This window comes from Sediminispirochaeta bajacaliforniensis DSM 16054 (assembly GCF_000378205.1).
GTDB classification, from domain to species: domain Bacteria; phylum Spirochaetota; class Spirochaetia; order DSM-16054; family Sediminispirochaetaceae; genus Sediminispirochaeta; species Sediminispirochaeta bajacaliforniensis.
On the sequence record NZ_KB899408.1, the window covers coordinates 114,482 to 172,152 of the forward strand.

Here is a 57,671-nt window from a genome sequence, read left to right on the forward strand (position 1 = left end):
GCCGGCAATGGCGAAAAACTCTTAAGAACACGCTTTCCCGCGAAAGAGTATGCCGCCCAGCTGAAGACGCAACCGATCATAAAAAGTTCTCCCATGCCGGAAGGAGTACGAAAGAGTGAAAAGGGATCTCCCTCGGAAATCACGATTGCGGCTCCGAGAAAGGCAAGAATGAGCGCCAGAGGAAAGAGTTTCTGATGCTTTTCCTTGTAGATAATCGCGGAAATCATTGCCACCACTGCCGGAGTCATTGCTATGATGACGGCACTCCTGCCGGCACTGACAGTAGCAAGAGCGGAAAATAGGAAGACATTGAAGAGGGCCACTCCTGTTATCCCCGCGGCGATCAAGGCAGGAAGTATGTTTTTCTCAGGCTTCGGCAGCTTTCCCCCTCGAATTCTGAGAAAAAGAGCAAGGAGTGTCGTCGTAACCACAAATCTGACAAAGGCTGCCGATATCGGCGGCATCTCAGCCGATACCACGCGTCCCGCAACCAAGGCTCCTCCCCAAAGGATCGGGGCGGCGAAAAGTGCCAATACAGCAGTTTTCCTTGGGTCCATAGCTCTCCAATCGCAAAATTCGTTTTATGATCGCATTTTCAATGTCTGTTTCTGACATCTACGAAATGAACTAAGAAAAAAGTCACGATAGCACTTAACCAGTCTCGCATTTTTAGTTTTAGACCTCAAGAGGGCTTATGCAATGGTTCCCACCAAGAGACATCCCCATGACATTGATTTTGGTAGTGTCAATAATCTTGCGCAAATTCTTTTTGCCTCAAACTAAAGAATTTACTTATGAGACCTGATGTTCTTCCTGATCGAAGTCAATCAACAGGTCTATATTCAGATACTTCCGAACGCCCCATATAGCCGGCGACCGTTCCTCCGGCACCGTCCAAACCGTGATTGTCCCTGTGTTTTGAGTCGAATCCCTCTCTGGAAAGCCGCTTTTCGGTCGCGCTCGGAGATAGTTTTTCCTATGATTAAGTGGCACGTGCTCTCCGGGCGGCGCTATCTGCAGGCTCAGTGACAGCGCCCGAAGACGCTGATCTGAACGCCTATTCGTCGGCGAGTGCGAGAGCGTTGGCCGTCGTCATCAACCCCTCAGCGGACTCCACGGTATGGCTCGTGCCGTCGGCAAGGGTCTGGAGGGCGGCGCTGATCTGCTGGATGCCCTGAGATTGCTCGTTTACGGCGTCTCGAATCTCGTTGGAGATCGCCATCAGGTTCTTCGCGTCGTTGAGGATGTCGGAGTTGGCCGAGGACTGCTCCTTCGTCGTTGTCTCGATGCCGGCGAGCATGTCATTTATCAGCTCGACTCCGTTGACGATCCGACCGAGCGCCTCCAGCGAGGTCTCGACGACCGAAGCGTTTTTCGTCGCGATCTCACGACCGCTGATCGACAGATTGAGCGCCTTGCTGATGTCGAGCTTGATCTCTTCGATAATCTGCTCGATTTCCTTCGACGACGTCTGCGAGTTTTCGGCGAGCTTGCGGATCTCGGTGGCGACCACGCTGAACCCGCGACCGGCATCCCCGGCGTGCGCTGCCTCAATCGCCGCGTTCATCGAGAGTAAGTTGGTCTGTGCGGCGATCGAATTGATGACCTGAAGAATCTCGTCCACGGCGGCTGCCTTGTCGCTCAGTCTCGATATCTCGTCCGAGATCGCTATCAGACTGTCCGAGATCTCCTTGATTCCGCGAACCGATTCGCCGATCTCGGCTCTGCCGGCTTCTGCTGTCTCCACGCTCTCGCGAGACGCACTGGATGCCTTTGCCGCGTTGGTTGCGACGGACTGGACGCTCGCGGCCATCTCCTCGAGTCCCGAGACGGTCTCTTCGATCGTTCGGAACTGCCGTTCGGTGTTGCTGGAGATACTCTTGATGTTCTGAGCAAACTCCTCCGCCGTCGCCGAGATCTCGGTAGTGGTGGATGCTTCCTGCTCGATCGTCGACGCGAGTGTTTGCGACGACAGTTTGAGCTGATCCACGGCGGTCCCTAGTCGCACCTTCGTCGTCACGTCGGAGACGAGCTCAAGATGGCCGATCCGCTTTTCCTTGTTGCGTCGGTCGTAGAGATACGTCGTGTCGACCTGGAAATTGCGATTGACGCCTTCGTTGGTGAAATAGGACCGGCTCAAACCACGCCGAAGCATCATGACTCCGCATTTTTCGGTATTGCAGATATCGGCGTTCCAGCGCGAGCAGTGCTCACCGAGCACCTCCTCGCGGGTCACGCCGATGATGTTCTTCACCGGTTCGTTGATAAACGTCCACTTCATGTCCATGTCGGTTATCGACATCGGCAGATAGACGAAGTCGAGTACTTGCTCGTACCAGTGGTTCAGGTCCTTTGCGCCACCGGTTGCCCACAGTGCGGTGGTCGCTACCGACCCGCCGACGGCGACGAAGGTAACGATAGACAGCACGATCGAGTCGATGTCGGCGACTTCATGCAGTACCATCCCCGCACCCATAAGGGCAACCGAGACCGCCGAGCCAATGGCTGTACCAAGGTTCGCACGCTTCAGATACATACGTTCTCCTCGACGGTACCCGTGCGGATTGCACGGGTACTAAACTCAATTATAAATTTTAGGCATAGTGGATACAAAGATCAAGAGGGAGTTCTGGGTTTTTCGTGCTCCGGCGCGACAGGGAATTACCCTTAAAACCGGGAGCTCTGTCCTGTCCGCTTCCCTCATCGTGAATGTGCTGCAGGCCGTGTTTTTCTCAAGTTTAGACGAATGTAAAAGAGTTGTACCCTTTTCATGGTCGGATTATAATACTCCCAGGTCATTTTGTTGGTTATCTACATGAATTTCGTGATGATAAAGTGAGTTATATACAATTTCTTTTTTGAGAATTTATTGGAGTATTTTTCATGAAGCAACTGAGGCTCTTTTCCATAATAATTATGGTTCTATTTATACTATCATGTTCTACAATTCCTTATTCAGGAATGGAGGTCATTTCAGAAACTGAAGGTTACAATTACTTTATTCGAAATAAAGAATCCAACTCTTTGATCATTTATATTAATGGAAGTGGATATAAATCGGTTTTAGGCTTACAAGATCATAATCATAAATGGACTGAAACCACCTTATCCAATCCTCTTTCTCAGCATTTCAGAGATAGTTATAATATCCTTATCCCTGAGAAATTGGATTTTTCTCCAGGAGAAATATATTTGGACAATCCTGAAGTATTGAGTAAGTCGACAGTCCAAGCTCTTGGGCTAAGTTATTCTGGAAAAATTGACAGCTTCTTACGTAAGAACAATTTTGATGAGATTATTTTGATTGGAGCCTCAGAAGGCGGAGCACTGTTACCATTCATTTATAAGAATCTGGAATATAAAAATGAAATTGACAAGATGGTGATTTGGAGTGGAGGAGGTCTTAGCCAGCTGGAAGAATTTCAAATTTTAAGAGATTCTTCTGTGGAAATGCCAGATCAATATCGTGAACTTTGCGGTCAAGTTATTGAGATGGCCGACACCATTAGTAAGGACCCCGAAGCTATCGATCGATATTACCTAGGACATCCATATATCCGCTGGAGTAGTTTTTTTGAGTATGAGCCCATTGAACTTATTAAAGACATAAAAATCCCTATCCTTTTCATTCATGGTGAACTGGATTGGTCGACACCAGTTGAATCAACACGAATAATTGAAGACTCAAACATTTCAGATTTATTTGATTTCTACTATTATCCCAAAATGGAACATGGTCCTTCATCATTTTCTGAATTAAAAAAAGTTCTTAAAGACATTGAAACATGGCTAATTGGTTGAACGTTCCCGACGGCTCTGCTTACTGCGTGCGTATCGGCACCTCCCTTAAGTGAAGCTAACAGTCGTTTTGAAGCAGAAGCCGGTACAACAATCTGGTACTCACTTCGAGGACTATATTCGACTGCGGGCAGATATGGCGCCAATTCTGTTCCCAAATCTGCTAACACTAAAGAAGTATAGCGATAACTACTTAATACAGCAACATTTACTTATGGGCCCAGCAGGACTTGAACCTGCGACCCTCTGATTATGAGTCAGATGCTCTAACCAACTGAGCTATAGGCCCGAAGTGAGGCTTATCATAGCCTTCTCTTTTGCAGGCTGTCAAGAGATGATACGAGATGACATTGACGATTGACCAATCGGGAACTACACTAAAAGAAATGGGAGATCCTGCGCATAGTTACGTATGAGAAACCTTAATGATAAAAACTGTGGATCTGCTTATTCACGGTCGGATTTTTTTGCTTCGCTTGCGGTACGATATCTTCAATTTCCCTTAGGGGAGATCGACTATCGACAAGTAGGTCATGATCTTGTCTCTCTTTCAGGTGCTCAATCTGTCTTCCTCAATCTATATGTGGCAGATAAACATTGTATTGAAACCAAGGCCTTCGCTTCTTCCCTTGCAGAGGGTGCGGTGCCTTCTTGCGGCCCCTCTTTTGTCGGCCGATCTTGGCCTGTTGATGATGCGGCTGGTAAGATTTTTACATCCTCCGAGCTCATCCCTGTTAATGCCGAAACCGGTGGAGGGTCGGATACCATGGCACATAGTCTTTTTTCCCGTTTCGGGGAAGTCGGACTATGGGCTCTCGGCCTGTTCCATGATGGACGGTTTTTGGGGAATTTCTTCATGGTATTTGATGAAGGGAGGCAGAAACCGGATAGAAACGGTATCGGCACCTTTGCCGAGATTGTGGTTCACCTGCTGTTGCGAAAAGAGAGGGAGCGGCAATTGCAGCAGAACCTTACGGAGAAGGATCTGATCCTCAGGGAATCCCATCATCGCATTAAGAATAATCTTTCGCTTATATCCAGCCTTGTCGCCTTGCAGGGAGAACTCCTTTCTCCTGAGCTGGCAGGCTTGCTGTATCCGATAATCAACAGGATCAATGCTATTGTATTGATCCACGAGCAGCTCCACGAGGCGGGTAGCGATGGAAAACGGGTTTGTTTTGAAGCATATGTGAAACGTCTGGTGGGAGAGCTTGCCGATTCTTTTCGTTCTGACTACTCCGGAATAATGCTCTCACTTCTTCGTGCCGACCATGCCCTTTTTGAGGATGGGACCGCTATTCCCCTTGGCATTATTTTGACCGAGCTGGTAATGAACTCCTTTAAACACGCCTTTGAGGGCTTGTCTGGAGGACGAATAGATGTTTCTTTTATGTGTGAAGACCGGACCGCCCAATTGATTGTGCAAGACGATGGCAGGGGCATGGTCAGTTCGGAAATACCAAAACCGGACAGAGTAGGGGCCTCGCTCGGGCTTGTTTTGGTGGAATCCCTGACTGCTCAACTTCAGGGGCACTGGGAACAATCGATGGGCGAGAACGGCAGAGGATTGAAGAATATCGTTGCTTTCCCTCTACCGTGACTCTACTTGGAGGTGCGCTTATATGGAGGTTCCGATTATTTATCCGGACAGGAAACGGCTTGAGGTCGCTTATAGAAAGAGATTGCCTTGTCTGGAACAAGAGCGTGAAGGCCTTGAATTACAATTGAAAAACCTGCTTCAGACAGAAGAAATAAAAGCCACGGTAAAGGGCCGGATAAAGGCCTTCGACAGTTATTATGCAAAACTTCTTCGTAAACTCGCTTCGACGCCGGTGGAAAGCTTATCCGAGCAAGAGATTGATACGCTTATTCAGGACCTTGTCGGTGTTCGTATCTTAACACCTTTTCTTGAGTCTGTTACGGATATAGAGCGGCTTGTACGTGGCCGTTTTTCAGTCTTTGAAGTTGAACGTAAAGGAGAGGAACAGAGCTTTTGTGAGTTTGGCTATCGTTCTATCCATTTAAATATACGTCTTGATTCCGGACAGGTTTGTGAAATTCAGATACGAACGATCCTCCAGGATGCCTGGGCCGAGGTTGAGCATGAGCTGGTCTATAAAGGGAGCTTCAGTCCCTTCGATGAGCCGTTGAAACGTAAACTTGCAGCCCTCAATGCGACCCTGTCGCTTTCCGATATCATTTTCCAGGAGGTTCGCGATTATCAAAGAAAGCTAAACAGGGAACTCAGGCATCGAAGGGAAACCTTCGAACGCCAGGTCAAAACAGAACTTTCCGGAACTTCTCCTCTAACGATGATGGAGAATCTTCCTTCCCATGAAAATATCGACGATTTAGACCAGTTGCTTTTACACGCTTTGCAGGTTCACAATAGTGGAGATTACGGCGGGGCCGTGGCTCTCTATGGAAAGATCCTTGCCGGCCCCTTGTCTAAGGAGATCCGGGTTATAACCCTTATGCATCGCGGCATGGCCCGCTTCGCCGATGCCGACTACGCCGGGGCCGAAGAGGATTTTCTTGCGGCCCTCTCTTTGGAGGGACATAGGGGAAAAGCCCACTACTACCTTGGGATTTTATACCGGGTAACGGGTAGGCCCGGCCAAGCCCTTAAGGCATTTTCAACGGCTTTGGAGATAAATCCATACCACTTTGAATCGTTGCTGGGCTCGGCACGGGCTTTGTATGATCTTGGGGATACGGAAGAGGCTCTGAGTTGCTGCGATAACGCTTTAAGGCTTGTGCCTGATGACGAAGCTGCCCTCTTGTTGCGGCGGACTGTAGTCAGGAAACTTGGACTTTAACCTTGCTTTCGCTTTTCTCGTTGTTTTGGGTATCGGCAGCTGCGTTACGATCGTAGGTATAAAGGAAATTGAGCAGCACCTTGTCGACGGGGTTTTTTTCCCCCTCTTTTTCGAATCGGTTGTACAAAGCCAAGATGTAGTTCCGGATCTCCTCCGCTGCCCCGATACCGTTATCCGGTTTCGATAAAAGGTTGGTGATTACCTTTCGGGCAAGTTCTGGAGAAACGCGGCTTTTGCCCGATGAGAGGACGAAAAGGCCTGCCGCCACACAGTTCACGCTGTGCTGTTTTAGAAAAAGGATGCTGTCGGTGATGGAGATTGCCTGTTCCCAAAGATAACGCTTTTCCTTCTCGTAGAGCGTCGGATCTTTGGCGTATCGATCGATAATGTCACAGATTTTGTGAAAATTGTAGCTCACAATCTCGACATGAAGGCTCGGAACGCAGAGAAGGTGAGGGTCGGAGAGATGTATCAGTCTGAAATAGAGACCGCCAACATGTTGCGGCCGGTCGGTGGTCGACATACAACGTCGATAGATCTTTGCGCTTTCGAGATAGAGTTCGCTGATCCCATCCACATAATCACTGATATCCTGGAGTACTACTTCACCGAATTCCCGATAGAGAAAAAGAAGGGAACGTATCCAGAGATGGGTAAATGAAAGGTAGAGCTTTACCTGTTTTGGAGAAAAGGGGATCTTTCTATCCAGCGGGTGGTCGACGTTGACCACAGGGGTTTTGACCAACCGGAACTTTCTTGCAAACTGAGGCAGAAAAAAGTGGCGTACTATGACGTGTACGACCCGAAAGGCGGCCTTGAAGCTTTTTTTTCGAGTCATGAAGATGAGGGCTCCCAAAACAGCAGGTTGCTTGCTGATACGGTTCGGAACATCCATGGCTTAGTATCCTATAATCTTTTTTCCAAAAAGCATATTTTGGTAGCAACGTACACACCCGGGCATCAACCCCTTTTCGCTTTCTTTCAAAACATGGCGAAATTTTCTTGCCCGTTCGTTATTGTAGATCTGATAAAAGGAATCTTCCTCCATGATATTTCCAAGGACGTAGTCGGGATAGTCGCTGCAGAAATAGACATCGCCGTTGTAATCTATATTTCCCTGGAACCAGGGAATGGCGCATTGGTCCCTGACCGGCTGCTCGAGTTGTGAATAGTAGGTGCCGATTTTTTCCGGCTTGATTGCAGGGACCGTGATGATGGGGTAGCCATTTTTCATCGAATGGACCTTCTTCAGTACCTCTGCAAAGCGCTCTCCATCGATCCCTTCGTTGTATCCGTTGGCAAAGCCCTCCAGGCAATGGATATCGGTATCAAGCTTCTCTTTCACAAAACGCTTATGCTGTCCGATGATGTTGCTATTTGTGTATGTTCCGAGATTGATGATATGCCATGCGATCCCGAAATCCCTTGCCGCTTCGGCCAGTTTGTCGAGGTATTGGTAGTTAAGCCGGCTGATGGTGGTGACGATGCCCATGTAGGGGCGATTGCTTCCTTGTAACTTTTTTTGCTTGTTGATTTCTGCAAAACCTTCAACGACCCTTTTGTAGGAACCGGACCCACGAATCGTGTCGTTGATATCTTCAAAGCCGTCGAGACTGACGAAAAGTGCGTGCCACCTGTCCCTGACGATCTGCTCGGCTCGTGCCTTCAGAAAGGTTCCGTTGGTATTGACGCTTAAAAGATTTCCTTTCTCAACGACATACCTGCCGAACTCCATGATATCCGGATAGATAAATGGCTCACCACCCCAGACATAAAAAAGCGGCTTATGAGGGGATACCTCATCGATAAGCCGCTTATAGCGCTCGATCGGGACCAGCTTTTTTGCCTCTTGGATCGCGTAATCACCTTTCAAAACACCGGCTTCTCCACGTTGATTACACATAACGCAACGCAGATTACAGAGAGGGGTGATCCGAAAGGTCAGGAGACTCATCTCGTTACTGGTTTCGGGATGAAATCTTCGGTCGACTATTGCAGCCTTTTTCTTCCTGCCGAAACCGCTGACAAGCAGTTTTGCCATATCCGGATCTTTCAGCAGTACCTCCGGCACAACCGAGAAGTTATGTTTCATGATGCTATTCCTTTTTGCCGGTAAGGCCCATAACTGAAATTCGCATAATTGTCGCAAGAAAGGTGTCGGAGAGCAATGCCCCGAAGAATGCCGAAATTTGGTTGCCGAAGCCAGGTATCACCCTTGCCTTTCCGGCAAGCAGCGCCCTGACCGCCGAGCGCGCAACTCGGTCGGCAGACATCCCCTTCCGAAATGAAAAGCTGCGGTACTTCTGGCTTTCGATTCCGGCAGCTACATCGAATCCTGTTCGTATGAATCCCGGCTCCAGCAAGGTGACGGAAACTCCGCTGCCGTATAACTCCGCCCGCAAGGCAAGAGTAAAGGTGTGAACAAAGCTTTTTGTCGCACCATAGCCGGCGAAAAAGGGCATCGGCTGTCCTCCCGCAAGGGAGCCGACATTCAGGACGTTTCCCTTTCCTCTATCCGTTAGCATCGGTACAAAAAGCCGACACATGTTTGCTAGGGACTCTATATTCAATTTGATCATTGCGGCGAGGTCGTCTTTGTTTTGTTTGATCACAGGACCAAAAAGCCCTCTTCCCGCATTGTTTACCAATATCTCCAGCGGCGTATCTTCCTCGGTACAGAGGGCGGAAACCTCTTCGGCAAGCCGTTCTATTGCCCCCTCTTCGACGAGATCGCAAGGTATGATCTTAACCTTCGGAGCGCCGCATGTAAGGCACTCTTGTGCCCCTGAAGCAAGAACCTCTTTCCTTCGTCCGCAGAGAATAAGAGGATAGGATCGGGCAGCCAGCAATTTTGCCATTTCCAGACCAAGCCCGGACCCCCCTCCTGTTATTAAGGCGTATCCTTTTTGGGTGCTTTCCATGAAGAGAATATACGATCTGAGGCCGGAATAAACAAGGGCGCCGGTTACTATCAATATGATATTCTTGTTGTTTTGTGGCTTTGACAATACAATGGGTGCAATGCATGAAAAAAAGATGGGGCGTGAAAGGCTATTTGCGATTTTTCTCATTGGTGTTTCTCTTTTATCGCATATGGGTGCCGGCCTTTTTTTCGGGGTCCAGGAGCAACATGTTGACTACCTGCGGATTCACTGGCACCTTTCCTTTTATCTCCTTCTTGCCGCTTCTGCCCTGCTTTCAATCCTTATCAATCTAAAAATCGATAGTGGGAAAAAACAGGTTATTCTTCTTATTGACGTCTTGCTTTTTTTTCTTATCGGATACCCTCTGGGGCCTCATCTCGATATCGAAATTATTCTTGGGATTAATCTCATTACCATCTTGGTTTTTTCCTTTTCAGATCTTTACGGAGAGAAGATCGCCCTGATCATCATTGTCGTTACCTTAATGCTTCAGGCTCCATACAGCCTCTGGTTTACACAGGTACCGGCCCCTTCGATGGAGAATATGATTTTCGCCGCCTTTATCCTCGTCGTCTTCACCCTGTTTTTGTCGATTTTGAAGCGTGTGATGAACCGTCTGCATTATGAGGAGATCCGCAGCAGAAAGTACAACAGGGCCCTCGACGAACTGACGAACAACTCTTTCGACTATCAGCATATCTCACGGCAGAACGCCATGGAACTGATTCAGATCGAAAAGCAATATATCACCAGGGAAGTTCATGATATCATCAGCTACGCAATGACAAATCAGCTCATGTTGGTGCAGGCGGCCATGAGCATCAAGGATAAGAATTCTCCTGTGGTCGACGAATTACTGGAGAAGGCCAAGAATGAGATCAACGGTGGAATGTCGAAGACCAGGGCTGCCTTGGGTGAACTTCGGGATCAGGAGTTTGATCAGGAAGATGTCAATCTCCTTGTCGAGCAACTGATTGCCAAGTTCAAGAATTTTTCGCATATCGATGTCCAGTTTAGGAAGGATGAGTTTTTTTCCCGCTTGCCCAGAAGTTATAATCAGACCATCTTTCATATCATTCAGCAGTGTATGACCAACACCTATCTTCACAGCAGTGCAGATGCAATAGAGATCCTTTGTGAACATGAGGGCAGATGTGTGGTTGTGGTGGTCAAGGACAATGGCACCAATAGCCGGGGCTTCCGTGAAGGGATCGGTATCAAGGGTATGCGGGAACGGATCGAGATGTTTGGCGGTGTGCTGAAAATTTCTGCCTTAAGCCTGGGCTTTACCGTACGTGCCGAGATTCCCATAACAGAGGATTGATAGTTGTGGATAAGGTAAGCGTTTTGTTGGTTGACGATCAGCTCCTTTTTCTGGAAAGTCTTAAAATCGTTCTGGAGAACCTTTCTGAAGAGATCGAGGTGTGCGGCCTTGCTTCTTCCGGCCTCGAAGCGATCAGCTTGGCGGCAACGTGTCGACCCGATGTTATTTTGATGGATGTGAGCATGCCTGAGATGGACGGAATCGAAGCATCGGCGAGAATTAAGGCCGAGCGGCCCGATGTCAACATCATCATGCTGACCACCTTCGAGGAGAAGGATAAGGTCCAGGAAGCCATCAAGCTGGGGATAAACGGCTATCTGCTCAAGAATCTTAAACCCGAATTGCTTATCCAGTATATCCTGCTCTCGGCTGAGGGCGGTGTTTTCCTTTCGACCGAGGTGGCGGACCGCTTATGCCGCCAGGGTGGGGATGAAAAGGCCGAGGATGAGCAAGCGGAACGCTGCCTGGATGAAGATGATAGTTCCTACAAGTTCCTCACGAGGCGGGAAAAAGAGGTGCTGAAATACCTTGCCATGGATATGACAAACATGGAGATCGCCGAAAAAATCCATGTAGGCTATCAGACAATACGTAATTATATCAGCGTGATTTATTCTAAGCTGAACGTGTCGAATCGGATGGAAGTAATCAAGAAGATACAGGAGCTGTAAAAAGGGACAGAATTGAGTACATTTTGCTTACATTTGTAACTTGTGGTCAGGCGTTACCCCATCCGATACTATGATAAAATTTTCGATATGAAAAAGGAGAGGGTACGATGAAAAAACGATGTTTGGCTTTTCTGCTTTTATTGTCCCTTGTCACTGTCGGCGTTTTTGCTTCCGGTGATCAGGAGAGCGCCGATTCTGGCAAGGAAAAGGTTGTTCTGCGAATGGGGTCGTGGAGGATGGATGACGTCGCCCAGATGGAGGCTGTTTTGGCCGAATTTACCAAAACCCATCCGGGAATTGAGATTCTCTTTCAGCCGACCAATCCGCCGGACTACAATGCAACCTTGCGGCTGCAGCTGGAATCCGGTACGGGGCCGGATATCATGTATGCCCGTTCGTATGCCACCGGGATTCAGCTTTTCGAAGATGGTTATCTAAGCGATCTCACCTCGCTTCCCGGCCTTGATACAACCTACAGCGAAGGCAATCGGGCTCCCTGGATGACAAAGGACGGCAAGAATTTCGCCATTCCCTTCACCGCAGTATCCCATGGAGTTTTTTACAACAAAGATATTTTTAAGGAATTGGGTCTTTCGATTCCCGAAAGCTGGAGCGATTTTCTCTCCGTCTGCAAAAAGATCAAGGCGGCTGGCTATATCCCCGTTGCGAATTCCCTTGGTGACGAGTGGGATATCAACGAGGTTGTTTTTATGAATCTCGCCCCCAACTTTATCGGCGGAAGAGAAGGGCGTCTTGCATACGACGAGGGCAAAACCCCTTTCAACGACAAGAAAGTAGTTGCCCTTTTTCAGGCCATGGCTTCACTGGCCCCTTACCTGCCGGAAGGTTTTGAGGCTCTGACCTACAACGACAGCAATGCCCTCTTCGCCACCGGACAGGCCGCCATGTATTTCGATGGCTCCTGGACCCTCGGCACCTTCAGCGATGTGGATTTTGATTGGGGCGTTTTTGCTCCTCCGGCTCCCGATGGACAGAAAGTGCATTATATCTGTTTCCATCCCGATGCGGGCATGGCCATAAACAGCAGCACAAAGTACCCTGAAGAGGCTAAAATCTTCCTCGAATGGCTTGGCTCTCCCGAGGGTGCACAGGTTTTGGCAGAAAACCTTCCTATGGGGATGTTTCCGATGAGCAATATCGCCGTCGAGATCGAAGATCTTCATGCAAAAGAGTTCCTTTCCCTCAACGAGGGGCGTCAGCTCGATGTCAGATGGGCCTGGCCGGAACTGCTTGGCGGAGATCCCTCCGGCTATAACCTGATGATGGAAGGTTCGATCGGTGTCGTTACGGGACGAATCACTCCCAAGCAGGCTGCCGATAATCTCCAGGAAGGCTTGGCTAAATGGTATCCTCCTGCCCAGAAATGGTAAGGAGCTGTTGCGTTACTTCAGCGGCCCGGAGTGGTTGAGTGGTTTGCCTCTCCGGGCCGTTTTCGAAAGGATCTGTTATGCAGCGATATATTGAAGGGCGGAGTCAACCCTTTTCCTGGTTTCTTTACATTCTCCCGGCTTTGCTTGTCTATCTTGTATTTCTTGCCTATCCCCTTTTCAGCTCCATGCTGGCCAGCTTCATGACGGGCAATCATGCTCAGATTCAAACCTTCGTGGGATTTGACAACTATGTTCGTCTCTTTACCGAAGAGGAACTTTCCACGCGTTATTTCTCGGCCTTCAGAAATACCGTTATCTTTTTCGCCATCCACATGCTGGTTCAGAATGTTCTGGGGATGTTGTTTGCCAACCTCCTGCAAAACAAACATTTGAAGGGGCGCAAATTCTATCAAACGATCATTTTTATTCCCGCTACCCTGGCCATTATCGTTACAGGCTATCTCTGGAAGCTGATTCTGAATCCACAGTGGGGTGCCTTTAACCTTGTTCTTAAGGCCCTCGGATCCGAGCACGCAAATTTCCCCTGGCTCGGCACCCCTGGAGTCTCCCTGGTCGTTATTTCGCTGGTTTCTTCCTGGCAGTGGGTTGGTATCCCGACGATGTTTTTTATTTCCGCCTTGGGGAATATCCCGGATGAATTGTACGAAGCTGCCGCGATAAGCGGAGCTTCACCGTGGCAGGTCTTTACCAACATCAAATTGCCTCTCATCATGCCCACAGTGGGGGTCGTCTCGACTCTCACCTTTGTGAACAACTTCAACGCCTTTGATGTTGTATTTGCCATGGAGAATGTAAATGGTGCTCCCGATTATTCGACGGATATTCTCGGGACCTTCTTTTATCGAACCGGTATTGCGGGACAGCATCCCATCGGTATCCCCGATCGGGGAATGGGAGCGGCAGTGGCTACCGTTACCTTTGTGGTACTGATCATTGGGGTGGCCCTGATTCGTCATATCACTGTTAAGCAAGATGAGGCCTGACATGAAAAACACAACAAAACATAGACAACTGGGGAGCACCGGACGGGGAATTACCTATCTCGTGCTAAGTCTTTGGTCGTTGATGGTTATCTTTCCGGTCTGGACCATGGTAATCAACTCTTTTAAAAAACGGCTCGATATCTATAAAGACCCTTTTGGTTTCCCTTCCTTATGGAGTTTCGACAGCTACCTGGCAGTGTTGAAGGGGCACCAGTTCGGGCGCTATTTTTTCAACAGCATATTGATAACCGTTCTCTCACTGATGCTGATTCTGCTTCTCGGCAGTCTCGCCTCCTATGCCATCGCCCGCTGGAATTCCAAGCTGTCACGATGGTTATATGCCTTCATGATCGCCGGTATGATGATCCCGATTCGGATCGGCAGCATTCCCCTTTTGCGAATGATCAATGAAATGGGGCTTATGAACAGCCTTTTCAGTCTCTTGCCGATCTATGTGGCGATGGGTATTCCCGTTGCCGTTCTCGTTCTGACCCAGTTTATTCGCGATATCCCCATCGAGATGACCGAGGCCGCCCTCATTGACGGGGCCAAACCGCGACAGATATATTACAAGATCGTATTGAAGCTGATTCAGCCTGCCATGGCTTCGGTTGCCATCTACAACCTCGTTCCTATCTGGAACGACCTCTGGTTTCCGCTCATTTTCATCAACAAGGAGAGCCAGAAAACGGTCATTTTGGGGGTGACGACCCTTTTCGGCCAGTATCAGACCGATTGGTCGAGAATCCTCGCGGTTTTAACTCTTGCTTCTCTTCCCATTCTTCTCCTCTATCTTGCGATGTCCAGGCAGTTTGTGGAAGGCCTGACTGCAGGAGCAGTCAAGGGATAGCTCTCAGGAGGTCCGAATTCTTCCCCTTTTGTTGAAGATTCGGGCCATCCTCTCTTATTTATAGTTGTCATATCATATAATATTTCTCATATACAGATAGGGGTAAAAGCTTTGATTTATCGGCCCTGGGTACTGTTTATTGTTTGCTTTTTTGATAATATATATGATTCAGATTCCAGTAAAGGAATATGGTAATGAATGACAAGAGTAGTGATATAGTCAAAATAGGCCTGGATATTGGCTCTACGACGGTGAAAATCGTCCTTCTGGATCAAGCCAATACCATTTTGTATAAGGAATATGCCCGTCACCGTTCGGATATTAAAGAGAGCCTCATTGTTCTCCTTGAACGGGCCTACGAGCAATTCGGAGATCGAAACATCACCTTGAAAGCTGCCGGATCGGCGGGAATCAGCATTGCCGAGTGGCTCGGCATTCCCTTTGTTCAGGAGGTTATTGCTTCCACCGGTGCTATCGAGGCATTTCTTCCTCAGACCGACGTCGCCATTGAGCTCGGCGGTGAGGATGCCAAGATTACCTACTTCGAGGGTACCGTCGACCAGCGCATGAATGGTAGCTGTGCCGGAGGTACGGGGGCCTTCATCGATCAGATGGCGGTGCTTTTGAAAACTGATGCCGACGGCCTGAACGAACTGGCGTCCCGCCACTCACACATTTATCCCATAGCGGCACGGTGCGGTGTCTTTGCAAAGACCGATATTCAGCCCCTTTTGAACGAGGGCGCGGCCAGGGAAGACATCGCCGCATCGGTGCTTCAGGCGGTGGTCAATCAGACAATCGGTGGCCTTGCACAGGGAAAGCCGATACGGGGCCATGTCGCCTTTCTCGGAGGACCGCTTTCCTTCATGCCCGAGCTGCGTAAGCGCTTTATCGAGACCCTTAAGCTTACTCCTGAGGAGGTCGTCTTCCCGGAGGAACTCGCCCGTTTCGTTGTGGCGATCGGGGCCGCTCTTGCCTCCGATGAAGAAGAACCGTTTCCCTTCCGTGAGTTGAAGGAGAAGCTTCCCGGACTGCGTTCGGCCACCAGTTTTGAGGTCCATCGTCTTCGTCCCCTGTTCTATGATGAGAAGGAGCTTGCGCAGTTTCGCGCGCGGCATGCGAAGCATAGTGTTGCCAGGGCGCCTTTGGCCGAGTATCACGGAAAAGCTTATCTGGGTGTCGATGCAGGCAGTACCACCACCAAGGCCGCCCTTATCGACGATGACGGACAACTCCTTTGGTCCTTTTACAGCGGAAACAACGGCTCTCCCCTGAAAAGCAGCATTGGCATGTTGAGTGACCTTTACGCCCTCTTGCCCGATGATGTGGAGATTTCATGTTCCACGGTAACCGGTTACGGCGAGTCCCTTCTCAAAGCGGCCCTCAAAATCGATATCGGCGAGATCGAAACCGTCGCCCATTACAAGGCGGCCGAGCATTTTCTCCCGGGTGTCGATTTTATTCTCGATATCGGCGGACAAGATATGAAATGTCTTCGTATCCGTGACGGTGTCATCGATGAGATCCTGCTGAACGAAGCCTGTTCTTCCGGATGCGGTTCCTTTATTGAAACCTTTGCCATCAGCCTTGGTATGCCGGTGGCGGACTTTGCGAAAGAGGCTCTTCTCGCCGAGCAGCCCGTGGACCTCGGCAGCCGCTGTACCGTGTTTATGAACAGCCGGGTCAAACAGGCCCAGAAGGAGGGCGTGACCGTCGGCGATATTTCCGCCGGACTCTGTTATTCGGTCATCAAGAATGCCCTGACCAAGGTGATCAAGATCAAGAATCCCGAGGACCTTGGTGAGAAGATTATTGTCCAAGGTGGAACCTTTTATAACGAGGCGGCCCTGCGGGCCTTCGAGCTGATTAGTGCAAGAGAGACCGTGCGCCCCGACATTGCCGGTATCATGGGGGCCTTCGGGGCGGCTCTGATCAGCCGTGAGCGTTCTGTCCAGGACTGTAAGAGTTCGATGCTTGGAAGAGACGAACTGGAGAGTTTCACCGTTGAAACCAGCATGGATCGATGCGGAAAGTGTGCAAACAACTGTCGCCTTACCATCTCTCGTTTCTCCGACGGCCGACGTTTCGTTTCAGGTAACCGGTGCGAGCGGGGGGCCGGTGAGGAGCAGGCCTTTGAGAGAAGCAAAGATCTCCCTAATCTCTACGCCTACAAGGAACAGCGTCTGTTTGCCTATACTCCCATCACCAAGGAAAAGGCGAAAGCTACCGTCGGTATCCCCCGGGGATTAAATACCTACGAAAACTACCCCTTTTGGTTTACCTTCTTCACAGAACTTGGCTATCGGGTTGAGCTTTCCCGCAGCAGCAACAAGCGGCTTTTCGAGGAGGGAATGGACACCATCCCTGCGGAATCGGTCTGCTATCCTGCCAAGCTTATGCATGGCCATATCGTCAATCTTGAAAAACGCAAGGTCGATTTTATCTGGTATCCGTCGGTTCCCTACGAAAAGAAAGAGGACCCGGAAGCGACTAATCATTATAACTGTCCCATCGTCGCGGGCTACCCGGAGGTGATAAAAAATAATGTCGGGGGGCTCAACGAAGAAGGGGTTCCCTTTCTGAATCCCTATTTCTCCATGGATCATAAGCATCGCCTCAAGCTCCGGCTCTGGAAGGAGTTACGTCACCGTGGGCACTCTCTTCGTGCCATTTCCGCTGCGGTTGAGGCTGCCTGGACCGAGAAGGAGCGTACGAAAGAGGATATTCGGAAAGAGGGCGAACGTGCGTTGCGTTATATCCGGGAACATGACATCCGGGGCATTGTTCTTGCCGGCCGTCCCTATCATGTCGATTCCGAAGTCAATCACGGAATTCCCGATCTCATCATCCAGATGGGGATGGCTGTCCTTTCCGAGGATTCCGTGGCGCATCTCGGACGAATCGAGCGCCCGCTGCGGGTTGTCGACCAGTGGGTATATCACAACCGGCTTTACGCTGCGGCAACCTTTGTCGGAAAGACCAAGGGGCTTGAACTCGTTCAGCTCAATAGTTTTGGCTGCGGTCTCGATGCGATCACCACCGACCAGATACATGAAATTCTCCACGGTTATGGCAAGATCTATACCGTTCTCAAGATCGATGAAGGGAATCAGCTGGGGGCTGCCAGGATAAGGCTTCGTAGTCTCAAGGCTGTCATGGACGAGCGGGACAGGGGCGCGATTCCCGTTCTCCACGAGAAGGAAAAACGGGAGAGGGTACTCTTTACCAAGGAGATGCGGGAGACCTACACTATTCTCGCTCCTCAGATGGCTCCCATGCATTTTGATATCATTCAGGCCGCATTCTCGCATTCCGGCTATAATCTCGTAGTCCTGCCTGAGGTGGACCACGAAGCCGTGGATGTAGGCCTTAAATATGTGAACAACGACGCCTGCTATCCCTCCATCATTGTGGTGGGGCAGTTGATAAATGCCATCCAGTCCGGAAAGTATGATCCCAACAGGGTTGCCCTGCTTTTGACGCAGACAGGAGGGGGATGTCGTGCCACAAACTACATCGGCTTCCTGCGAAAGGCTCTGGAGGATGCTGATCTCGCCCATATTCCGGTTATCAGTCTCAACGCCCTCGGTATGGAGAAGAATCCCGGCTTTACCCTTACGGCGAAACTGGCCAAGCGGGCCTTTCAGGGGCTTGTCTACGGAGATCTGCTCATGCGTATGCTCCTTCGGACCAGACCCTATGAGGCTGAACCCGGAAGTGCCGAGGCCTTATACCACAAGTGGAAAGATATCTGTAAGAATTCTCTTAAACGGGCCTCCACCTGGCGCTATCACTCAAACACCAGGAAGATGGTCAGAGAGTTCGACCGTTTGCCGTTGCTGGATATCAAAAAGCCGAAGGTTGGTCTTGTCGGCGAGATCCTCGTCAAGTTTCATCCAACGGCCAACAACCAGGTGATCAAGGTCGTGGAACATGAGGGTGCCGAGGCGGTTATGCCCGATCTTTACGACTTCTTCCTCTATACAGCCCATACGGCGCACTTTGCACGCACCCACCTTTCTGGCAGCAGAAAAAAAGAGTTTTTCTCCGCACTTTTTATCCGTTATCTCGAACGTTTTCGAAAGGTGATGAGACGGGAACTTAAACGCAGTGTTCATTTTCATGCTCCTCCTACGATCTATGAGCTTGCCCGCCGAACAAAACCGGTGGTAAGCCTCGGTACTCAGATGGGGGAAGGGTGGTTTTTAACCGGTGAGATGATCGAGCTGATTGAAAGCGGTGCCGACAATGTGATCTGTATGCAGCCCTTTGCCTGCCTCCCGAACCAGATAACAGGGAAGGGGATGATCAAGGCGCTGAAGAATCGCTATGAGCAGGCCAATATTGCCGCCATCGATTATGATCCCGGGGCCAGCGAGGTGAATCAGCTCAACCGCATCAAATTGATGCTTTCGGTTGCTTTTAAGAAACTGGAAGCGGAGAATGTGGCAAGCCAGGAGGATAAAGAGCGGGCCTAAAACGGCTTATTCTCGTATCAGTATCGAGGGGTAGCCGAGTTCCGAGAGGGTTTTTCGCATGGCTTCCAGTTCGCTGTTGGCCACATGTGGAACCACGATCCGATAGTGGCCGGTGGGGGCTGCTTCTATCGAGGCGCTTATTCCGCGGCCTGCTAAGAGCGTGTGCGTACGTTCTGCGTTTTCCCGCAGTCCGAAACTTGCGACCTGAATGGTGACAGTTGCGTTTTTTTCATGGCGTCGATAGAGGTCCTGGGGTACTCCCTCGGGAGGTTCTCCGATTACTTCCAGTGAAACCTTCGCGATCCCTCTCCCAACCATGTCTATAGCCTCGGCCGCAGCCCTGGACAGGTCGATGATACGTCCTTCCACAAAGGGCCCCCGGTCGTTGATTCTCACTTCGACGCTTTTGTCGTTGTCCAGATTTGTCACCCGTACAAGGGTCCCGAATGGCAGGGTCTTATGAGCGGCGGTCAACTTGTTGGTATCGAAGACCTCTCCGTTGGCGGTTTTTCGCCCCTGGAATTTCCCTCCGTACCAGGAGGCGAAACCGACCTGTTTCGCCTCCATATCGGCCACCAGTGGCTGACAAAAGAGATTTCCGGGAAAAAGAAGGAGAGAAAGCAGTAGGGACGAAAAAAAAGCACGCTGCATCATGTTTTTCTCTCGGCATGTTTACGCCTCGACATAAGTGCCGATGCGCCGATAAGGACCAGAAAGGTTATCAGGTAGGGAAAGGCCAGCATGAGCGTCGGCGGAAGCCAACTCAAGCCCTGGGCATTCCCTGCGACCGCATCGGCAAAGGCGAAAAGCCATGAGGCCAGGAAGATCCCGACGGGAGATTTTCTGCCGAGGAAAACAGCGACCAGGGCTATCCATCCCTTCCCTGCGGTTATGCCGGGAACAAAGGCCTCGAGGCGGAGGGAGAGAAATGCTCCGGCAATACCGCAAAAAAGCCCTGAAAGGGTGATGGCCTGAAACTGGACAGCTCCGGGAGAAACACCCCGTCCCTTGAGCACTTCCGGGTCGATACCTGCAGCTCTGGCTCGCAGGCCGAAGGGTGTCTGGTTGAGCAGATAGATAAGCAGGGGGACAAGCAGCAATCCGACAAGGGGCGCCGGGGTGATGGTTCCTCCCGTCGGAAAGGGGATATGCGGCAGAGATGGCATGTTTGCAATGCGTATGACCCCTCTGGTGGAAAAAAACTGACCCGAAAGAAAGGTGACCAGGCCCGTGGCCAGCAGGTTGACCGCAAGACCCGCGATGAAGATGTTTGCCTGGAGGCGGACGCCGAAGAAACCGAAGAGCGCTGCCGCCCCGGCGCTTGCCGTCGCTGCGGCAAGCAGCCCCAGTATGATGCTTCCGCTAAAGCCTGCCACCACTACCGCCGTAAAGGCCCCTATCAGCATAAGTCCTTCCAGGGCGATATTCAGTATCCCTGCCCGTTCGGTTATGACCCCGCCGAGGGCCGCAATGAGGACCGGTGCCATCAGGTCGAAGATGCTTGCAATCACTGCTTTTTCCTCCTTCCGATCACAATACGGGCGGTGATAAAGAGGAAGACCACCCCCTGAACGATGCTTGATAATTCCATACTTATACTGCTGGAAAGGGTTGCGGTATCCGTCGCTTCCTGAAGAAATGCAAAAACGATACCGGCCGGGATGATAAGCAAGGGATGGTTGGCTCCGATAAGCGCCACGGCAATGCCGTTCCAGCCCAATCCGGAGCTTGCTCCCTGGATGGCCATGTGAAGATCCCCTACAATCGTAAAGGCCCCGACGATACCGTAGAGAGCCCCACTGATAATCATAGGTACTACGAGATGGCGATCCACATCGATGCCTCCGTAGCGGGCGAATTCACGGTTCAGGCCGCAGAGGCGCAGCTCGTAGCCTCGGTAACTCTTGAACAGATAGAGATACAGAAACCATGCGATCAGCGGTGCGATGAAAATCACCGGGGTCAGATGGGAGGGGGGGAGGAGTCGGGGCAACCAAAAGCTTTTGGAAATCTCCGGAGTGGAAAGGAGGAAGCTCTTTTGGTCCCGGAGAGGACCTATGATCAGATAGTCGATGGTGTAAACCAGGCTCTGGCCCAGGAGAAAAGAGCTTATCAGCTCGTCGGTATTCCAGAACCGCTTGAACAAGCCGCAGAGCCCTGCCGCCGCTGCTCCTGCCACTGATGCGGCGGACACCATGATTGCGATTCCGAGAAAACCGCTTTCCGGTGGGAGTATGGTACCCAACATGGCCGCAGTAAAGGCTCCCGCATAGACCTGGCCTTCTCCTCCCAGGTTGAAAACTCCACTGCGGAAGGCAATCGACATTCCGCCTCCGGCGATCATCAGAAGGGCCGCAAGGGAGAGCATGTTGCCGAAGTAGTATCTGGAAGAGAATGGCCCGGTAAAGAAATTGAGTATCGCCTTTCCCGGATGGGGAGCTGCTATCAGCATGATGAGCAGGGCGGTAAGGGTTGCGGCAGAAAGAGCCGTTGCTGTTCTGTGACTCCGCTTCATAAAGGGTTTCCCTGCAGCATCAATCTTCCAGCTTTTTCTCTATCGAGCTCTCGTGCCTGCACCGTGGCCACCATCGCCCCTCCGTGAAGAACGACGATACGATCGGCTGCGGAAAGCGCCTCGTCGATATCGGAGGTGAGCAGCAGGACACCGCTGCCAGCCTGTTTCATTGAATCAATCTTTTCAAGTATGCGCTTTCTGCTTGCTACATCAAGCCCCCAGGAGGGCTCTGCGAAGAGTATGAGGGAAGGGGAACGGCTAAGCTCCCTTCCGATAATGACTTTCTGAATGTTCCCTCCGGAGAGCGCATCCATGCGGTCGCCTGCTCCTCCTCGTATCCCGTACTCCTCAAAGAGGTGTTTTGTGAAGCGTTGGATCTCATCCTCCTTCATGGTGGCCCAGCCGTGAAAGGTCCGGTAGTTCAGAAGAATGAGGTTTTCCGCAACCGTGGATGAGATACTGGCACCCCGGACCATTCTGTCTGTCGGTACATAGGCAACCCTTTTTTTACGCAGCAGCTCCGGGCTGAGCCGTTCGAGTCGCTCTCCAAACAGACATATCTCCCCCGTGTCCGGAGGAGAGAGACCGGCAAGAAGCCGCTCCACGGTTTCAAGCCCCGCTTCCCGCATACCCAGCACGGCTATTGCTTCTCCGGGCGAGAGGGAGAACGAGAGCCCTTTGAGCGGCGGGTAGCCCTCGCAGTTGCAGGTAAGCCTTTCGACGGAAAGCAAGGGGGATGAGGGCCCAGCGACCTTTTTGTCTGTCGTCTTGGGCTTTCTGCTTATACTGGTGATATCGGTCCTCTCCTTCTGAGGTTTTCCGTCGATCATGAGATGAGTGAGCTTTTCCAAACTACACTCCTTGGAACGAAGGGTCCTGATCAATCTTCCCTCACGAAGTACCGCAATCGTATCGGCGTTCCCCAGCGCCTCCCGTAATTTGTGCGTAACGATAAATATTGTGTGCCCCTCTTCTTTCAGACGTGCAAGAAGCCTGTACAGATATTCGGTTTCCCTATCGTCGAAAATAGTGGTCGGTTCGTCGAGCACAATCACCTTCACCGAGCGGGAAAGCAGATAGAGAAGGCTCACATTCTGGCGTTCCACCGCATCAAGCCCCCCGGCCTTTCTCGAAAGTTCTATCGGAATACCGTATCGGTCGGAGACCTTTTGTATCTCTGCAGCAGCCCTTCGCCGTTCTATCCTGCCGGGGAATCGAGTCGGCTCGTTTCCCAAAAGGAGGTTATCAAGAACGCTAAAATCGGGAATCAGCCGAACCTGTTGACGGACCATGCCGATGCCCGTTTCAAGAGCATCGGCCGTCGTTGAAAAGTGTTTCGCCTCTCCGCCGATGAGGATGGTCCCGCTGTCCGGCTTCAGATAACCGCACATGAGCTTCATAAGGGTCGATTTCCCTGAACCGTTTTCTCCAATCAGGGCAACCGTCTCACCAGCGGCAGCATTGAGAGAGACCGAACGACAGGCATGAATTCCGTTTTCACGATAGGTTTTATCGATTTCCTTCAGCGATACCGCTATCTGTTTCCGGCCGGGGTCCATGGCCTTATCGCTCTTCCTCTAAGAGAGGGAGGAGAGGATTGCCTTGCTTCAGATCTTCGAGAAACCGATGTTGTCGTTCCCTCAGCTCTTTGGGGACCGTTTCCCTGTAGTGTTCGTCGTTTTCGACAAAGGTGATCCACCCGTCTTTGGTCGATGCGACCTCGGCACTGCCGAATGGAAGCGTTCCGTCGATAGCCGCAAGGCTCTTTTCGTAGGCCGCCCGGTACTGTTCGACGGCGGTACTCCCGATAACCGTACCCGGCGCAACATCGTAGCCCGCCGTATCGAACCATAGTACGTAGCGGCCCCGTTCCTTGGCGGCGGCCACCACTCCCTGATTTGCCCCTCCCGCAATGGTAAGGATCACGTCTGTTCCGCTGTCGTAGAGCGATGAGGCCAGTTCGGAGCCCTTTGAGGCATCGAACCAGTTCCCCACGACGCGGAATTCGATCTTTGCCTCCGGTGCCACACGTTTTACCCCGCGCTCAAAGCCGGGACGTATTGCCTGGTTCATATCCGGATATTCCTGACCGACAATCATTCCCACCGAGAGATGTTCCTTGTCGGCACCACTCATATCCGAGCCGGTAACAAGAGCTGCGAAGGTTCCTGCAAGATACCCCTGTTCCATCTGGTGGTATCGCAGCGTGTAAATCGACGGATTACCTTCGAGAAATCCGTCGAGTATGAGGAATTTCTGCTGCGGGAATTCCCCCGATATTGCTTCACAAATCTTAGGCAGAGCCGGATTTGTCGTAACAATCAGATCCCAGTCGCCCGAGGCTGCAAGAGCCTTTACCTTTTCGCCCCATTCTCCCTGGTTGAAGCCCCCTTCGATAACCGAAGCCTCGACCTTATCCCGTTCCTTTGCGGCAGCAAGCACCCCGTCGGCCATTTCGCTGTAGGTCGGGCTTCCCTCGGTAACACCGGGGATGAAGACGGCAATGTCGTATGTATCATCCTTTTGTGAACATCCGGGGAACACAAGGGTCAAGAACAAAAAAACGGTTATGACGAGAAGATGCATGCCGATTCTTCTCTTTCCTATATTATGAAAAAACACCGATCCCTCCTTGTGGATCGAAACAGCATTTTTCCGGGGGGAGCTACAGGAAGGTCTATCGTGCGGTAGGCGATCCCATATTTCTTCTCCCATCCAGACTTTCACTGTCGGTAACGGAATCTCACCGTTTCACCCCAAGGCTTTCGGGATTGCGGACTATCACCGCCGGTCGGGACCCGAAGTCCCTCCCTCGAAGAAAATGGTATGAAAAATATAGTATGAATCCGTGAGCTTTTCGTCAAGAGAGCTTTGGTTGACCCCTATCCCTCTCTGGTGGTATGCTCGGCTACGGTCCAGAAGAGAACTATCGATTCCGAGGTATCCGTTTCTATGAGTATTATTAAACCCGCCAGTCTGGGGATCATCGCCTGCCCCGGCGCCGAGCAATTTACTTCCGATGTGATTCGGCATCTTAAACGCCAATATGTCAAGAAGTATCATAAACTTGCTTCCGATCTTTCGGCAAAGTACAGCATGACAACCGAAGAGGTCTGGAAGAGAATGAACCTCATTGAGGACTTGCATCGGCTTGAGGATGATCCGAGAAAGAGACCGGTAGACCGTTTTCGTCCGCCCGAATTTCGGCTGCCTGTACGTTTTACCAGATTTGCCAACGGGGAATTCAAGTCGGAACTCCTCTCTTCGGTGAAGGGAATGAGTGTTTTCATCATCCAGGATGTGGAAAATCACTACCCTCTATCTTTCTATAATTCCGAGGAATTGGTGCGTCTTTCGGTAAACGACCATGTGATGATGCTGTTCACCACCATCGATGCCGCCCTGGAAGCGGGTGCGGAAAGCGTTACCCTTGTTCTTCCGACCTATCCCTACAGTCGCCAGCATAAGAAGCGGGGAAGGGAAGCTCTCACCGCCCGTTGGTTCGGCCAGATGTGTGAGCACAGCGGTGCCAGCAGGATCATAACCGTGGATATCCATTCGAAGGAGATCGAAAACACCTTCAATAAGCTGATCTTGGAGAATCTTCACGGAAGCTATCAGATTATTCGTGCGTTAAAGGATCTTGTTGATCTCAGCGACCCCGACCTCGTTGTGGTCAGCCCCGATACCGGGGCCGTGGACCGCAATAAATTTTATGCCGGGAATCTGAAAAAGCCTTTGGCCCTTTTATATAAGGAACGGGATTATTCGCGGGTAAGTCGTGATGCATCGAGTAGTAACATTACCAATATTCGGCTCCTCGGGGACGTAACGGGAAAGATCGTCTTTATGGCCGATGATATGCTTGGGACGGGCGGCACCTTGATGAAAGCAATGCGGGAGCTGAAACGACTGGGCGCCAGGCAGATCATAGCCGCCGCAAGCCTTCCTTTTTTTACCGGCGATGCCGTCGACCACTTTGACCAGGCGTATAAAGAGGGAATCTTCTACCGAATCATCGGAACAAACGCAGTCTATCACGACGCAATGTTACTTGATCGTGAATGGTATATTTCCGCCGACATCACTGATCTTCATGCACGTATCATCAGCAGGCTTCACCACGGGCGCTCTCTTTCTCCTCTGCTTGAGAATAGCCGCATCATACAAAAGCTGCTGCGTAAGGAGTGAAGAAAAGGAATGGGAAAGATGAGTATCCGCCGGAACGGCAAGGTCCTTGCCGTCGACATCGGCACCTCTTCCATGAAGGGGGCGGTGATAGACTCCGGCGGGCATGCCTTTTCTCTGGTGCGGGTTCCTTTTCCGGAAATAGCTCCTCCGAAAGCTGCCGAAAGTGCATTAACGTGGGAAGGGCTCTGGGATCCCGAACTATGGGATGCCGGCTTTCATGAGCTTCTTCATCGGCTCGGACCGGATTGCTGCGGCAGTATCGATGCTGTGGCGATAAGCGGTAACGGTCCCTCTGTTGTTCCTCTCGGCCGTGACGGCAAGCCCGTTGCCGGCTCACTGCTTTGGCACGACAGGCGGGAGCGACGGCTCGACGGTGACCCCTCCTTCTTCTTGCCGAAGATGGCCTGGTACCGCCAATATCCCGATCTCTGGAGAACCATAGAAGGATTTATCGGCTGTCCGGAGTATCTCGGCTATCTTCTTACCGGCGAACGCTTTTTCTATACCCCGTCGGAGGAATTCATCCCCCATCTTTGGAGTCGGAAAAGCGCCGATCTCTACGACATCCCGCTGAAGATGCTTCCTCCCCCTGTTAGAACAGGAGCGCCTGCCGGTGTCGTTTCGGCGTCTGCTGCTTCCCGTTTCGGCCTTAGGGCGGGAATCCCCCTTGCCGCGGGAGGGTCGGATTTTCTTATGGCCCTTCTCGGTAGTGGGGTTGTCCGTCCCGGCATGACCTGCGATCGTGCGGGCACCAGTGAAGGGATTAATGTTTGCGCCTCGAAACGCCTAAGCCACCCACGGGTGAGACCTTTGCCGCATGCGGTTCCGGGGCTTTACAATATCGCCGGAATTCTCAGCTCCACAGGGTTGGTCTTTGAGTGGTTTCGGCGTATCTCCGGCCAGGATCGTCGTGATTATGAAGAGATGCTGAAAGAGATTCATACGGCTCCCTTTTCTTCCCGCCCCCTCTTCTTTCCCAGTATTCATCGAGGTGCTGTCTGGGAGTTTTCCGGTGGAGTCTTTGCTGGACTGTTACCGGACCATGGCCCGGTGGAGATGGGACAGGCCGTGGTTTCGGCCATCGGCTTCGGGATCAGGGATTGCATCGAAAGTTTAAGCGAGGCTGGTTGCCGGGTGACGGAGATGAGGGTCTGCGGCGGACAGGGACGCAATCGGATATGGAACAGCATGAAAGCAGATATTGTTGGCGTACCCCTTTTGATTCCGGAGCTTTTGGATTGTGAACTGACAGGTGCTGCCGCAGCGGCCTTTGCCATGCTCGAAGGCTGTGATGATATCGTTCCGATCAGCGAACGGCTGGTCCGTATTGCCGACCGTTTCGATCCCGATGACGAAGAACATGGGCGTTGGGGCCGTCGCTACGATTCCTACCGCAGGTCGCGGGACAGGCTTCTCGATGCTTTTTCCCTTTCAGAGGGGGCTGCCAAGGGCGCTACTCTTCCCGAAAGAGAGCCATAATCCTTCGCAGATTCCTCAGCTGCTTGTCTATCTCTGCATAGTTGGGACACAGCCGTTCCACTTCCTTCCAGTAGAGCTTGGAGTGGTTGAGGTGGATTTGGTGGCACAATTCATGGATCACCAGGTAGCGTTGGAGCTCCGGTTCAAGCATGATTACCCGCCAGTTGAGGGAGATATTTCCTCCTGAGGAGCTGCTTCCCCATCTGCTGCGCTGATTGCGGATAAAGACCTTATGTACCGGAATGTCCACCTCCGCAGATATCTCTCTAACCAATACCTTAAGCCGGCTTCTGGCTTCGGCCTCCAGCCACTTTTTCAGCGAGGCAATAATCAGGGGTTTGGAACGATCGGGGCCGACGACGGCAACCGCTTTCCTGTTTTGATCGAGGGTGACTCCGTAGCTTTTCCGCTTTGAAGAGGTCGTGATTTCCACCGGATACTCTTTCCCGTTCAAAAATATCCTCGTGGAAGGGTCTGTGCGCTTGAGATCCTCTTCTATGCGCCAGAGATGACCTGCTATCCACCGGCGTTTTGTTTCGATGGCCCGTTCTATTTCCGCCTTTGTGGTCGTTACGGGACAAGAAACGCTGACATTCCCCGAACCTGAAATCTTGATTCGGATATGTTTTTGACGTTTGCGCCGAAGGATGGAAACATCAAAGCTTCCCGTTCCGACGCGCAAAGGGATTGATTCCTTACCGCTCATACTTCATCCGATTTGCCCTCTTTCAAGGGATTGTAGTATCCTGAATTAGGGGGGTAAAGATGAAGGAATCCAAGAAGGGAGAAATTCTTCTTTTTTTTGTTTTGATGGTTTCGATTTTGTCGGAAGCACTTCATGCAGGAACCATGGTTGTGAGTGGCAGCATGGTCTTTCGCTTTGCCGTTCTTTCCGATGATGCCGCCTTGTTGAATGAATTTCCCCAATATGAAAATGAATCCAACAGCCAGCAGGTGGTGGCAAGAGCAGCAGGAAGAATCGTTGTGGAGAATCGTGCCGACCTTAGGCCCTTCACAAGCGATGTCCCCTTTCCCCCTGGAGATCGTTACCGTAAAAGAGAGGACCTTGCTCCCTGGCTGGAATATGCAACTCGCCGGACCGGGGTCCGGATAACTGTTGTAAATGGGCAACGCAGCGAAAAGCCCATTGAAGAGGTTAATCCCGTTTCCGAGGCCAATATGCGTTGGATGTCCGCCCGGGCTCTGGCTGCGGCATCGGGGGCGGAACGTCAGGATCAGGCCGTTGAGCAGATACTTCTATCGGTTCGAACGTCGGTTTCCTATCTGCTTAATGCTTCCGAGGATCCCGCTCAGGTGCTGCGAAGCGGGCGAGCCGACTGCGACGGCTATTCCAACGCAGCAGCGATCCTTTTGCGGAGTCTCGGTATTCCGGCGAAAGTGGTGGACTCCTATATCCCTCCCGGCCATATGTGGGGCTACGGACCGGAAGGTTCCGGAGGCTATCATGCCCATATCGAGGTGTATTACGAGGATGCGGGCTGGGTCAGCTACGATGTGCAGGCGACCCTCCATTTCGTCGACCCCTTTCACGTTGTAGGCTATCCCCGATCGGGGGTACGTATAGAAGAACGTGCCGTGGAGGATAAACGCTCTATTGTAGGAATGGAAGCGGAGCCCGCCGGCGAGATCCATATGTTTCGCCGTAAGGTCGCCGGGGAGCTTTCGGCACCCCTTTTTGTCGGTACCCTTAGGGATGCAACCGGTGCCCTCCTTCGGGATTCCCCCCGTTCCAATCGGTGGATTTTTTTGCGAAACAACCGGGGAGAGGGAAACGGTCTGCTTATTCTTCCCGGCGGAGAGTTCGCCTTATCCACCGATACCCTGGGACCGGATGCCTCCGGTCGGATCTTCTATCCCGGAGGGGGCGGTGGCTATTTCGAGCAGAACATCGATCTTTCCGGTCTTGAGAAGGGAGCCGTGCTTCGCGAGAATTTCGATATCGGAAAGGATCCGGGAACAGTCATCTCCGGTCCGAAAGGAGCACGTGAATTGTATCGTTGGCACCTTCTTGCCGGAGGGAGATGGAATCTTGAGCCTGTTCCCCTGGGCGCAGATGATAGTATAAAAATTGTCTCGAACCTGAGACAGTGGATCATCTCCTTTTCTCGAAACCAGGCCGATCCTCGTTACCTTGTGGATCTTTCCCGTGCGGTACAGCCCGATCCCCTTCCCGTCTATCTTGAGCCGGGAAAAGCCTATCTCAAACTGCAGCCCTCTCTTGCCGATGTTCCCCTGGTACTTTTTGATGCTTCGGGCAGACGCTATGAGCCGGAGATCACGGCGGGGAAAGGAGAAGCGTCCCTCCCCCTGCTGGTCCCCGACAAGGGCTTTGACAGAGTGCTGCTCTATCGTGATGGGGAGGATAAGCTGTTCTTCGGGAGCCTCGGCGGCGGAGAAGACAGGGGTGGGGCATTGCTTTACACCATTGATTCGAGTCGTTTCGATCTCGGCCTTTCCATTGCGGTCAAGCGCCCCGGTTCTCCTCTTCTTCTGTTGGAGCGGGATGGCGGACGTTGGCGGCAACTGCTCAGGATAGCACGCCCAGGGGCTTCGTTGACTATTGCCTATCCCTCGGAAGATGCCGAACTCCTCCGCAATTTGGCACTTCTACCCGCAGGGGCCTCTGTTCCCGAGCCTTTGCCTTCAAGTTGACGACTCTTTCCTAAGCCTCTATGATGGTAGGGTGGCTGACCATGGCGTTATTCATACAGTCGTAACTGCGTCGGAAATTCTCGAGTATATTGCGGAGAAGGGAGGCGCTCAACCCGCCGAAATTGCCAAGGATCTTGGGCTCGCACGCGCGAATGTCCATCGGCATATTGCCACCTTATACAACCTCGGCTTTGTTGAAAAGAGAAGCGACGGCAGATGTGTTCTCACCTTCAGGCTCTTTGAGCTGGGCAACACGGTTCCTCATACCAGAAATCTCATCGACCCCGCCCGCCCTGCAATGCTGCGACTTAGCCAGGAGACCGGCCATACCGTAAACCACGGTATTCTCCATGAGGCTTCTGTTCTGTTTATCGACAAAGTCGATGCCAACGCCTATCTCATGCTTGAACGGCCGATCGGTACCTGTCAGCCGCTTTACTGTACCAGTCTTGGAAAGGTGCTTCTTGCCTTTCAGCCAGAGGCTGAACGCGAACGGCTGATCTCCTCTCTTGACCTTATCTGCCATACCGAGCACACGATTACCGATCGGGATCGTCTTCGCGAGGCCCTGAACCGGATCCGGGAAGAAGGCTTCGGTTGTGACTTCCAGGAGATGACCAATGAGCTCAACTGCGTTGCCGCTCCTGTATTCGGCAGCGGGGGAAAGATCGTTTCCGCCATCAGCATTTCTGCGCCTGTCGATCATTTCGATCGGGCCGCCATTGAGTCGGTCGTAGCCTCCCTGACGGCAATAGCCGACGAAGTATCGAGACACATGACCCGCTAAGCGGGAGCTTGCCTTCAAATTACCCTAAATGATTGATTCTTGTTCTTGACAGATAAAAGGAGTGGCTTTACACTATGACCGTGTTGCACAATATAAACATGAGTTCAAATATTGATACAAAAAGCTACGCACCTGCAACTACGGTGATTAAGGCTTTTCGGCTGCTGGAATACATAGGTTATTCTCAGCCTGTTCAGCCGGCCCAGATGGTGCGTGCTTTGGGGCTTACACGGGCAAATGTCTACCGGCTTCTGACGACGCTGATGAAAATCGGCTACGTTATCCGGGAGGATGAGGGGTATATGCTCTCCTTTAAGCTTTTTAAGCTGGGAAGCACGGTTCCTTTAAGCCGGAATTTGCGTGATGTGGCGAAACCGATGATGACGGCCCTCATGAAAGAGGTCGGGGAGAATATCTATCTCACGGTTCTTTGCGAGGATACGGTTATTGCCATCGAAGAGGTGAAGAGTTCGAATCACCTCACCCTTAATCCCGATGTTACCTACACGTATCCACTCAATACCTGTGCAAGCGGCAAGCTTTTTTTCGCGGCCATGGGAGAGGATACCAAACAGCGGATGCTATCTTCTCTCACCTTTGAAAAGCGTACGGAGCACACGCTTGTGACGCCCGAGGCCTTTATCGAGGCTTCTCGTCTTGCTTCGGCCAGAGGTTATGCCCTTGAGCTTCAGGAGTTCAGCGACGACCTTAACAGCATGGCCTCTCCAATCGTGGATTATCGTGGTCAAATGGTCGCTTCCATAGCGATTTCCGGTCCTTCAATGCGTTTGACCGAGGACCGTCTTTCGGCCTGGATCGGCCCCCTCAAAAAAACAGCACAATTAATTAGCGAAGAACTGGGCAGAGAAAATTAGGCGTAGCGCTTTCTCTGCTCATGGTTGATAGGATTTTCTGTTAAGGAGAAAGATGATGGAAGATGACAAAATTTTCGAACCGCTTTCGTTGAAGCATGCCCCGGATATAAAGGTGACGCCCCCGGGACCAAAGTCTCAAGCGATTCTGAAGTATCAGAGCGAACACGAGAGCTCCGCGGTCTCCTATTCCAAGGGGATGCCCATGGCCCTGAAGCTGGGCAAGGGTGCGACCCTTGTGGACGTTGACGATAATGTTTTCATCGATATGTTTGGCGGCGCAGGGGTTATGGCCCTCGGAAGCAGCCATCCCGAGATTCTGAAGGTTGCCCACGAACAGATCGATCAGGTTACACACAGTCTCGACATTCCCACGCCTACACGGCAGAAAATGGTCGAAACCCTGATGAAAATTCTTCCCGATGAGCTTACAAGGGTTTTCTTCGGCGGCCCTACCGGAAGCGATGCCGTGGAGCAAGCTATTAAATTGGCACGCTACAATACCGGCCGCTATGAGGTCATCGCCTTTGAGGGGGCCTATCACGGTATGACCGGAACCGCCCTGGCCCTTACCTCCGATGAGGGCCACAGAGAGGGGCTGGGTCCCCTAACACCGGGTGTCCGTTTTATTCCCTTCCCCTATACCTACCGAAATCCGTTCGGCTGCCCCGATGAGAATGTCGATCTTCAGGCTGCAGAGACCCTTGAACGAGTATTGAGCGATAGCCACTCCGGTTATTCTAAACCGGCCGCCGTCATCCTTGAATCGGTCCAGGGTGAGGGAGGAACCATCATTCCCACCACCCGTTTTATGAAACGGGTTCGGGAGATCTGCGATAAGCATGATGTATTACTGATTTGTGATGAGATCCAGGCAGGTCTCGGCCGTACAGGTAAGATGTTTGCCTTCCAGCACTTCGATATCGTTCCAGACATCATCACCATGAGCAAGGCCCTTGGCGGTATGGGCTTCCCAATCAGTGCCATTGCCTATAAAGAGAAGCTGAACACCTGGCCGACGGGAAAGACCATCGGAACCTTCCGGGGAAATATGATTGCTTTTGCTGCCGGTGCCGCAGGTTTGAACTGGATGCTCGATAATAAGGTGTGTGAACATGCAGCCGAACTTGGCAAGAAATGCATGGTTAAACTGAAAGAGCTTGAGGCCGGCTGTTCCATCGTTGGCGAAGCACGGGGAATCGGTCTCATGATGGCCATTGAGATGGTAAAGGACAAGAAAACCAAGGAACCCGCCCCCGATTTTGCCAAAAAGGTGAGGACCTATGCCCATCGTCGCGGTGTCATGATCGAGGTCGGTGGCCACTACAACAACGTTGCCCGCCTTCTTCCGCCGCTTATCATAACCGAAGAGCTTGCCATGACCGCCATAGGCATTATCTCCGATGTCATTCGCGATATCGAAAAAGAAGCAAAGGAGGGGTGATTATTTGGCAAAGAAAGCACAATACAATGTAGCCGTCGTAGGAGCCATGGGTATGGTCGGCGGAGAAATGATCAGAACCCTTGAGCGGAGAAACTTCCCCGTTGCAGAGCTTCGCCCTCTCGATATTGCAGCTAACGCCGGCAAAGAGGTCTCTTTTCGCGGAAAGAACTGGAAGGTACAGGAAGCCAAGGGTGAAAATTTCGAGGGCATAGATATCGCCATCTTTTCCGCCGGCGGAGATGCAAGCCTCGATCTTGCGCCAAAGGCTGCGGAGCGGGGCGCCGTTGTTGTGGATAATTCATCGGCATGGCGGATGGATCCCAAATGTCCTTTGGTCGTGCCTGAGGTAAACCCGGCCGATCTCAAATGGCACAACGGGATCATCGCAAATCCGAACTGCTCCACCATACAGATGGTGGTGGCTTTGAAACCTCTCCACGATTATGCAAAGATAAAGCGTGTTGTTGTATCGACTTACCAGGCGGTAAGCGGGGCCGGAAAAGCGGGTACCGATTCCCTTACGAATGAGGCAAAGAGCTATCTTGAGACCGGAAAGGTTCAGACAACCGGCAAATTCCAGTACCAGATTGCCTTCAACTGTATTCCCCACATCGATGTTTTCCAGGAAGGGGGAAATACCAAAGAAGAGAACAAGATGATCTTCGAAACCTGCAAGATCATGGGAGACGACTCCGTCAAGGTGTCGGCAACCTGTGTTCGTGTTCCTGTCTGGTACGGTCACAGTGAATCGGTGAATATCGAAACCGAACGGCCTCTGAGCCCTGAGAAGGCCAGAGAGCTACTTGCCGCTGCCCCAAGTATAAAGGTGGTGGACGAACCGGCGAAGAACGGTTACCCGATGCCGCTTTTTTCAAATGACGAAGACCTCACCATGGTCGGCCGCATCCGCAAGGATGAAAGCATCACCAACGGCCTTAACATGTGGGTTGTTTCCAATAATGTTAGAAAAGGGGCCGCCCTGAATGCTGTTCAGGTGGCCGAGTCCCTGCTTGAGCAGAATATTCTCTAAACTGGAGGGGGAACATGGAGTTCAAGGCCCGGATTGCCGAGTTGAAAGAGGAGCTTATCGCTCTTCGGCGTGATTTTCACATGCATCCCGAGCTCGGTTTTCAGGAGTATCGTACCGCCGAAAAGGTGGAAACGTTTCTGGAAGGGCTTGGCCTTTTCCCCAAAAGGATAGCGGATACGGGGGTCGTTGCTCTCATCGAGGGGCGCACTCCCGGTCCTGTGCTGATGCTGCGGGCGGATATCGATGCTCTTCCCATCAAAGAAGAGAACGATCTGCCCTACGCATCGGTCAACGATGGTGTGATGCATGCCTGCGGTCATGATGCCCACACGGCCATGCTTCTAATTGCGGCAAAGGTCCTGACAGAGTACCGGAACCGCATTCCTGGAACCGTGAAGCTTGTCTTTCAGCCGAACGAAGAGATCGCCGGTGCCGAAAAGCTGGTGGAGCAGGGGCTTATGAAGAATCCGGATGTAAACGCGGCGTTGGGAATACACATCTGGACTCCCCTTCCCAGTGGCCAGATCGGCATTCAGAGCGGTGCCGTTATGGCAAGCATGGACATCTTCAAAATCGTTATCCAGGGACGCGGGGGGCACACCGGTTATCCGGAAGGTGCCGTCGACCCTGTTATCGCGGCCTCAGCCATTGTAATGGAAGCACAACGAATTCAGACCCGTGAAATCAGTCTCATGAAGCCTACGGTACTTATGTTCGGAAAAATCGAGGGAGGCACAAAAAACAATATCATTCCCGATACCGTAACCCTCGAAGGATCCATGCGCTATCTCTATGCCGGCGGCTCCGGCAGCGAAGAGGATCCTCCTGCCAGACTAAAGCGGCTTGCCGAAGCGGTTTGCGCCGTACACGGCTGCAGCTGCGAAGTTCATGTGGAACGGGAGAATTCGGCGGTCGTCAACGATCGGGATATGGTCGAACTTGTGCACAAGACAGCTTCCCTGATCGTTGGAGCCGATAAGGTTGTCGGCCATGCTTCAATGGCAGGGGAGGATTTTTCCGCCTATGCCTCACGGGTTCCTTCCGCCTTTGTTTTTCTGGGGACAGGCAATCCGTCGAAAGAAAGCACCTATCCGCATCACAATCCCCGGTTCAATATCGATGAGGATACCATGGCCACCGGGGTGGAACTTTTTGTGCAAAGCGTTTTTGCCTATTTCGGCAATACAACGTGAAGGAGGTAGATGGAAAGACACTACTGCGGAGATGCTCCGCATAAGAGCGTACGTACTGTTAAATGAATACTTTAGGAGGTATTAGATGAAGAAAAGAGTTCTTATCTCTGTGTTGATGATTACCCTTATCACCTTCGGTGGTCTTTTTGCACAGGGCGGTCAGGAAGCGGCTGGTGGCGCTTCCGGTAAGGTTATCAATGCCAAGCTCGCTTCCGAGGAGATCGAAGGCGACTTTATGACGGTATGGGCAAATAACTTTGCCGATTATATGAAAGAGCAGACCGATGGACAGTTCGATCTCGAGGTATATCCCTACGGAACCCTTGGGGATACCAGGGATATCAACGAGCTGGCCCAGATTGGTGTTGTCGAGTTCGTCTTTACCGATTTTGCATGGATCAGCGCCTTTGTTCCCGAGGTTCAGGTTTTAAGCCTTCATTATCTCTGGCCCAAGGACCGAATGCCGGAAGTCCTTGAATGGGTTGTGGAGAATGGAGAGATCATGCCCTTCCTCGATAAGGCGTTTCGAAAAAACGGGCTTGTTCCCCTTGGTATTGTCTATGAAGGGTGGCAGTGGCTTACCGCCAAGCCAAAGGCCGTCACCCTCGATGATCTTCAGGGTATGAAAACCCGGGTCATGGGTTCCAAACTCCTTGTTGAGGATTACCGTGCTTACGGTATGAGTCCTACCCCCATGAGCTACGGCGAGGTCTACAGCGGGCTCCAGACCGGGCTGATCGATGCACAGGTCAATCCACTTTTTGCCGATTACAGCATGAAGTTCTATGAGGTAACTAACTACTTTACTCAGATGTGGGCCGAACCCTTTCTCGGCATCCCTACGGTCAACATGCAGTTTTACGATCAGTTGCCCGAGGATATGCAGAAAATGATGAAGAAGTTCTTTTTGGAGAACATCATCAATGCTGCCGAGTGGATTGATGCCAGAAATGCCGGCGACCGGAAAAAGATCGAAGAAGAGAAACCCGACATCGTCTGGACCGAATGGGACAAAGAAGAGATCTCCAAGGCAAAGAAGATGGCGGAGAGTGTGTGGAACGATAAATATCCTGGTATTGCCGGAGATGGTGCCGTTGAGGCCCTCAAAATCCTTCTTCGGGATATCGAGAATGCAAAGGCTGCCCTTGGAGTTGAATAATTCCAGGTGTGGACGGGTGCGGTGCGAACGTATTTCGCACCGCACATTGTATTACCGGAGAAGAAATGCGTATGAATCAGGAACAGGATAGAGAGACGAAAGAAAAACTGAAAGAAAACACCAAGAACGTTGGGAGAATCATTGCACTGGTGATCGACTGGTTTGAGGTTGCGGTTCTTTCCATTGGAATAGCAGCCCTGGCGATCCTGTTGATTGCCAATGTTGTTGCGAGAACCTTTTTCCAGAGCATCTACTACGCCGATGAGGTTTCAAAGTTTCTTATTATTCTCATCTCCTTTGTCGGAGTCAGTTATGCGGCGAGAAAGGCCCGTCATATTCGTATGGGCGCCTTCCTCGATCTTATGCCGCCCAAACTTGAAAAGATTTTTATCTTTGTTATTTCCGCAATAAACGCGGTGGTCCTTTTGATTATGGCATGGTACGGCTTCCAGTACATGAATCAGATGCGAATTCTGGGGCAGCTGACATCGGCCCTTCAGGTCCCCTACTGGACCTTTATGATTATAGTCCCCATCGGCTTTGCCTCTGCGGGAATCCAATACATCAGAACCATCATCAAGAACATTGCCGAGAAGGATGTGTGGCTCTCCCCGGAACAGCAGAGTGAATACGAGGAAGAGGGAACCATCGGTTATTAAGTCCGACGAAAGGAGAAATAGATGACACTTTTATGGGTAAGTATGATCAGCATGTTGCTCCTGGGGTTCCCTTTTATGGTGGTTATCCTCGGATCCTTGCTGCTGTATATAGGTACTGCGTATCCGTCCTTTAATTTTACCGTGCTGGTTCAGCAGGTCATCAACGGAATGACCCCGCCGGCATTGGTTTGTGTTCCGATGTTTATTCTCGGTGCCAATATTATTACGTCGGGAGAGGCTGCTCCCCGACTCATCAATATGGTTAAAAGTTTTGTTGGTCATATTCCGGGAGGTTTACCGATAACGACCAACGCAAGTTGCACCCTTTTTGGTGCGGTATCCGGTTCGACCCAGGCTACGGTAGCGGCAATTGGGGGGACCATGAGACCGATGCTTCTAAAGGCTGGCTACAATAGCCCTTTTACCCTCGGTTTGATCATTAATTCGAGTGATATCGCACTCCTTATTCCGCCAAGCATCGGTTTTATCGTGTACGGTGTTGTTACCAGCACCTCAATCGGTAAACTTTTTCTTGCCGGTATCATTCCTGGAATTTTGATTTTTCTCATGTTCTCAATCTATTCCTATGCCTATTCGAAGATAAAGCACGTTGGGGTGCTGCCGAAGGCAAGCTGGAAAGAACGAAAAGAAGCGGTTAGAAAAGGAGTTCTCGTTCTTGGTTTTCCGCTGATTATCGTCGGTGGAATCTATGCCGGAATATTCAGTCCTACCGAGGCGGCCGCAGCGGCCGTTGCCTATGCCCTTCTTCTCGAAGGCCTCGTTTTTCGAACCCTTACCTGGAAAAAGCTGGTCACAGCCTTCCTTGATACGGGCATTATCACCGGAGTTGTTTTTATCCTCGTCGGAGCAGGACAAGCCTTCAGTTGGTTTATCAGTTTTTTGCGGCTTCCTCAGGAGATTATGCCTGTCATTATCGGCGCTGATCCAACCCAGTTAAAGGTGATATTGATTGTCGTTATCTCCTACTTTGTTGCCTGCATGTTTGTGGATCCCATCGTCGCAATCTACGTGCTGAGCCCAATTTTCCAGCCCTATGTGACAAGCCTGGGAATCGATCCCGTTTTTCTCGGTACCCTGGTAACCCTGCAGGCCGCCATCGGTTCGGCAACGCCTCCCTTCGGTTGTGATATCTTTACCGCTCAGCTGATATTCAGACGTCCATATTGGGAGGTTATACGTCATACGCCGCCTTTTATTCTGATGCTGATCCTGACGACGCTTTTGATCATCATTTTTCCCGAGCTGGCGACCTTCCTGCCGAATTCGGCACTTATCAACTAGGGAGAGGGGAAGCGATCAATGCTCTATCGTGGAAAACCGGACCAAGTAAGTTATGGTGAGGCCATCGGTATCATCCTTTTGGAAAACTACGTGCCATTTATTCCCGGTGATGTGGCAAACGCCACCAGCTATAATTTCCCGGTTCGTTTTCAAAGGGTTCCCGGTTTTACGGTAGAGCGTATTTTCGCCCATGATATGAGCCTGGTCGATGCTCTCATCCGGGCCGCGCTGGATCTTGAAGGCAACGGGGTCCGGGCAATTACCGGGGACTGTGGTTTTATGGCCCTCTATCAGAAAGCCATTAAAGCTGCAGTATCGGTTCCTGTCTGCATGTCTTCTCTTTCCCAGATCGCATTTATGCGAACGATGTTGGGAAAGGGCGAGAAAATCGGGATTATCACTGCAAATTCGGAAAGTCTCGATGATCAGGTACTCGGGGCTGCCGGAATCGCTTCCGGACCTGATCTTGTGATAGCGGGGTTGGAAAAGGCGGACCATTTCGTCTCAGCGGTGTTTCGAGAAGAGGGGGAGCTTGATTCCGAGCGGATCAAGGCCGAGGTTGTTGCTGTTGCAAAAGCGATGACTCGCAGCCATACCGATATTGGTTTGATCTTACTTGAATGTAGTCTTCTGCCCCCTTATGCCGCCGCCGTGAGAGAGTCGACTGGCCTGCCGGTGTTCGACTATCTTACCATGATCCACCAGCTTTACGACGCGGTTGTTCCCCGATCCTATTCCGGTTATCTCTAAACTGTTTGCAATTCCCGGCGCCGCTGCCGAAACATAGTCTCTTCGCTTAAAAACCATAGGAGGAATAGTATGGCTGCATTTACCAAAGAAGAGTATGAACAAAGAATAGAAAGGACCAAAGCTGCGATGAACGAGCGGGGGATCGACCTGCTGTTTATCAGCCAGCCAGCCAACATGAATTATCTAACCGGCTACGATGGATGGAGTTTTTACGTTCATCAGTGTGTACTGGTTTCCCTCGATCAGAAGGAACCCATGTGGATCGGTCGTGGGATGGACGCCAATGGTGCCCGCATTACCACCTATCTTCCCGATGATTGTATCAGGCAATATGCCGACGACTACGTACAGTCCACGGTCAAACATCCGATGCACTTCATTGCCGATGTCATCAAGGAAAAGGGCTGGGACAAAAAGCGGATCGGTGTTGAGATGGACCAGTTCTATTTTACCCACCGAAACTATGTTGAACTGGAAAAAAGCCTGCCTGACGCCGCTTTTGTCGATGCGAATACCCTGGTGAACTGGGTCAGAATCATCAAATCCGAGGCAGAACTTGAATTTATGCGGGCCGCCGGAAAGGTCGCGGTCAAGGTGATGGATGCCGCCGTTGCCAATATCAATGTCGGATCCAGAGAGTGTGATGCCGCAGCAGCCATTGCCGCCGCCCAGTACAGCGGGACCGAAGAGTATGCAGGGGATTATCCCGCCATCGTTCCCCTTATGATGGCAGGGGAGGCTACCAAAACGCCCCACCTTACCTGGTCGGGGAAGCGTTATACCGCAGATGAAGCGGTGCTGTTGGAGCTGTCAGGGGTCTATAAACACTACCATGCCCCCATCGCGCGGACTATTTTTCTCGGAAAGAACCCTCCGAAACTGATGCAGGATACTGCCCGAACCGTCATCGACGGATTGAAAGCCACCCTGGATTTCATCAAACCTGGGGTAACCGGTGAGGAGGTCGAGGCGGAATGGCGCCGGGCCATCAGCCACTCCACGGTGGTGAAAGAGGCCCGTCTCGGATATTCCATCGGACTCAACTATCCGCCGGACTGGGGAGAACAGACCATCAGTCTTCGTCCCGGAGATAAGACGGTGGTCAAGCCCAACATGGCTCTTCACCTCATTCCCGGCATTTGGTACGACGATGTAGGTTTTGAGGTGGATGCAAGCATTCGTATTACGGAAACAGGATATGAGAGCCTTTACGAATATCCTGTGGAAATCTTCCTGAAATAGGCCCACGTTGCAGGGTGTTGTTGTATGAATACTATGCCGAATCTGCGGGACGTTTATACGGCCCGCAACAGAATCAAAGGCTATGCGATCCGAACCCCCTTTATTGCCTCTCCCGCTTTGGAGGAAGAGGCAGGGGCTGCAGCCGTCTATCTGAAGTTGGAATCCCTGCAAAATACCGGGGCCTTCAAGGTCAGGGGCGCTGCGAACAAGATCCTCGGCCTCTCTGAAGAAGAGCGACGACGGGGGGTTGTTACCTTTTCCACCGGAAATCATGGCAAGGCTGTTGCCTTTGTAGCGGGGAAAAGTGGTATTCCCGCCACCGTCTGCCTTTCCGAACACGTTCCCGCCTATCGTGCCGAGCTGATTCGTAGTTTTGGGGCCTCGGTTCACATCGAGGGACAGAGCCAGGATGAGGCTGAGGCTGCCTACGAGCGAATGAGGAAGGAGAAGGGTCTTGTTCCCGTTGTTCCATTTGACGACCCAGCCATCGTGGCGGGGCAGGGGACCATCGCCCTTGAGATGCTGGAAGAGCGGCCGGACCTCGATGTACTGCTGGTACCCCTTTCCGGTGGCGGCCTTTTGGCAGGAGTGGCCCTCTGTGCCAAATCTGTCAACCCGACAATAAAGGTGGTCGGTGTCTCCATTGAGCGATCTCCAGCCATGCTCGAGAGTCTGAAAGCCGGCCACCCGGTAGCCGTGGAAGAAAAGGACACCCTTGCCGATTCTCTTTTGGGAGGAATCGGTACGGAAAACCATTATACCCTGCCCCTGATTTCCCGCTATGTCGACGACCATATTGTGGTAGGCGAGGAAGAGATCAGGAAGGGGCTCTATTATGCCTTAAAAAAACACTCCCTAGTTATAGAGGGTGCGGCGGCCGTGGGGATCGCTGCGATCCTCGCCGGTAAGGTTTCCGCCTCCGGAGGGAACGTGGGGCTTGTGGTAAGCGGAAGCAGCGTGGAGCTGGACCGCTATATCGAAGTAGTAAGGAGAGAGGCAGATGCAGAAAGCTGAAATATATGTTGTTAATGAGGATGAACTTGTCGAAAGCGTGAAGCTTGACGGAAGTATCATCGAGGCCGTTGAGCATGCATTCGGCGAATTGCAGAAGGGAAATGCGACGGTCCCCCCCATCATGATGATTCCCGTTCCCGAACGGACCGGAGAGGTTGATGTAAAAAGCGCTTTTATCAAAGGCTTGGACAGTCTTGCTATAAAGGTCGCCTCGGGATTCTTCGAAAACGGTAAGCTCGGTCTTCCCTCTGCCAGCGGTCAGATGCTGGTGCTCAGTGCCGTGACCGGTTTTCTGGAGGCTGTACTTTTGGATAACGGCTACCTCACCCAGGTGCGCACCGGTGCGGCCGGGGCGATTGCCGCCAAGTATCTTGCCCCCTCCGTGGTAGAGAATGCCGGAGTTATCGGCGCCGGTACCCAGGCCCGTTTCCAGATGCGCGGCCTTTATCACATGCGCCCCTTTAAACGTATTTTCACCTGGAGCCCCGATTCCGATGAGATTCGCGATGCCTATGTTGAAGATATGTCCAGGGCACTGGGCGTGGAGGTCATCAAGGCAGAAGACGCCGAAGAGGTCGTGCGTAATTGCCAGTCCGTCACCACAACAACGCCGGCACGTTCTCCCTTTATTCGGGCTTCCTGGCTCCATTCAGGGCTCCACATCACCGCCATGGGAAGCGACACCGAGGAAAAACAGGAAATAGAGGCAGATGTTTTTGCAAAGGCAGATATCGTTGCCTGCGATCTAAAAAGTCAGTGCTTTCGCCTCGGAGAGCTGCGCAGTGCCAAGGCCGCCGGAAGCATAAGCGATGAGACGGTGATCGAACTCGGAGAGCTGGTGAACGGTGTCAAAAAAAGGAGAGACAACGACAAGCAGATAACGGTATGCGACCTCACCGGCGTCGGCATTCAGGATACCGCCATAGCCCTCGAGGCCCTGGCACGGGTAAAAGCCGCCGATAAGGGTTTAAAGATTGGAGGCCGCTGATGTTGGAGCGTGAACTGCGTTTCTCCGAAGAGGAATATCATCGTAGGCTCAGGAAGGTCAAGGCTTCCATGGACCGGCAGGGGATGGAAGTCCTGGTTGTTGTGGATCCGGCAAACATGAACTATCTTACCGGATACGACGGCTGGAGTTTTTATGTCCATCAGGGACTTATTATCGCACTCGATCGGGATGAACCCTTTTGGTTCGGCAGGGCACAGGATTCCAATGGTGCGCGGCTTACCACCTGGCTTTCGGAAGAGAGCATTCTCGGCTATCCCGACCACTATGTGCAAAGCCGCTACACCCACACCATGCGCTATGTTGCGGATAAAATTGCCGAAGAGGGCTGGGACAGGCGACGGATCGGGGTGGAGATGGACAATTACTGGTTCAGCGCCAGGATGTACAGAGAGCTTACCGAACAACTTCCTTCCGCACGCTTTGCCGATGCAACAAGCCTTGTGGCGTGGGTTAAAAGTGTAAAAAGCGATGTCGAGGTGACGATGATCAGGCAGGCCGCCAAAATCACCGAAAAAGCAATGGACCTTGCGGTCAAGATGATCGAACCCGGTGTTGCCGAGCGTGAGGTTGCCGCCGCGGTATCTGCGGCCCAGATCGCCGGGGTCGACGGCTATGGGGGAGACAGCCCCGCCATCTTTCCCATCATTCCCTCCGGTCAGCGGACAAGCACGGCCCATCTCACCTTTCACCCCGAACGTTCCTATCAAAGCGGTGATGTGGTGCTCCTTGAGTTGGGATCGGCCCGTTGTCATTACCATGCACCTCTCTCCCGGACCGTTTACCTTGGAAAGGTCCCGGACGATCTGAAAAAGGTTGCGGATGTGGTGGTCGCTGGGCTCAGTAAGACCCTGGAGTTTATCGTCCCCGGTGTTACCGCCGAAGAGGTAGAGGCCTACTGGCGGAGCTGCCTGGCAGGTACCGGGGTGGAAAAGCCGAGCAGGGTCGGTTATTCCTTCGGCCTCGCCTACGTCCCTGATTGGGGCGAGCATACCGTAAGCCTTCGCCCGGGAGACAAGAGTGTTCTTGAGCCGGGGATGACTATTCACTTTATGCCCGGTATCTGGCTGGATACCTACGGCTTCGAATGCTCGGAACCCTTCCTGGTTACCGATTCCGGCTGCGAGAAATTGGTGAACTTTCCCGAGAGGCTCTTTACAAAGGAAGGGTGATTGTATACATATGCAGAATATGATTGTGTGTAAATTCGGCGGAACATCCATGGCGGATGCCGCTCAGATGAGAAAGGTTAAATCGATTATCGATCTTGATCAGGACCGGCGGGTTGTGGTCGTGTCTGCCCCGGGAAAGCGCAGCAAAGATGATGAGAAAATCACCGATCTGCTCTATTCCTGCCATAAGGCCGCTTCCGATGGAAAGGCGATTACCCCCTATTTTTCCGTAATACGGGAGCGAATTCTTGCTATCTGTAAGGATCTTTCGGTTGTTTCCGACATGGCCTCCCGTCTTGATGAGATCGAAGAGAAGATAAGCTCCGGTGCGAGTGCGGATTATGCGGCAAGCCGGGGAGAGTATCTTTCGGGTTTGATGATGGCAGGTGTTCTGGATGCCACCTTTGTCGATCCTGAAGAGGTGGTGCGTCTGACCGCCGACGGCAGGGTTGACGATGACACCTACCCAATGGTTGCCGAGGCGATGAAGGGGCCCGGTCGCTATGTCATGCCCGGTTTCTTCGGATCGACTTCCGATGGTAAGGTGAAGACCTTCAGCCGGGGCGGCTCGGATATCTCCGGTGCCATTGCCGCCCGGGCGGTGGATGCAACGCGCTACGAGAACTGGACCGATGTTTCGGGTATTCTCATGGCCGATCCCAGGATCGTTGATACGCCTCCTGGCATCAAGGAGATCACCTATCGGGAGGTTCGTGAGCTTGCAAGTATCGGAGCCTCGGTCTTTCATGAAGAGGCGATCGCTCCGGTGCGCAGCGTCGGTGTTCCCATAAATGTTCGCAATACCAACAATCCCGAAGCCCCCGGCACCATGATCCTCCCTTCCCGGGATACTGCAAAGCGGGCCGTTGTCGGGGTTTCCGGTAAAAAGCCCTACCTTAACCTCTATATTGAAAAGCTCATGCTCGGCCGCTATCCCGGCTTTCGGCAAGAGCTCCTTACACTTCTTCAGGAGCGGGGCATTGTTCCCGAGTTTGAGGCCAAGGGTTTTGATAGCCTTAGCTTCCTTATCCCCGAGGCCTACGTAGAAGACGCCAATGCGGTGCTCGAGGCAATCAGGGCAAATCTTGACCCCGATGAGGTTGTTTTCAGGCCTTCGCTTGCCCTTATCGGTGTCGTCGGCGAGGGTATCCTGGGAAAAGCAGGCGTTGCCGCATCCTATTTCCTTGCTTTGCAGAAGGCGGATATCAATGTGCGTTTCATCAGCTTTGGTGGTTCGGAGATAACCCTTTTGATCGGTGTCGATACCGATCGTTATCGGGATGCCCTTCGGGCTTTGGTCGAAGTCGCCGTATAGGAAGCGCGTATCACATAAGCGGGGCGTGGAGCGCTTGCATCTGGACCTTACAGGTAGCGCTTTACGTCCCTGCCGATGACGTTGGCAATCAGCTCGATTTGGTCTTTAACGGGACTGGAATTGATCTTGCTGAAAAGGACCTCTTCAATCTGAAAGAAACCGACTGAGGCGCTCATCTCCACTGCAATTCTGATCGGCTTTTCTTCTCCCTTTTGGATTTTCACTTTCTCAATTGCAGAGGCGCTGTATTTGTGGATGTCCCCGACATGACTTTCGGTGTTCATGCTCATGGGGATTCTCGCCCGACCCTTTTCCATATCGCATCCGTCGGCTATGAGAATAATACCAGCCTCTTTTGAGTGAATTTTTTGCTGAGCCATGTGTCCGACGATTCCCTCAAGGGCAACCGACTTGGTTATCACCTTTCGTACCGGATCGTTTGGGTAGAGCTTTTGGGTGATGGCATCGATATACGGCGCAGCGATAATCATTGAAGAGTGTTCATGGTCCTGCCGCCCGATGGTCATGCCGACATCATGGAGAAAGGCCGCCAGCAGTACCCCTACGCTGCTTTCTTCAAAGCTTCCGACCTCATCCTCTTCGAGGGAAAGCTTTACATTCGCTTCCTTAAGCAGACTCATCATGGTTAGGGCATTTAAAGCCACTTTTCGCATGTGGACCGGACCGTGGTCATTGAAGTGGAGCCTTCGAATCGAAACTGTATTTGCGTATTCCTGCATGGCATGGATTTCCTCATCCTCGATAAGCAGTTGTAGCGTTTCTTTTGCCTTTCCTTCCGTCATGGCAAGAAGCTTTCGGTCGAGGGCACGCTCCTTTGGTGATTTTTCATTTCGTTTAATATCGTTCATGATGCTAATATAATCAATTCAGAGTAGATCCGTCAGGAAAAGGGGACGATTACACAGATTTTAAACGTTGGCGAAGTTGTCGCTGAAGCGAGGCATGGATATAGCGATGAAGACGCATATTCGTCTCATGATCGGGAGAATCAAACATTGCTACAAGGAGGATCGTGCCGTCCGGGAGTTTCCTTCTTAGGGAAATCGTTCCCTTCAATCCCTCGATGGCTTCTCCGATTTCCATGGTAAAAGAGTCGATCCTGGAGCCGGCAGGCAGGAGCCTTCCTTCTTCCAGGACAAAGGAGACTCCTGCCGCACTGATGTCGGAAATCGTTCCTGTGTATATTTTTCCCCCGGAAGTAATGCGTAAGGGGGAAATTGACTGGCTGTTTGTTCCAAAACGAACGTATCTGCGTTGGCCTTTTGCTCCGCTTTCTTCAAGAAAGGCGAGAAAGGTTGAGACTGCCTTTGCTGGTGTCTCGGAAAGTGCGATCCTATCAAATTGTGCAGGGGAATGGTGTTTTGTATGAGGGTTGAGAAGAAAAATTTCAATCTGCTGCTGGTGTAAAATCGTTTGTTGTCGGTGAGCTTCTTGCTCCAAAGCCGAGAATTCCTCGGTAAGGACGGTATCTTCGTGGATAAACACAAGAGAGTTTGGATATCCGGTAATTAGACGAATACCCTCCCTCCCCTTCGAAAGGGTATAAATTTCGTATTCCGCAACAATCGCAGCTTCGACAAGACGTTGATGAAAGATCCCTTCCGGGAAAAAATAGAAAATCTTGCGTCCTGTTCCTATTCCTGTCATTGCCTCACCTCGTTTTTACTCTCTTGGAAAAAGGAAACCACCGCTCCGTTCTTTTCCTGCTGTTTGAGCCGATCGAGATAGCCACTCTCTTCGCTTCTGATTTCCGTATCCCGTACATGCGGAAGCCTCTTCAAAAGTACTTTTCCCGTCGTCGGATCCATAATGATCTTTCTCGCCTGATTTCCCCCCACATCGGAACTGATGATTCGTATCTTCTCCAATTCAAGATAATTAAAGGCAAAATCGATATTAGCCCTGCTGATGGAGAGGGCCTCGCTTCTGGTCGTGGCAAGCACCATTGCACCGCCGAAAACTTTGGCGACCAGCTGATTCTTCGCCGATCCCATTTTCATCAACATGTTGATCAAGAGCTCCATGGCATTCATGCCGTATTTGCCGTTCTCATCGAGATAGAAAACCCTTTTCGGCTCACCCGGAAGCATGAAATGGTTCATCCCTGCCTGCCTCTTTTGGACATCCCAGAGCACGACCGAAACGCAGGAACCAAGGACCGTCGATATTAGAATCGATTCGCCTGTTGCATGGAAGTCGCCGGGATGAAGAAAGGCAACGTCCTTTCCTAAGCTATGGTTATGAAGCAGATGCACAAAGTGCTCCCTTAAAAAAAGGTAATCTCTCCGCCGGCGCTTCCCTCTTCAACTTCAAAACCTCCGATCTTACCGGCTACTTTTTTATGTTCGAGAATGGTGAACCGCTTGATGATGTTCTGAAAACGTTCGCTTTGAATGTTCCAGTCCTTAAGCCCATTTTGTGCCAGTTCTTTTTTGAATTGCCTATCAAAAAGTTCTTCAATTTTGCCAAGCAAATCGGTGCTTTGTGCCAGCTCCTGTCGACATTCCGAAAGCTTTTCAAGAAGCTCTTCTGTTTCCCGGTACGTTTGAATGAACCCACTTCCAAAGGCCGAGAAATTTTCTATAACTGCTTCGATTCCATGAACCGTTGAGTTGGCATTTTCAGCGATAAGTGCCATGTCATGCTGGAAATTGTCGGCAAAGCTTGCCTCACTTTTATACATTTCCCGATAGAAAAGAAGTGACTCCTGGGTCCGTTTAAAGAATTTATGGATGCTTTGAAGTGCATTTTCAACGGTCGAGTCGATAAAATGGGTAAGATTGGACATCTCTTCGACTGTTGCTTCCATCGATTCGAGGGCCTGCTGTTTCGCTATTTCTATTTTTGACGCCACATTGACATTCTGGAATTGTCCGACAAGCTCGGAGAAATCGATAAAACTCTGCTGAAGAGCCCCGACTTTTTGCATGAGATTTTCACTTCGCGAGGTGATTTCCACCTTCATATCAAGAGAGGAGGCAACACTCTTACGGATTTTTGCTATGGATGCTTCCGCTTCGTTGAAGTAGGAAGAGAGCGAGGCCCCGTGGCGATAATCCCGCACATTTTGTTCAATGGAGGACATGACTCCGCCTATTCTTTCCGTCTCTCCCTTGAAAAGATTATAGCTTTGTCGAATCTGCTCAGATACATCATTAATAAGATCGGAGCAGAGACGCGGAATGGTCCTGAGAAAGACCAACTCGTCCAAAAGTTCCTCAATGCTCTCTTGTCCGCTAGGCTCTCCTTCTGTTTTCAACTCCTTGAGAGCAAGAACAACATGATCGAGAGACTGACGGATGATGTCCTGATGTTGGACCTGCTGCATGATGGTAGTAAGAGGGGCCCCTATGGTTTTCGATTCTTCGATAATATCCTTGAGAAAATCGATTGCCCCATCTGTTGCATTTCCCGCCTTCTGAAAACCCGTATCGACAAAGTTGCCGAAATCCTGCAGCAGCTTTGTTTGTACCTCTTCAACCTTCTCCATTGCGGAAAGAAAGTTTGAAAATGCTTCGTCTATCTCCTTGCCCTCGGCGGTAAGTTCTTCGGTATATACGATTGAACGGGCCGAAATGCGTTTAAGCTCTTCAGTGATGAAGCTGAAGGCTCCTCCCGCCTTCCCCGCTTTGATTGCAACGGTCATCGCATTTAAACTAATCAGCTCCATCGACTCCGAACTTTCCCGAATATCCGAAATTCGATAGTCCAGCTCCTTGACCACCTCGATCTCTTTGCGAAGACTCTCCAGCAGCTGATCGTCCCGCAGGTGCAGGGTATTGAAAGAATCCGATGCCTCACGAAGTACCGCTTTTGTTTTTGCCAGAAGAGATGATGCCGAGGTTGTGTTGCGAAAAGTCGCCGTCTTGGTTTTGAGGTTTTCCACCTGCAGCTCCGAGGCATTTCTTCCCTTTTCAAGCTCAGAAGAAAGCTTCGGAAAGATTCCGGCAATACCGTCGAATATGATCTCGGTATTCTTGATCACTCCGTCTATCTGTGCTGCGATATCCGTAGGAGATGTTTCGATACTCTGTTCCATTGCCTTTAGTATAGTTAAGCTCTTACGCGTGTGCAAGAAAAACGGCCGTCGCGGTGGTTCGTGACGGCCGTTTTATTTCGGATTTCAGAAAGTTTTTCCCTATTCTTCCTTTCTGATGGTGTTTTCGGTTTCAAGATCAAAAAAGTTGGCTTTTTCATAATTGGGAGTAAAGAATATTTGCTGGCCAACCTTAACATTAACGTCCGGATCAAGCTTTGCAATCAGCTGATGTTTCTGTGTGTTGACCCATACCTGGGTTTCAGCGCCAAGGGGTTCTATAACACCGATTTCGCCCTTGATCGTTACGCCCTCTTTTCCCTCTGTTTCATAGGCAAGATCTTCCGGCCTGATTCCGAAAATGACCTCTTTTCCGATGTATCCCTTTTCTCTGAGAAGATCGGCATAGACCCCTTTGATCTCAGCCTTGAAATCGGCTTCTTCCATCAGCAGTTTCTTGCCTTCTTCCACAACCTTGACAGTCATGAAGTTCATGGGAGGTGATCCGATAAAGCCTGCGACAAACCTGTTTGCGGGTTTGTTGTAAAGGGTCAGCGGATTTCCAATCTGCTGGATGATACCATTTTTCATGACAACGATCTTGTCCGCCATGGTCATTGCTTCGACCTGGTCGTGGGTAACATAAATCATCGTTGCCTTCAGCCTGTGGTGAAGACTTGAAATCTCCGCCCTCATCTGAACCCTCAACTTGGCATCGAGGTTTGAAAGGGGTTCGTCGAAAAGGAAAACCTTAGGCTGGCGAACAATTGCGCGTCCGACGGCGACACGCTGCCTCTGGCCACCGGAAAGGGCCTTTGGTTTTCTGTCAAGCAGTTCCTCGATGTCGAGAATTCTGGCCGCTTCCTTAACACGTTTTTCGATCTCGGCTTTATCAAATTTTCTGATTTTGAGACCGAAGGCCATGTTGTCGTATACGCTCATATGGGGATAAAGCGCGTAGTTCTGGAATACCATCGCGATGTCCCGATCTTTCGGCGGCACATCATTTACCAGTTTACCGTCGATATAGAGTTCACCCTCGGTGATATCCTCCAAACCGGCAACCATTCGGAGCGTTGTTGATTTTCCGCAACCGGATGGTCCTACGAGAACGACAAATTCTCTGTCTTGAATGTCGATATTGGCATTGTCGACGGCCCTGACGCCGCCTTCGTAGACCTTGCCGATACCCTTCAGCTGTACTGTAGCCATAGAATACCTCCAAATTATCTTATGGCTAACAGAGTATTATGCTTTTAGCGAGCTGTCAATGAAACTTTCCCCTTTACTCACTGTAACGGCTTTTGGCGATACCAGGTCTCCAGCCGTTCGGAAAGATCGGGGACTTGGTTCGGATCGTCGGCCGAGGCCTTTTCCAGGAGCCAGGGAATGATGACATCTTTTCTCATGGCGTTCCACCTGGAAGGAAGGGGCAGGGGAAAACTGAGATAGTTTTCGGGGGGGATGTGCCCTACCAGAGAAGGAAAGTACTGGGGAATGATCTCTTCATTAATAGACGGCAATGAGGAGAAGCCGTCGGCGATGCCAAACGTCCTCATTCGCTTAAACTGGCTGGATTCGAGGAGTTTTTTCTGTGTATCACTTTGAAAAAACCAGAGAAGAAAGGCACCTGCAGCCGGCCGGGCATCTGCGGCATTGGGAATTCCAATGAAAAGGAGATCGTCGTTGACCGGTATAAGGTCGTTCTTGGCCATCCACCGGAAATCAAGGGCACTTCGTTTTTCCGGGGCCAGGTGGAAGAAATTCCGCAGGGTCGAATAGGTAAAAAGGATTCGACCGTCGGACAATAGTTTAACCGGCGGATCGTAAAGAAAGGTGTCGATGAATTGCTGTTCCAGGTCTCGCCCCTGGTTGACGGTAGTGATCCATTCTCTGATGAAGGAGATCGCCTGATCCAGGGCCTCCTGATTCCACGTCACCTGTCCCGTTTTTTCTGCTTCTGTAAAATTGGTCCGGAAAAGAGCGGTTTTCTCATACAGCACTTCGGGGTTCCATCGCGGGGAGAATCCCATGCGGTTGAATCGACCGTCTCTGATGACGTTATATGCGGCACTTTCTTCCTGGATACTTTCCAAATTGAGGCTGAACTGCTGGTTGCCGCTTCTGGAACTCTTCAAAAAAGCGAGAGCGGGAAGATCGAAACTCACCGGGAGCAGTATGTGCTGCCCTGCTGAATTTTCCCCACGCGAAAGAAAATCTTGGTAGAAAAGGGATTGGTCCAAAAGAGGAAGGTTCGTCCGCCTCTCCACATCCCTTTCCCCCGTTGCAAAAAGGGATGCAAGGGAAGAGAACCGCTGTATGGTTTTTTCGTTGTTGAGATAGGCACCGGCAACCAGATCGGGAACCAGTTCCTGCTTATTGGTATCGATCTTCCCTTCTTCAATTTCCCGTGCGGGCTCGTTTTTGTAGACCACCTCGATTTGGTAGAGCTCCTGCGATGCGTTAAAGAGCTCGGCATAGGCGGCGAATTCGGGGCGGTTTGTCCAGAGTATCGCCGTAGAAGGGAAGCGACCGGGGTTCTTATACCAGAGAAAGAAAATCGCCGAGGCCAAAAGCAGAAACACAAGGGGCAGCATGATGATGATAAGACGTTTACGTAAGTTTCCCGAGAATCCCATGAAGGCAACTCTACGTGGAGGCGGACGCCTTGTCAATTGCCGACGCTCCTGTGATAATGAATCGGTGACCAAAAGATTTTATCGCTATAGTTCCTATCTGAAAGACCGTTACAAAGAACCTGTCTACAGGATCGGTATTGATGCGGGATTCGGATGCCCCAACAGAAATCCGGACGGTCGGGGGGGCTGCTATTATTGTGACGAAGCTGGTTCACGGGCCGCCTACCAGGAAGCTAATGGACCGCATTCCTTCTTGCGTTCCTCATCAGGGCCGGACCCCGATGATCCTTATTGGCAAACATGGATGAAGAGACAGATCGATGAAGGAGGGACCTTCCTTTCGAATCGCTACGGAGTGCACTCCTTTATTCTCTACGTACAGGCCTTTTCCGGAACCTGGGCACCGGTGCCGAGACTGAAGCATATCTATGATTATCTCCTCTCCCTCGCATCTTTTCGGGAGCTCATCGTCGGTACCCGTCCCGATTGTGTGGACGAAGAGGTGGTGAAGCTGCTTTCCTCTTATGCTTCCTCCCTCGATATGGATGTGTGGCTGGAGTTGGGATTGCAGAGTTATCATGATCAGACCCTTCGGCATATCGGCCGGGGGCACGACACCTCTGCCTTTGAAAGGGCCTATGAAACGGCCAGGGCCGGGGGGCTGAAATGTTCCGTTCATCTGATATTCGGGCTTCCCGGGGAAGACGACGCAATGATGGAAGAGAGTGTTTGTCGCCTGGCCCGCCTGCGGCCCGACGGGGTGAAAATTCACAATCTGCACATTGCCGAAGGAACACGGTTTGCGCAATGGTGGCGGGAAGGCCGACTGCAGGTGCCCGATACCACACACCATCTGCGGCTGGTGGCCGACGCCCTGGAGCTCTTACCCGAGACGACTGTCGTTCAGAGGGTAACCTGTGACACGCCCAAGGCCCGGCTCCTTGCTCCCGTCGATTTTGCCTCCAAAGCCCATTTCTATCGCCTTTTGGATGAAGAGCTTGAAAAACGGAATAGTTATCAGGGAAGACGATTCGCCGAATGTGAGAGAAACGCGCCGGATTGACAGCCCCCCTGTTTTGGCCTACAGTTAGCCTTATGCGGGGACAGTTCTGGGCAACCGGTGATCCGGGCTCCTCTTCCGGTGGGCTTTCCGGTTTGATTGATCGTATTCTTTCTATTTTTCTCGGGGCTTCCGATCCGGAACGGGAAAAACGGCGCTTACTGAAAGAGATTGAAAAACAAGTAAAACACCAGAAGTACAAGTATCTGAAGACCAAGGGGGCCGAAGCGCTGCCCGGCCTTGCGAAGCTTTTTTACGACATGTATAAGGTTATTGCCCCCGCTCAAGTGCTTTTGCAGAATGCCCATTCATCGGGGGTTTTGAAGACCATTCTTATCGAAAGTACCCTGACCGGTGAACAGCTGAAGATTCTTGAAACCGTTGATGAGGCGGCGATTAGGAAGGCCGCCGAGAGTAAGGACACAAAGGTCCTTGCCTCTGAGCTGAAGGACAAGCTCGTTACCTTCTTTTCGGCCTTTAACGGCGACAAAATAAAAGAGATCAACAATCGCTACAATCTCCTGCTTCTCTTTTTTCAGCTGATCAATTTCGACTACTATTTCTTTCTTAAGAAGTTCGATTCCGCTCTTCCCGAACGGGATTTTGTGTATCATCCTAAATTCGAGACAATCAACGGCAGCTATATCAGCGATGATCTTAAGGATTTTCTGGAGATCATGCTTCAATTCAATAAGGACCAGAACTGGAATGCCTTGTTTGATATTCTCGCCTCGTATAAACAGACGGAAGTCATAAATCGTGACGATTTTCGTAAGGTGATAAAAAACCTTCTTGATGTTCAACGCAGTTCGATCCTTACACTGATCGTTCAGCTCATCGACCAGGACCCCTATTATCAACCAAAGAGCTACTATCACGATGAGCATATCGTTGAGGAGTATCTGAACAAGATCAAGACCGGTACCGAGATGACGATTCAGAAGATTCTCATTGAACGGCAAAACAAAAAAATCGACACCCTTCTGAACACTATTTTCGGGACAACGGCGATCAGCCGCATGAAATACTATACCGAGAAGAATAATATGGCCTTTTCCAAGAAGATGCTTGGGGGCTATATCTACGTTCGTCCTCTCAACTATTTGAAAGCCTTTCTCCTCGACTTCTATAAGCGTGATATCAAAACGGTTGTGGATATCTTGTTGATAAGGGGCAAATGGTCGACAAATCTCTCCAGTCAGCAACTCTCCGAAGCCTTTCATGCGATCATGCAGGTTTCCGAGGATTTGATTGTCTTCGACGAGGGGCTTTCGGAAGAAGGCGGTTCCGGAGTCAAGCTGAAGGCCTTTCTCCATAAGGGGGACAGAGATAAAAACAGCATCGTTATCTTGCGAAAAATGCTGAAAGATATAAATGATGAGGCGCTGCGGATGATAAATGAGACCGCAAGCAACCTTATCATGGTCGGAAAAAGCCTGAAATTGGTATTGGAAGACTATGAGAAGAAACCCCACGAACTTATCCTCAACTGGAAGGAGGTTGAGGGGGCCTTCGAGCATGATGTAAAGGAAACTCTTACCGGTCTCTATAAAAAGATCTACTATTTTATCCAATTGATGCAATTTTATGTAAAGAAGAAATAAAAGAGACCTTCCCCCTTGTCTATGACTATCTACAACCCCCTGTGGATAAACGGTGGGTAATTCTACAGAAGACGCACAATTTGCGCACAAACTATTCGCAGCTTGTTCCATATAGCCGTTTTTCCAATGCGATAAGCTCTCCTTTTTTCCTTGTCCCGTCCCGATAGTTTCCCACTCCTCCACTCGATGGTACACCCCTGTGGCAGGGAATGATGATCAGCAGTGTATTGGCGGCCAAAGCCCCTGCCACGGCTCGGGCTGCTGTGGGTTTTCCGATGGCTTCTGCAATTTGGCGATACGTTCTCGTTTCTCCCGGGGGGATACGAGATACTTCGCTATATACCTTTTTCGCAAAGGGCCCGCCCGTATGATGATAGGCAAGATCAAAACCGCTTCGCTTACCGGCAAAATATTCTCTCAGTTGGTCTACGGTGGAGGAGAGCACCCGTTCTGCCTCTTCGGGCAACGGTGGATACGGAGATGCCTGCTGAGTTGGCCTCTGTTCCTCCGTCACTGGGGAGTTCCGGTCGACAAACCTGAGAGAAAAGAGTTCTCCAGACTCGGTTACTTGCATTCTCATTGTTCCAAGGGAAAAATCGCGGTCGAGTTGCCATGCTTGCATGATCATGAGTGTACACGTGATGTTCCCTATAAACAACAACGGGAAATTTATGATTATTGATTTTCATGCCGATACATTTTATGATACTATAGCAGTTAAGAGCAGTTAAGAAATGTAAGGATATTGAGAAAAAGGAGTCTCCGATGATCAATCCGACCGACACGGCAATGTCCGTGGCTCATGCGTTGATTTTCTTTTCTACGGTGGGCTGTATCGTGTATGGGCTTCTGCACTGGAACAGGCAGGACCAGACCGAGACGGTCCCTCTGGAGAGAGAGAAGGAGACACATTAAGCATGTACATTGAAATGTGAAGACAAGAGAAGAGGCATACCGGATGATCACGTTATCCGGTATGCCTCTTTTTATTTTGTTGATCAGTTCTTTTTGCGTTTGTCTCGAAAGTAGAGGAGCTCTCCCGGGGCGTTCTTGATGGTTCTTGTGTCCTTTTCGAAAAGGGTCGTCGCCTCCATCAATTCTCCCAACTTCTTGAAACCGTAGTTTCTGGAATCGAAATCGGGCATTTTCTTGGCGATATTTTGACCGACGTTGCCGAGATAGGCCCATCCCGAGTCGTCCGCCGAATCTTCCACCGCCGTTCTCAGCAGATTGACCAATTTTGAATCCCGTTTAAGTTCTCCTCCGCTTTTCTTTGTGGAATGGACCTCTTCCGCATCTTCCCGAAGGATTTCCGTGTAAATGAATTTGTCACAAGCGGACACAAAGGCCCTGGGCGTCTTTTTTTCTCCGAAGCCGTATACCGTCAGCCCCTCTTCCCTGATCCTTGCCGCAAGGCGGGTAAAGTCGCTGTCGCTCGATACGATGCAAAAGCCGTCGAATCGTTCGGTATAGAGAAGGTCCATGGCGTCTATGATCATTGCGCTGTCGGTGGCATTCTTCCCGCTGGTGTAACCGAACTGCTGGATCGGTATGATCGAATGCTCGAGGAGCACCTCCTTCCAGCTTCGCAAATTGGGGCTTGTCCAGTCGCCATAGATTCGTTTTACGCTGGCAATGCCGTATTTAGCCACCTCGGCCAAAAGGCCTTCCACAATAGAACCTTGAGTATTATCGGCATCAATGAGTACCGCCAGTTTCTGCTGGCTTTGTTCTTCAATATCTCTTTGCATGAGTGTTATCTCCATATGATTATTTTTGTAAGGTCCAGCATAGGTGCGGGGCCTTTCTGGTGAGAAAGTCAGGATCGATGGTCTCGTCGGTAATTTCCCGAGCATCCTGATCCTTTAGCTCAAGGACGAACCCTTTTCTGTTTGTCGAAAAGAGCAGCAGGCCGCCTGGGGCGAGCAGTTCCATGCACCATTCGATGAGCTTCGGATGATCGCGCTGAACATCGAAGGTGTCGTCCATATTTTTCGAATTCGAGAACGTGGGCGGATCGAGAAAGATGAGATCATAGGCCCCGTGCTCTTGTTTCGCCGCAGTTTCAAGCCATGTCAGGCAGTCCGCTTTTATCAGCCGGTGCTTTGCCTTCTTATCGCCGAACTGCGTCTGAAAGCCGTTGAGGGCCATGTTCCGCCCTGCCCAGTTAAGGTAGGTGTTGGAATTATCGACACTCGTGGTACGTGCCGCACTCCCTGCGGCGGCATGAACCGATACCGTTCCCGTATAACAAAAAAGGTTTAAGAAACGCTTATCCTGGGCTGTTTCCATGATGGTTCGTCGCAAGGGGCGATGGTCTAGGAAGATGCCTGTATCGAGGTAGTCGTGGAGGTTGACCAAAAAACGAAGGCCGTTTTCGAAGACCTCGAACTCCCGTCCCGTTTCGGAAAACTTCGCGTACTGATTCGTGCCGCGCTGCCGTCTTCTTCTCTTTACGACGATATGACTCCGGGCTATCCCAAGGGCGTCGGATGTCGCATCCACCAGCTCGCCGAGCCTTCTGGCCGCCGCTGCCGGATCAATGGAAGCCGGTGGAACGTATTCCTGGAGGTGTATCCATCGGTCGTTGTCCACGCTCTCGTAGAGGTCTATGGCAGCGGCGTACTCGGGCATATCGGCATCGTAGAGACGGAAACAGGTTATCCCCTCGTCGAGGAGCCACCGTTTCAGCCGTTTCATGTTCTTCTTCAAACGGTTTGCCGCCATTGCGCCGCCCGGGCTTTGTTCCCGTTCACGGATCTGATAGAGCCCCAGACTGCATTCCACCGGTCCGTTGAAAAGGGTGTTGACCTTTTCCGGCTTCAGACCAATGTGATAGTTCCTTGCTTCGTCTCCGGCGACGACTCCGATCTTCCATCCCCCGAAATGGAGTTTCAGGTTTTCTCCGAAACTGCGATAGAGCCCTTCCAGCGCCTTACCTTTCAGGTCGCTTCGCTTTCCGTACGGGGGATCGCAGAGCAGCAGGCCCGGCTCACGCAACGCTCCGGGATCAAGAAACCTGGCATCTGCGACCTTTACCTCAATCCTTTCCCGAAGTCCGGCTGCGGCAATATTTTTTGCTGCAGCGGCGACAGCCGCCGGATCGATATCGTAGCCTTTGATGACGGGAATCCGTTTCAGCCCCTTGTGGCGGATCTCCTCCGCCTCTTTTTTCATCCTTTCCCAGAGCTGGGAATCATGGCCCTTCAAACTTTCGAACCCGAATCGTCTGCGAAAGAGCCCCGGTGC

General features: G+C 51.2%; 49 protein-coding genes, 1 tRNA gene and 1 riboswitch (2 of these 51 running past the window's edge). Of the genes, 29 read left to right on the top strand and 21 right to left on the bottom strand.

Annotated elements, in window-relative coordinates; translation table 11 throughout:
• Together F459_RS0103835 and F459_RS0103840 are read right to left on the bottom strand one after the other, a co-directional pair.
• Nucleotides 1–557, bottom strand: partial view of a DMT family transporter gene (locus tag F459_RS0103835; RefSeq protein WP_033301203.1) — the 5' portion only. Its footprint begins 325 nt before the window's first position; 557 of the gene's 882 nt are visible here — the first part of the coding sequence; the start codon lies at nucleotides 555–557; its stop codon lies off the left edge, out of view.
• 500 nt (nucleotides 558–1,057) lie between these two features.
• A complete protein-coding gene (locus F459_RS0103840) occupies nucleotides 1,058–2,536 on the bottom strand; it encodes a methyl-accepting chemotaxis protein (protein ID WP_020611416.1) in 1,479 nt (492 codons plus the stop codon).
• A 347-nt stretch (nucleotides 2,537–2,883) separates the two neighbouring features.
• Between F459_RS0103840 and F459_RS0103845 the strand changes: the two genes are divergently transcribed.
• The gene (locus F459_RS0103845) at nucleotides 2,884–3,801 is read left to right on the top strand and encodes an alpha/beta hydrolase family protein (RefSeq protein ID WP_020611417.1); all 918 of its coding nucleotides are present in this window, start codon (nucleotides 2,884–2,886) and stop codon (nucleotides 3,799–3,801) included.
• 212 nt (nucleotides 3,802–4,013) lie between these two features.
• Here the strand turns inward: F459_RS0103845 and F459_RS0103850 are convergent.
• Nucleotides 4,014–4,087 (bottom strand) — tRNA-Ile (locus F459_RS0103850).
• 123 nt (nucleotides 4,088–4,210) lie between these two features.
• On the opposite strand from F459_RS0103850, the gene F459_RS0103855 reads away from it, so the two are divergent.
• Both F459_RS0103855 and F459_RS0103860 read left to right on the top strand, forming a co-directional pair.
• Entirely contained in the window at nucleotides 4,211–5,398 is a 1,188-nt protein-coding gene (locus tag F459_RS0103855; protein ID WP_020611418.1) for a sensor histidine kinase, read from the top strand.
• A gap of 22 nt (nucleotides 5,399–5,420) precedes the next feature.
• Nucleotides 5,421–6,617, top strand: coding sequence for a tetratricopeptide repeat protein (locus tag F459_RS0103860; protein WP_020611419.1), 1,197 nt, complete (start codon nucleotides 5,421–5,423; stop codon nucleotides 6,615–6,617).
• Here F459_RS0103860 and F459_RS0103865 read toward each other — a convergent pair.
• Genes F459_RS0103865 through F459_RS0103875 form a run of 3 tightly spaced genes read right to left on the bottom strand, consistent with a single transcriptional unit; the run spans nucleotide 6,598 to nucleotide 9,538 of the window.
• Complete coding sequence (locus F459_RS0103865) at nucleotides 6,598–7,512, bottom strand: hypothetical protein (RefSeq protein ID WP_020611420.1); 915 nt, start codon at nucleotides 7,510–7,512, stop codon at nucleotides 6,598–6,600. The genes F459_RS0103860 and F459_RS0103865 overlap by 20 nt on opposite strands.
• Before the next feature lie 3 nt (nucleotides 7,513–7,515).
• A complete protein-coding gene (locus F459_RS0103870; RefSeq protein ID WP_020611421.1) occupies nucleotides 7,516–8,709 on the bottom strand; it encodes a radical SAM protein in 1,194 nt (397 codons plus the stop codon).
• A gap of 4 nt (nucleotides 8,710–8,713) precedes the next feature.
• Nucleotides 8,714–9,538 (bottom strand): SDR family NAD(P)-dependent oxidoreductase, encoded by an 825-nt coding sequence (locus F459_RS0103875; RefSeq protein WP_033301225.1) that lies wholly within the window; start codon nucleotides 9,536–9,538, stop codon nucleotides 8,714–8,716.
• A gap of 100 nt (nucleotides 9,539–9,638) precedes the next feature.
• Between F459_RS0103875 and F459_RS0103880 the strand changes: the two genes are divergently transcribed.
• The 6 genes from F459_RS0103880 to F459_RS0103905 all read left to right on the top strand — a co-directional run bounded on the left by F459_RS0103880 (nucleotide 9,639) and on the right by F459_RS0103905 (nucleotide 19,259).
• Nucleotides 9,639–10,865 carry a sensor histidine kinase gene (locus tag F459_RS0103880; protein ID WP_245540067.1) on the top strand — a complete coding sequence of 409 codons (1,227 nt, stop codon included), beginning with the start codon at nucleotides 9,639–9,641 and terminating at the stop codon, nucleotides 10,863–10,865.
• Between the two features lie 5 nt (nucleotides 10,866–10,870).
• Nucleotides 10,871–11,536: a response regulator transcription factor gene (locus F459_RS0103885; protein WP_020611424.1), complete on the top strand. Its 666-nt coding sequence runs from the start codon at nucleotides 10,871–10,873 to the stop codon at nucleotides 11,534–11,536.
• A gap of 107 nt (nucleotides 11,537–11,643) precedes the next feature.
• Nucleotides 11,644–12,927, top strand: coding sequence for an ABC transporter substrate-binding protein (locus F459_RS0103890; protein WP_020611425.1), 1,284 nt, complete (start codon nucleotides 11,644–11,646; stop codon nucleotides 12,925–12,927).
• A 77-nt stretch (nucleotides 12,928–13,004) separates the two neighbouring features.
• Nucleotides 13,005–13,931, top strand: a complete 927-nt coding sequence (locus F459_RS0103895; RefSeq protein ID WP_020611426.1) for a carbohydrate ABC transporter permease — start codon at nucleotides 13,005–13,007, stop codon at nucleotides 13,929–13,931.
• Nucleotide 13,932: 1 nt separating this feature from the next.
• A complete protein-coding gene (locus F459_RS0103900; protein ID WP_020611427.1) occupies nucleotides 13,933–14,781 on the top strand; it encodes a carbohydrate ABC transporter permease in 849 nt (282 codons plus the stop codon).
• 194 nt (nucleotides 14,782–14,975) lie between these two features.
• Entirely contained in the window at nucleotides 14,976–19,259 is a 4,284-nt protein-coding gene (locus F459_RS0103905) for a 2-hydroxyacyl-CoA dehydratase (protein WP_020611428.1), read from the top strand.
• Nucleotides 19,260–19,265: 6 nt separating this feature from the next.
• Here F459_RS0103905 and F459_RS0103910 read toward each other — a convergent pair whose 3' ends face one another.
• Genes F459_RS0103910 through F459_RS0103930 form a run of 5 tightly spaced genes read right to left on the bottom strand, consistent with a single transcriptional unit; the run spans nucleotide 19,266 to nucleotide 24,396 of the window.
• Nucleotides 19,266–19,913 carry a septal ring lytic transglycosylase RlpA family protein gene (locus tag F459_RS0103910; protein ID WP_020611429.1) on the bottom strand — a complete coding sequence of 216 codons (648 nt, stop codon included), beginning with the start codon at nucleotides 19,911–19,913 and terminating at the stop codon, nucleotides 19,266–19,268.
• Nucleotides 19,910–20,770, bottom strand: a complete 861-nt coding sequence (locus F459_RS0103915; protein ID WP_020611430.1) for an ABC transporter permease — start codon at nucleotides 20,768–20,770, stop codon at nucleotides 19,910–19,912. Before F459_RS0103915 ends, F459_RS0103910 begins: the two co-directional genes overlap by 4 nt.
• On the bottom strand, nucleotides 20,767–21,774 hold the full coding sequence (locus F459_RS0103920; RefSeq protein WP_020611431.1) for an ABC transporter permease: 1,008 nt from the start codon (nucleotides 21,772–21,774) through the stop codon (nucleotides 20,767–20,769). The genes F459_RS0103915 and F459_RS0103920 overlap by 4 nt, the downstream gene beginning before the upstream one ends.
• Nucleotides 21,771–23,333 carry an ABC transporter ATP-binding protein gene (locus F459_RS0103925; RefSeq protein WP_020611432.1) on the bottom strand — a complete coding sequence of 521 codons (1,563 nt, stop codon included), beginning with the start codon at nucleotides 23,331–23,333 and terminating at the stop codon, nucleotides 21,771–21,773. The genes F459_RS0103920 and F459_RS0103925 overlap by 4 nt, the downstream gene beginning before the upstream one ends.
• Nucleotides 23,334–23,337: 4 nt before the next feature.
• Nucleotides 23,338–24,396 carry a BMP family ABC transporter substrate-binding protein gene (locus F459_RS0103930; RefSeq protein ID WP_020611433.1) on the bottom strand — a complete coding sequence of 353 codons (1,059 nt, stop codon included), beginning with the start codon at nucleotides 24,394–24,396 and terminating at the stop codon, nucleotides 23,338–23,340.
• Between the two features lie 77 nt (nucleotides 24,397–24,473).
• A riboswitch (FMN riboswitch) is annotated at nucleotides 24,474–24,598 on the bottom strand.
• Nucleotides 24,599–24,726: 128 nt separating this feature from the next.
• Between F459_RS0103930 and F459_RS0103935 the strand changes: the two genes are divergently transcribed.
• Nucleotides 24,727–25,965, top strand: coding sequence for a ribose-phosphate pyrophosphokinase (locus tag F459_RS0103935; protein ID WP_026294880.1), 1,239 nt, complete (start codon nucleotides 24,727–24,729; stop codon nucleotides 25,963–25,965).
• 9 nt (nucleotides 25,966–25,974) lie between these two features.
• Entirely contained in the window at nucleotides 25,975–27,444 is a 1,470-nt protein-coding gene (locus tag F459_RS0103940; RefSeq protein WP_020611435.1) for a xylulokinase, read from the top strand.
• On the opposite strand, the gene F459_RS0103945 is transcribed toward F459_RS0103940, so the two are convergent.
• Nucleotides 27,419–28,150 (bottom strand): M48 family metallopeptidase, encoded by a 732-nt coding sequence (locus F459_RS0103945; RefSeq protein ID WP_020611436.1) that lies wholly within the window; start codon nucleotides 28,148–28,150, stop codon nucleotides 27,419–27,421. The two genes, F459_RS0103940 and F459_RS0103945, sit on opposite strands and share 26 nt — an antisense overlap.
• Nucleotides 28,151–28,209: 59 nt before the next feature.
• Here F459_RS0103945 and F459_RS0103950 point away from each other — a divergent pair, with 59 nt between their 5' ends.
• The 15 genes from F459_RS0103950 (at nucleotide 28,210) to F459_RS0104020 (ending at nucleotide 45,062) form a co-directional block, all read left to right on the top strand.
• Nucleotides 28,210–30,117 (top strand): transglutaminase-like domain-containing protein, encoded by a 1,908-nt coding sequence (locus F459_RS0103950; RefSeq protein ID WP_020611437.1) that lies wholly within the window; start codon nucleotides 28,210–28,212, stop codon nucleotides 30,115–30,117.
• Between the two features lie 31 nt (nucleotides 30,118–30,148).
• Nucleotides 30,149–30,904 (top strand): IclR family transcriptional regulator, encoded by a 756-nt coding sequence (locus F459_RS0103955; RefSeq protein ID WP_020611438.1) that lies wholly within the window; start codon nucleotides 30,149–30,151, stop codon nucleotides 30,902–30,904.
• 98 nt (nucleotides 30,905–31,002) lie between these two features.
• Complete coding sequence (locus F459_RS0103960) at nucleotides 31,003–31,779, top strand: IclR family transcriptional regulator (protein ID WP_245540068.1); 777 nt, start codon at nucleotides 31,003–31,005, stop codon at nucleotides 31,777–31,779.
• Between the two features lie 55 nt (nucleotides 31,780–31,834).
• Complete coding sequence (locus F459_RS0103965; protein ID WP_020611440.1) at nucleotides 31,835–33,220, top strand: aspartate aminotransferase family protein; 1,386 nt, start codon at nucleotides 31,835–31,837, stop codon at nucleotides 33,218–33,220.
• Nucleotides 33,221–33,224: 4 nt separating this feature from the next.
• Nucleotides 33,225–34,250, top strand: a complete 1,026-nt coding sequence (locus F459_RS0103970; RefSeq protein WP_020611441.1) for an aspartate-semialdehyde dehydrogenase — start codon at nucleotides 33,225–33,227, stop codon at nucleotides 34,248–34,250.
• Between the two features lie 14 nt (nucleotides 34,251–34,264).
• A complete protein-coding gene (locus F459_RS0103975) occupies nucleotides 34,265–35,443 on the top strand; it encodes a M20 metallopeptidase family protein (RefSeq protein WP_020611442.1) in 1,179 nt (392 codons plus the stop codon).
• Nucleotides 35,444–35,528: 85 nt separating this feature from the next.
• Entirely contained in the window at nucleotides 35,529–36,602 is a 1,074-nt protein-coding gene (locus F459_RS0103980) for a TRAP transporter substrate-binding protein (protein ID WP_020611443.1), read from the top strand.
• A gap of 65 nt (nucleotides 36,603–36,667) precedes the next feature.
• Nucleotides 36,668–37,261, top strand: a complete 594-nt coding sequence (locus tag F459_RS0103985) for a TRAP transporter small permease (RefSeq protein ID WP_020611444.1) — start codon at nucleotides 36,668–36,670, stop codon at nucleotides 37,259–37,261.
• A 21-nt stretch (nucleotides 37,262–37,282) separates the two neighbouring features.
• Nucleotides 37,283–38,563, top strand: a complete 1,281-nt coding sequence (locus F459_RS0103990; protein WP_020611445.1) for a TRAP transporter large permease — start codon at nucleotides 37,283–37,285, stop codon at nucleotides 38,561–38,563.
• A gap of 18 nt (nucleotides 38,564–38,581) precedes the next feature.
• On the top strand, nucleotides 38,582–39,313 hold the full coding sequence (locus F459_RS0103995) for an aspartate/glutamate racemase family protein (protein ID WP_020611446.1): 732 nt from the start codon (nucleotides 38,582–38,584) through the stop codon (nucleotides 39,311–39,313).
• 69 nt (nucleotides 39,314–39,382) lie between these two features.
• Nucleotides 39,383–40,555 carry a M24 family metallopeptidase gene (locus F459_RS0104000; RefSeq protein ID WP_020611447.1) on the top strand — a complete coding sequence of 391 codons (1,173 nt, stop codon included), beginning with the start codon at nucleotides 39,383–39,385 and terminating at the stop codon, nucleotides 40,553–40,555.
• Between the two features lie 24 nt (nucleotides 40,556–40,579).
• Complete coding sequence (locus F459_RS0104005) at nucleotides 40,580–41,569, top strand: pyridoxal-phosphate dependent enzyme (protein ID WP_020611448.1); 990 nt, start codon at nucleotides 40,580–40,582, stop codon at nucleotides 41,567–41,569.
• Nucleotides 41,556–42,557: a cyclodeaminase gene (locus F459_RS0104010; RefSeq protein WP_020611449.1), complete on the top strand. Its 1,002-nt coding sequence runs from the start codon at nucleotides 41,556–41,558 to the stop codon at nucleotides 42,555–42,557. The genes F459_RS0104005 and F459_RS0104010 overlap by 14 nt, the downstream gene beginning before the upstream one ends.
• Nucleotides 42,557–43,747 (top strand): M24 family metallopeptidase, encoded by a 1,191-nt coding sequence (locus F459_RS0104015; RefSeq protein ID WP_020611450.1) that lies wholly within the window; start codon nucleotides 42,557–42,559, stop codon nucleotides 43,745–43,747. Before F459_RS0104010 ends, F459_RS0104015 begins: the two co-directional genes overlap by 1 nt.
• Nucleotides 43,748–43,757: 10 nt before the next feature.
• Nucleotides 43,758–45,062, top strand: coding sequence for an aspartate kinase (locus F459_RS0104020; protein WP_020611451.1), 1,305 nt, complete (start codon nucleotides 43,758–43,760; stop codon nucleotides 45,060–45,062).
• 47 nt (nucleotides 45,063–45,109) lie between these two features.
• Here the strand turns inward: F459_RS0104020 and F459_RS0104025 are convergent, their stop codons facing one another.
• From F459_RS0104025 to F459_RS0104050, 6 genes are all read right to left on the bottom strand, one after another.
• Nucleotides 45,110–45,931, bottom strand: coding sequence for a phosphohydrolase (locus tag F459_RS0104025; protein ID WP_020611452.1), 822 nt, complete (start codon nucleotides 45,929–45,931; stop codon nucleotides 45,110–45,112).
• 49 nt (nucleotides 45,932–45,980) lie between these two features.
• Complete coding sequence (locus F459_RS0104030) at nucleotides 45,981–46,730, bottom strand: PilZ domain-containing protein (protein WP_020611453.1); 750 nt, start codon at nucleotides 46,728–46,730, stop codon at nucleotides 45,981–45,983.
• Nucleotides 46,727–47,338, bottom strand: a complete 612-nt coding sequence (locus tag F459_RS0104035; RefSeq protein ID WP_020611454.1) for a chemotaxis protein CheD — start codon at nucleotides 47,336–47,338, stop codon at nucleotides 46,727–46,729. Before F459_RS0104035 ends, F459_RS0104030 begins: the two co-directional genes overlap by 4 nt.
• Before the next feature lie 11 nt (nucleotides 47,339–47,349).
• Nucleotides 47,350–49,122, bottom strand: coding sequence for a hypothetical protein (locus tag F459_RS0104040; protein WP_020611455.1), 1,773 nt, complete (start codon nucleotides 49,120–49,122; stop codon nucleotides 47,350–47,352).
• A gap of 99 nt (nucleotides 49,123–49,221) precedes the next feature.
• Complete coding sequence (locus F459_RS0104045; protein ID WP_020611456.1) at nucleotides 49,222–50,331, bottom strand: ABC transporter ATP-binding protein; 1,110 nt, start codon at nucleotides 50,329–50,331, stop codon at nucleotides 49,222–49,224.
• A 77-nt stretch (nucleotides 50,332–50,408) separates the two neighbouring features.
• Nucleotides 50,409–51,758: a hypothetical protein gene (locus tag F459_RS0104050; RefSeq protein ID WP_245540069.1), complete on the bottom strand. Its 1,350-nt coding sequence runs from the start codon at nucleotides 51,756–51,758 to the stop codon at nucleotides 50,409–50,411.
• On the opposite strand from F459_RS0104050, the gene F459_RS0104055 reads away from it, so the two are divergent.
• Together F459_RS0104055 and F459_RS0104060 are read left to right on the top strand one after the other, a co-directional pair.
• Nucleotides 51,718–52,821: a TIGR01212 family radical SAM protein gene (locus F459_RS0104055; protein WP_245540070.1), complete on the top strand. Its 1,104-nt coding sequence runs from the start codon at nucleotides 51,718–51,720 to the stop codon at nucleotides 52,819–52,821. The genes F459_RS0104050 and F459_RS0104055 overlap by 41 nt on opposite strands.
• 32 nt (nucleotides 52,822–52,853) lie before the next feature.
• Entirely contained in the window at nucleotides 52,854–54,422 is a 1,569-nt protein-coding gene (locus F459_RS0104060) for a DUF5312 family protein (RefSeq protein ID WP_020611459.1), read from the top strand.
• Between the two features lie 91 nt (nucleotides 54,423–54,513).
• On the opposite strand, the gene F459_RS0104065 is transcribed toward F459_RS0104060, so the two are convergent.
• Complete coding sequence (locus F459_RS0104065) at nucleotides 54,514–55,044, bottom strand: methylated-DNA--[protein]-cysteine S-methyltransferase (protein ID WP_245540071.1); 531 nt, start codon at nucleotides 55,042–55,044, stop codon at nucleotides 54,514–54,516.
• 143 nt (nucleotides 55,045–55,187) lie between these two features.
• Between F459_RS0104065 and F459_RS24095 the strand changes: the two genes are divergently transcribed.
• A complete protein-coding gene (locus F459_RS24095) occupies nucleotides 55,188–55,337 on the top strand; it encodes a symporter small accessory protein (RefSeq protein WP_013253193.1) in 150 nt (49 codons plus the stop codon).
• Nucleotides 55,338–55,420: 83 nt separating this feature from the next.
• On the opposite strand, the gene F459_RS0104075 is transcribed toward F459_RS24095, so the two are convergent.
• Together F459_RS0104075 and rlmKL are read right to left on the bottom strand one after the other, a co-directional pair.
• Nucleotides 55,421–56,173, bottom strand: coding sequence for an NYN domain-containing protein (locus F459_RS0104075; protein WP_020611461.1), 753 nt, complete (start codon nucleotides 56,171–56,173; stop codon nucleotides 55,421–55,423).
• 19 nt (nucleotides 56,174–56,192) lie between these two features.
• Nucleotides 56,193–57,671: the 3' portion of a bifunctional 23S rRNA (guanine(2069)-N(7))-methyltransferase RlmK/23S rRNA (guanine(2445)-N(2))-methyltransferase RlmL gene (gene rlmKL, locus F459_RS0104080; protein ID WP_020611462.1), read on the bottom strand. The gene runs 666 nt beyond the window's last position; the window shows 1,479 of its 2,145 coding nt (coding positions 667–2,145); the start codon falls outside the window, past its right edge; it ends in the stop codon at nucleotides 56,193–56,195.

Excerpts from the sequence above, each read along its gene's own strand:
- F459_RS0104005 (WP_020611448.1), top strand. The coding sequence starts at position 40,580 with ATGAATACTATGCCGAATCTGCGGGACGTTTATACGGCCCGCAACAGA.
- F459_RS0103860 (WP_020611419.1), top strand. The coding sequence starts at position 5,421 with ATGGAGGTTCCGATTATTTATCCGGACAGGAAACGGCTTGAGGTCGCT.
- F459_RS0103855 (WP_020611418.1), top strand. The coding sequence starts at position 4,211 with ATGAGAAACCTTAATGATAAAAACTGTGGATCTGCTTATTCACGGTCG.
- F459_RS0104060 (WP_020611459.1), top strand. The coding sequence starts at position 52,854 with ATGCGGGGACAGTTCTGGGCAACCGGTGATCCGGGCTCCTCTTCCGGT.
- F459_RS0103950 (WP_020611437.1), top strand. The coding sequence starts at position 28,210 with ATGAAGGAATCCAAGAAGGGAGAAATTCTTCTTTTTTTTGTTTTGATG.
- F459_RS0103840 (WP_020611416.1), bottom strand. The coding sequence starts at position 2,536 with ATGTATCTGAAGCGTGCGAACCTTGGTACAGCCATTGGCTCGGCGGTC.
- F459_RS0104050 (WP_245540069.1), bottom strand. The coding sequence starts at position 51,758 with ATGGGATTCTCGGGAAACTTACGTAAACGTCTTATCATCATCATGCTG.
- F459_RS0103960 (WP_245540068.1), top strand. The coding sequence starts at position 31,003 with ATGAGTTCAAATATTGATACAAAAAGCTACGCACCTGCAACTACGGTG.
- F459_RS0103975 (WP_020611442.1), top strand. The coding sequence starts at position 34,265 with ATGGAGTTCAAGGCCCGGATTGCCGAGTTGAAAGAGGAGCTTATCGCT.
- F459_RS0103905 (WP_020611428.1), top strand. The coding sequence starts at position 14,976 with ATGAATGACAAGAGTAGTGATATAGTCAAAATAGGCCTGGATATTGGC.
- F459_RS0104075 (WP_020611461.1), bottom strand. The coding sequence starts at position 56,173 with ATGCAAAGAGATATTGAAGAACAAAGCCAGCAGAAACTGGCGGTACTC.
- F459_RS0103900 (WP_020611427.1), top strand. The coding sequence starts at position 13,933 with ATGAAAAACACAACAAAACATAGACAACTGGGGAGCACCGGACGGGGA.
- F459_RS0103910 (WP_020611429.1), bottom strand. The coding sequence starts at position 19,913 with ATGATGCAGCGTGCTTTTTTTTCGTCCCTACTGCTTTCTCTCCTTCTT.
- F459_RS0103985 (WP_020611444.1), top strand. The coding sequence starts at position 36,668 with ATGCGTATGAATCAGGAACAGGATAGAGAGACGAAAGAAAAACTGAAA.
- F459_RS0103870 (WP_020611421.1), bottom strand. The coding sequence starts at position 8,709 with ATGAAACATAACTTCTCGGTTGTGCCGGAGGTACTGCTGAAAGATCCG.
- F459_RS0103980 (WP_020611443.1), top strand. The coding sequence starts at position 35,529 with ATGAAGAAAAGAGTTCTTATCTCTGTGTTGATGATTACCCTTATCACC.
- F459_RS0103880 (WP_245540067.1), top strand. The coding sequence starts at position 9,639 with ATGCATGAAAAAAAGATGGGGCGTGAAAGGCTATTTGCGATTTTTCTC.
- F459_RS0103865 (WP_020611420.1), bottom strand. The coding sequence starts at position 7,512 with ATGGATGTTCCGAACCGTATCAGCAAGCAACCTGCTGTTTTGGGAGCC.
- F459_RS0104015 (WP_020611450.1), top strand. The coding sequence starts at position 42,557 with ATGTTGGAGCGTGAACTGCGTTTCTCCGAAGAGGAATATCATCGTAGG.
- F459_RS0103965 (WP_020611440.1), top strand. The coding sequence starts at position 31,835 with ATGGAAGATGACAAAATTTTCGAACCGCTTTCGTTGAAGCATGCCCCG.
- F459_RS0103890 (WP_020611425.1), top strand. The coding sequence starts at position 11,644 with ATGAAAAAACGATGTTTGGCTTTTCTGCTTTTATTGTCCCTTGTCACT.
- F459_RS0103945 (WP_020611436.1), bottom strand. The coding sequence starts at position 28,150 with ATGAGCGGTAAGGAATCAATCCCTTTGCGCGTCGGAACGGGAAGCTTT.
- F459_RS0104030 (WP_020611453.1), bottom strand. The coding sequence starts at position 46,730 with ATGACAGGAATAGGAACAGGACGCAAGATTTTCTATTTTTTCCCGGAA.
- F459_RS0103935 (WP_026294880.1), top strand. The coding sequence starts at position 24,727 with ATGAGTATTATTAAACCCGCCAGTCTGGGGATCATCGCCTGCCCCGGC.
- F459_RS0103990 (WP_020611445.1), top strand. The coding sequence starts at position 37,283 with ATGACACTTTTATGGGTAAGTATGATCAGCATGTTGCTCCTGGGGTTC.
- F459_RS0104020 (WP_020611451.1), top strand. The coding sequence starts at position 43,758 with ATGCAGAATATGATTGTGTGTAAATTCGGCGGAACATCCATGGCGGAT.
- F459_RS0103995 (WP_020611446.1), top strand. The coding sequence starts at position 38,582 with ATGCTCTATCGTGGAAAACCGGACCAAGTAAGTTATGGTGAGGCCATC.
- F459_RS0104045 (WP_020611456.1), bottom strand. The coding sequence starts at position 50,331 with ATGGCTACAGTACAGCTGAAGGGTATCGGCAAGGTCTACGAAGGCGGC.
- F459_RS0103845 (WP_020611417.1), top strand. The coding sequence starts at position 2,884 with ATGAAGCAACTGAGGCTCTTTTCCATAATAATTATGGTTCTATTTATA.
- F459_RS0104010 (WP_020611449.1), top strand. The coding sequence starts at position 41,556 with ATGCAGAAAGCTGAAATATATGTTGTTAATGAGGATGAACTTGTCGAA.
- F459_RS0103875 (WP_033301225.1), bottom strand. The coding sequence starts at position 9,538 with ATGGAAAGCACCCAAAAAGGATACGCCTTAATAACAGGAGGGGGGTCC.
- F459_RS0104055 (WP_245540070.1), top strand. The coding sequence starts at position 51,718 with ATGATGATAAGACGTTTACGTAAGTTTCCCGAGAATCCCATGAAGGCA.
- F459_RS0104040 (WP_020611455.1), bottom strand. The coding sequence starts at position 49,122 with ATGGAACAGAGTATCGAAACATCTCCTACGGATATCGCAGCACAGATA.
- F459_RS0103920 (WP_020611431.1), bottom strand. The coding sequence starts at position 21,774 with ATGAAGCGGAGTCACAGAACAGCAACGGCTCTTTCTGCCGCAACCCTT.
- F459_RS0103940 (WP_020611435.1), top strand. The coding sequence starts at position 25,975 with ATGGGAAAGATGAGTATCCGCCGGAACGGCAAGGTCCTTGCCGTCGAC.
- F459_RS0103925 (WP_020611432.1), bottom strand. The coding sequence starts at position 23,333 with ATGGACCCCGGCCGGAAACAGATAGCGGTATCGCTGAAGGAAATCGAT.
- F459_RS0104025 (WP_020611452.1), bottom strand. The coding sequence starts at position 45,931 with ATGAACGATATTAAACGAAATGAAAAATCACCAAAGGAGCGTGCCCTC.
- F459_RS24095 (WP_013253193.1), top strand. The coding sequence starts at position 55,188 with ATGATCAATCCGACCGACACGGCAATGTCCGTGGCTCATGCGTTGATT.
- F459_RS0103895 (WP_020611426.1), top strand. The coding sequence starts at position 13,005 with ATGCAGCGATATATTGAAGGGCGGAGTCAACCCTTTTCCTGGTTTCTT.
- F459_RS0104000 (WP_020611447.1), top strand. The coding sequence starts at position 39,383 with ATGGCTGCATTTACCAAAGAAGAGTATGAACAAAGAATAGAAAGGACC.
- F459_RS0104065 (WP_245540071.1), bottom strand. The coding sequence starts at position 55,044 with ATGCAAGCATGGCAACTCGACCGCGATTTTTCCCTTGGAACAATGAGA.